Annotated in this window: 55 protein-coding genes and 2 pseudogenes (1 of these 57 running past the window's edge); 19 read left to right on the top strand and 38 right to left on the bottom strand. The window is 68.0% G+C overall.

What is annotated here, in order from left to right:
* On the bottom strand, window positions 1-399 hold the 5' portion of the coding sequence (locus AC1DYK_RS25855) for a hypothetical protein (RefSeq protein WP_478168886.1). The gene continues 57 nt to the left of window position 1, outside the view; the window shows 399 of its 456 coding nt (coding positions 1-399); it begins with the start codon at window positions 397-399; its stop codon lies off the left edge, out of view.
* Window positions 400-820: 421 nt separating this feature from the next.
* Here AC1DYK_RS25855 and AC1DYK_RS25850 point away from each other — a divergent pair, with 421 nt between their 5' ends.
* Complete coding sequence (locus AC1DYK_RS25850) at window positions 821-2,026, top strand: choloylglycine hydrolase family protein (protein ID WP_478168885.1); 1,206 nt, start codon at window positions 821-823, stop codon at window positions 2,024-2,026.
* 31 nt (window positions 2,027-2,057) lie between these two features.
* Complete coding sequence (locus tag AC1DYK_RS25845; RefSeq protein WP_478168884.1) at window positions 2,058-2,258, top strand: hypothetical protein; 201 nt, start codon at window positions 2,058-2,060, stop codon at window positions 2,256-2,258.
* A gap of 11 nt (window positions 2,259-2,269) precedes the next feature.
* Here AC1DYK_RS25845 and AC1DYK_RS25840 read toward each other — a convergent pair.
* From AC1DYK_RS25840 to AC1DYK_RS25820, 5 genes and pseudogenes are all read right to left on the bottom strand, one after another.
* A pseudogene (locus AC1DYK_RS25840) lies at window positions 2,270-2,572 on the bottom strand (response regulator transcription factor); the annotation flags it as partial.
* On the bottom strand, window positions 2,569-4,524 hold the full coding sequence (locus tag AC1DYK_RS25835; RefSeq protein WP_478168883.1) for a sensor histidine kinase: 1,956 nt from the start codon (window positions 4,522-4,524) through the stop codon (window positions 2,569-2,571). The gene AC1DYK_RS25835 and the pseudogene AC1DYK_RS25840, both read right to left, overlap by 4 nt.
* 190 nt (window positions 4,525-4,714) lie before the next feature.
* On the bottom strand, window positions 4,715-6,055 hold the full coding sequence (locus tag AC1DYK_RS25830) for an MFS transporter (protein WP_478168882.1): 1,341 nt from the start codon (window positions 6,053-6,055) through the stop codon (window positions 4,715-4,717).
* A gap of 32 nt (window positions 6,056-6,087) precedes the next feature.
* On the bottom strand, window positions 6,088-7,197 hold the full coding sequence (locus AC1DYK_RS25825) for a M14 family metallopeptidase (protein WP_478168881.1): 1,110 nt from the start codon (window positions 7,195-7,197) through the stop codon (window positions 6,088-6,090).
* A 29-nt stretch (window positions 7,198-7,226) separates the two neighbouring features.
* Complete coding sequence (locus AC1DYK_RS25820) at window positions 7,227-8,027, bottom strand: gamma-glutamyl-gamma-aminobutyrate hydrolase family protein (protein WP_478168880.1); 801 nt, start codon at window positions 8,025-8,027, stop codon at window positions 7,227-7,229.
* A gap of 100 nt (window positions 8,028-8,127) precedes the next feature.
* Between AC1DYK_RS25820 and AC1DYK_RS25815 the strand changes: the two genes are divergently transcribed.
* Window positions 8,128-9,099, top strand: coding sequence for a LysR family transcriptional regulator (locus AC1DYK_RS25815; protein WP_478168879.1), 972 nt, complete (start codon window positions 8,128-8,130; stop codon window positions 9,097-9,099).
* Between the two features lie 21 nt (window positions 9,100-9,120).
* Window positions 9,121-9,777, top strand: coding sequence for a DUF2238 domain-containing protein (locus AC1DYK_RS25810; RefSeq protein WP_478168878.1), 657 nt, complete (start codon window positions 9,121-9,123; stop codon window positions 9,775-9,777).
* On the opposite strand, the gene AC1DYK_RS25805 is transcribed toward AC1DYK_RS25810, so the two are convergent.
* The 25 genes from AC1DYK_RS25805 to fliE all read right to left on the bottom strand — a co-directional run bounded on the left by AC1DYK_RS25805 (window position 9,747) and on the right by fliE (window position 35,566).
* Window positions 9,747-10,859 (bottom strand): porin, encoded by a 1,113-nt coding sequence (locus AC1DYK_RS25805; RefSeq protein ID WP_478168877.1) that lies wholly within the window; start codon window positions 10,857-10,859, stop codon window positions 9,747-9,749. The genes AC1DYK_RS25810 and AC1DYK_RS25805 overlap by 31 nt on opposite strands.
* A 79-nt stretch (window positions 10,860-10,938) precedes the next feature.
* Entirely contained in the window at window positions 10,939-11,673 is a 735-nt protein-coding gene (locus tag AC1DYK_RS25800; protein WP_478168876.1) for an RNA polymerase sigma factor FliA, read from the bottom strand.
* 42 nt (window positions 11,674-11,715) lie between these two features.
* Window positions 11,716-12,588, bottom strand: a complete 873-nt coding sequence (locus AC1DYK_RS25795; RefSeq protein WP_478168875.1) for a MinD/ParA family ATP-binding protein — start codon at window positions 12,586-12,588, stop codon at window positions 11,716-11,718.
* A gap of 10 nt (window positions 12,589-12,598) precedes the next feature.
* Entirely contained in the window at window positions 12,599-15,061 is a 2,463-nt protein-coding gene (gene flhF, locus AC1DYK_RS25790) for a flagellar biosynthesis protein FlhF (protein WP_478168874.1), read from the bottom strand.
* Window positions 15,058-17,151: a flagellar biosynthesis protein FlhA gene (gene flhA / locus AC1DYK_RS25785; protein ID WP_478168873.1), complete on the bottom strand. Its 2,094-nt coding sequence runs from the start codon at window positions 17,149-17,151 to the stop codon at window positions 15,058-15,060. The genes flhF and flhA overlap by 4 nt, the downstream gene beginning before the upstream one ends.
* Window positions 17,148-18,287 (bottom strand): flagellar biosynthesis protein FlhB, encoded by a 1,140-nt coding sequence (flhB, locus tag AC1DYK_RS25780; RefSeq protein WP_478168872.1) that lies wholly within the window; start codon window positions 18,285-18,287, stop codon window positions 17,148-17,150. The genes flhA and flhB overlap by 4 nt, the downstream gene beginning before the upstream one ends.
* A gap of 119 nt (window positions 18,288-18,406) precedes the next feature.
* The gene (cheZ, locus tag AC1DYK_RS25775; protein ID WP_478168871.1) at window positions 18,407-19,048 is read right to left on the bottom strand and encodes a protein phosphatase CheZ; all 642 of its coding nucleotides are present in this window, start codon (window positions 19,046-19,048) and stop codon (window positions 18,407-18,409) included.
* Between the two features lie 5 nt (window positions 19,049-19,053).
* On the bottom strand, window positions 19,054-19,443 hold the full coding sequence (gene cheY / locus AC1DYK_RS25770; RefSeq protein ID WP_478094447.1) for a chemotaxis response regulator CheY: 390 nt from the start codon (window positions 19,441-19,443) through the stop codon (window positions 19,054-19,056).
* A gap of 30 nt (window positions 19,444-19,473) precedes the next feature.
* Window positions 19,474-20,499: a protein-glutamate methylesterase/protein-glutamine glutaminase gene (locus AC1DYK_RS25765; RefSeq protein WP_478168952.1), complete on the bottom strand. Its 1,026-nt coding sequence runs from the start codon at window positions 20,497-20,499 to the stop codon at window positions 19,474-19,476.
* Window positions 20,500-20,555: 56 nt separating this feature from the next.
* Entirely contained in the window at window positions 20,556-21,218 is a 663-nt protein-coding gene (gene cheD, locus AC1DYK_RS25760) for a chemoreceptor glutamine deamidase CheD (protein ID WP_478168870.1), read from the bottom strand.
* Window positions 21,215-22,084 carry a CheR family methyltransferase gene (locus AC1DYK_RS25755; protein WP_478168869.1) on the bottom strand — a complete coding sequence of 290 codons (870 nt, stop codon included), beginning with the start codon at window positions 22,082-22,084 and terminating at the stop codon, window positions 21,215-21,217. Before AC1DYK_RS25755 ends, cheD begins: the two co-directional genes overlap by 4 nt.
* Window positions 22,085-22,147: 63 nt before the next feature.
* Complete coding sequence (locus tag AC1DYK_RS25750) at window positions 22,148-23,503, bottom strand: EAL and HDOD domain-containing protein (RefSeq protein ID WP_478168868.1); 1,356 nt, start codon at window positions 23,501-23,503, stop codon at window positions 22,148-22,150.
* A 97-nt stretch (window positions 23,504-23,600) separates the two neighbouring features.
* Window positions 23,601-25,616: a chemotaxis protein CheA gene (gene cheA, locus AC1DYK_RS25745; RefSeq protein ID WP_478168867.1), complete on the bottom strand. Its 2,016-nt coding sequence runs from the start codon at window positions 25,614-25,616 to the stop codon at window positions 23,601-23,603.
* A 53-nt stretch (window positions 25,617-25,669) separates the two neighbouring features.
* A complete protein-coding gene (gene motB / locus AC1DYK_RS25740) occupies window positions 25,670-26,596 on the bottom strand; it encodes a flagellar motor protein MotB (protein WP_478168866.1) in 927 nt (308 codons plus the stop codon).
* An 18-nt stretch (window positions 26,597-26,614) separates the two neighbouring features.
* The gene (motA, locus tag AC1DYK_RS25735) at window positions 26,615-27,475 is read right to left on the bottom strand and encodes a flagellar motor stator protein MotA (protein WP_478094603.1); all 861 of its coding nucleotides are present in this window, start codon (window positions 27,473-27,475) and stop codon (window positions 26,615-26,617) included.
* 67 nt (window positions 27,476-27,542) lie between these two features.
* The gene (flhC, locus tag AC1DYK_RS25730; protein ID WP_478168865.1) at window positions 27,543-28,151 is read right to left on the bottom strand and encodes a flagellar transcriptional regulator FlhC; all 609 of its coding nucleotides are present in this window, start codon (window positions 28,149-28,151) and stop codon (window positions 27,543-27,545) included.
* Window positions 28,152-28,212: 61 nt separating this feature from the next.
* On the bottom strand, window positions 28,213-28,560 hold the full coding sequence (flhD, locus tag AC1DYK_RS25725; RefSeq protein WP_478168951.1) for a flagellar transcriptional regulator FlhD: 348 nt from the start codon (window positions 28,558-28,560) through the stop codon (window positions 28,213-28,215).
* A 333-nt stretch (window positions 28,561-28,893) separates the two neighbouring features.
* On the bottom strand, window positions 28,894-29,184 hold the full coding sequence (locus AC1DYK_RS25720; RefSeq protein WP_478168864.1) for an EscU/YscU/HrcU family type III secretion system export apparatus switch protein: 291 nt from the start codon (window positions 29,182-29,184) through the stop codon (window positions 28,894-28,896).
* Complete coding sequence (gene fliK, locus AC1DYK_RS25715; RefSeq protein WP_478168863.1) at window positions 29,181-30,482, bottom strand: flagellar hook-length control protein FliK; 1,302 nt, start codon at window positions 30,480-30,482, stop codon at window positions 29,181-29,183. Before fliK ends, AC1DYK_RS25720 begins: the two co-directional genes overlap by 4 nt.
* 17 nt (window positions 30,483-30,499) lie before the next feature.
* Window positions 30,500-30,832, bottom strand: a complete 333-nt coding sequence (locus AC1DYK_RS25710; RefSeq protein ID WP_478168862.1) for a flagellar protein FliT — start codon at window positions 30,830-30,832, stop codon at window positions 30,500-30,502.
* Window positions 30,833-30,861: 29 nt separating this feature from the next.
* On the bottom strand, window positions 30,862-31,284 hold the full coding sequence (fliS, locus tag AC1DYK_RS25705; protein WP_478168861.1) for a flagellar export chaperone FliS: 423 nt from the start codon (window positions 31,282-31,284) through the stop codon (window positions 30,862-30,864).
* A gap of 22 nt (window positions 31,285-31,306) precedes the next feature.
* Complete coding sequence (gene fliD / locus AC1DYK_RS25700; RefSeq protein WP_478168860.1) at window positions 31,307-32,758, bottom strand: flagellar filament capping protein FliD; 1,452 nt, start codon at window positions 32,756-32,758, stop codon at window positions 31,307-31,309.
* 43 nt (window positions 32,759-32,801) lie between these two features.
* Window positions 32,802-33,149: a flagellar protein FlaG gene (locus AC1DYK_RS25695; RefSeq protein ID WP_478168859.1), complete on the bottom strand. Its 348-nt coding sequence runs from the start codon at window positions 33,147-33,149 to the stop codon at window positions 32,802-32,804.
* Window positions 33,150-33,299: 150 nt separating this feature from the next.
* Window positions 33,300-34,949 carry a FliC/FljB family flagellin gene (locus AC1DYK_RS25690; RefSeq protein WP_478168858.1) on the bottom strand — a complete coding sequence of 550 codons (1,650 nt, stop codon included), beginning with the start codon at window positions 34,947-34,949 and terminating at the stop codon, window positions 33,300-33,302.
* A gap of 299 nt (window positions 34,950-35,248) precedes the next feature.
* The gene (gene fliE, locus AC1DYK_RS25685; RefSeq protein WP_478168857.1) at window positions 35,249-35,566 is read right to left on the bottom strand and encodes a flagellar hook-basal body complex protein FliE; all 318 of its coding nucleotides are present in this window, start codon (window positions 35,564-35,566) and stop codon (window positions 35,249-35,251) included.
* 91 nt (window positions 35,567-35,657) lie between these two features.
* Between fliE and AC1DYK_RS25680 the strand changes: the two genes are divergently transcribed.
* The 15 genes from AC1DYK_RS25680 to AC1DYK_RS25610 all read left to right on the top strand — a co-directional run bounded on the left by AC1DYK_RS25680 (window position 35,658) and on the right by AC1DYK_RS25610 (window position 48,083).
* A complete protein-coding gene (locus AC1DYK_RS25680) occupies window positions 35,658-35,858 on the top strand; it encodes a hypothetical protein (protein WP_478168856.1) in 201 nt (66 codons plus the stop codon).
* Window positions 35,855-37,612 carry a flagellar basal-body MS-ring/collar protein FliF gene (gene fliF, locus AC1DYK_RS25675; protein WP_478168855.1) on the top strand — a complete coding sequence of 586 codons (1,758 nt, stop codon included), beginning with the start codon at window positions 35,855-35,857 and terminating at the stop codon, window positions 37,610-37,612. The genes AC1DYK_RS25680 and fliF overlap by 4 nt, the downstream gene beginning before the upstream one ends.
* A complete protein-coding gene (fliG, locus tag AC1DYK_RS25670; protein WP_478091246.1) occupies window positions 37,602-38,600 on the top strand; it encodes a flagellar motor switch protein FliG in 999 nt (332 codons plus the stop codon). The genes fliF and fliG overlap by 11 nt, the downstream gene beginning before the upstream one ends.
* Window positions 38,587-39,384 (top strand): flagellar assembly protein FliH, encoded by a 798-nt coding sequence (gene fliH / locus AC1DYK_RS25665; protein WP_478168854.1) that lies wholly within the window; start codon window positions 38,587-38,589, stop codon window positions 39,382-39,384. Before fliG ends, fliH begins: the two co-directional genes overlap by 14 nt.
* A 4-nt stretch (window positions 39,385-39,388) precedes the next feature.
* The gene (fliI, locus tag AC1DYK_RS25660) at window positions 39,389-40,819 is read left to right on the top strand and encodes a flagellar protein export ATPase FliI (RefSeq protein ID WP_478168853.1); all 1,431 of its coding nucleotides are present in this window, start codon (window positions 39,389-39,391) and stop codon (window positions 40,817-40,819) included.
* A 17-nt stretch (window positions 40,820-40,836) separates the two neighbouring features.
* Window positions 40,837-41,292, top strand: a complete 456-nt coding sequence (gene fliJ / locus AC1DYK_RS25655) for a flagellar export protein FliJ (protein ID WP_478168852.1) — start codon at window positions 40,837-40,839, stop codon at window positions 41,290-41,292.
* Between the two features lie 20 nt (window positions 41,293-41,312).
* Window positions 41,313-42,662 (top strand): flagellar hook-length control protein FliK, encoded by a 1,350-nt coding sequence (locus AC1DYK_RS25650; protein WP_478168851.1) that lies wholly within the window; start codon window positions 41,313-41,315, stop codon window positions 42,660-42,662.
* Window positions 42,663-42,765: 103 nt separating this feature from the next.
* A complete protein-coding gene (locus tag AC1DYK_RS25645; protein WP_478168850.1) occupies window positions 42,766-43,245 on the top strand; it encodes a flagellar basal body-associated FliL family protein in 480 nt (159 codons plus the stop codon).
* Between the two features lie 21 nt (window positions 43,246-43,266).
* The gene (fliM, locus tag AC1DYK_RS25640) at window positions 43,267-44,268 is read left to right on the top strand and encodes a flagellar motor switch protein FliM (protein WP_478089506.1); all 1,002 of its coding nucleotides are present in this window, start codon (window positions 43,267-43,269) and stop codon (window positions 44,266-44,268) included.
* The gene (gene fliN, locus AC1DYK_RS25635) at window positions 44,261-44,695 is read left to right on the top strand and encodes a flagellar motor switch protein FliN (RefSeq protein WP_478168849.1); all 435 of its coding nucleotides are present in this window, start codon (window positions 44,261-44,263) and stop codon (window positions 44,693-44,695) included. The genes fliM and fliN overlap by 8 nt, the downstream gene beginning before the upstream one ends.
* Window positions 44,696-44,810: 115 nt before the next feature.
* Window positions 44,811-45,218: a flagellar biosynthetic protein FliO gene (gene fliO, locus AC1DYK_RS25630; protein ID WP_478168848.1), complete on the top strand. Its 408-nt coding sequence runs from the start codon at window positions 44,811-44,813 to the stop codon at window positions 45,216-45,218.
* Window positions 45,219-45,277: 59 nt separating this feature from the next.
* Window positions 45,278-45,970, top strand: a complete 693-nt coding sequence (gene fliP, locus AC1DYK_RS25625; RefSeq protein WP_478168950.1) for a flagellar type III secretion system pore protein FliP — start codon at window positions 45,278-45,280, stop codon at window positions 45,968-45,970.
* Between the two features lie 145 nt (window positions 45,971-46,115).
* Complete coding sequence (gene fliQ / locus AC1DYK_RS25620) at window positions 46,116-46,385, top strand: flagellar biosynthesis protein FliQ (protein WP_478168847.1); 270 nt, start codon at window positions 46,116-46,118, stop codon at window positions 46,383-46,385.
* A gap of 88 nt (window positions 46,386-46,473) precedes the next feature.
* Complete coding sequence (fliR, locus tag AC1DYK_RS25615) at window positions 46,474-47,271, top strand: flagellar biosynthetic protein FliR (protein ID WP_478168846.1); 798 nt, start codon at window positions 46,474-46,476, stop codon at window positions 47,269-47,271.
* A gap of 83 nt (window positions 47,272-47,354) precedes the next feature.
* A complete protein-coding gene (locus AC1DYK_RS25610; RefSeq protein WP_478168845.1) occupies window positions 47,355-48,083 on the top strand; it encodes an MgtC/SapB family protein in 729 nt (242 codons plus the stop codon).
* A 45-nt stretch (window positions 48,084-48,128) separates the two neighbouring features.
* On the opposite strand, the gene AC1DYK_RS25605 is transcribed toward AC1DYK_RS25610, so the two are convergent.
* The 7 genes and pseudogenes from AC1DYK_RS25605 to AC1DYK_RS25575 form a co-directional block, all read right to left on the bottom strand.
* Complete coding sequence (locus AC1DYK_RS25605) at window positions 48,129-49,076, bottom strand: DUF5996 family protein (protein ID WP_478168844.1); 948 nt, start codon at window positions 49,074-49,076, stop codon at window positions 48,129-48,131.
* Window positions 49,077-49,298: 222 nt separating this feature from the next.
* On the bottom strand, window positions 49,299-49,559 hold the full coding sequence (locus AC1DYK_RS25600) for a hypothetical protein (RefSeq protein ID WP_478168843.1): 261 nt from the start codon (window positions 49,557-49,559) through the stop codon (window positions 49,299-49,301).
* Between the two features lie 87 nt (window positions 49,560-49,646).
* Complete coding sequence (locus AC1DYK_RS25595) at window positions 49,647-50,315, bottom strand: hypothetical protein (RefSeq protein ID WP_478168842.1); 669 nt, start codon at window positions 50,313-50,315, stop codon at window positions 49,647-49,649.
* A 112-nt stretch (window positions 50,316-50,427) separates the two neighbouring features.
* Window positions 50,428-51,639 (bottom strand): flagellar hook-associated protein FlgL, encoded by a 1,212-nt coding sequence (flgL, locus tag AC1DYK_RS25590; RefSeq protein ID WP_478168841.1) that lies wholly within the window; start codon window positions 51,637-51,639, stop codon window positions 50,428-50,430.
* 34 nt (window positions 51,640-51,673) lie between these two features.
* Window positions 51,674-53,638: a flagellar hook-associated protein FlgK gene (gene flgK / locus AC1DYK_RS25585; protein WP_478168840.1), complete on the bottom strand. Its 1,965-nt coding sequence runs from the start codon at window positions 53,636-53,638 to the stop codon at window positions 51,674-51,676.
* An 82-nt stretch (window positions 53,639-53,720) separates the two neighbouring features.
* On the bottom strand, window positions 53,721-55,328 hold the full coding sequence (locus tag AC1DYK_RS25580; RefSeq protein ID WP_478168839.1) for a methyl-accepting chemotaxis protein: 1,608 nt from the start codon (window positions 55,326-55,328) through the stop codon (window positions 53,721-53,723).
* A 39-nt stretch (window positions 55,329-55,367) separates the two neighbouring features.
* Window positions 55,368-55,760 (bottom strand): annotated as a pseudogene (locus AC1DYK_RS25575) (methyl-accepting chemotaxis protein); the annotation flags it as partial.

The following is a 55,760-nucleotide window of genomic DNA, read 5'->3' as shown; positions in this document are numbered from 1 at the left end:
GCTCGTCCTGGCATGCCTTCCCTTCGGGTTGCCGCGCGCAGGCGCCTTGCATCCAGCCCCTTCGCACGGCAACGTGATCCCCGGAAATAGGGTGAACAGGCCCTGGTGCATCCGGTGCGGCTCAGTCCGCCTGTCAGGGCAGTGTGAATTTGTTGGTGAAGCCACCGGCACCACATAATCGTAGGCACCGCTGATGCCGTCCACGAAGCGGTCGGCCACCACGATGGTGGCGCCATTGCCCAGGATCTGCAGCGCGCGCACTTCGGCCTCCTCCGGCGACACGCCGGTGCTCACCACCCCCTTCAACGTGGCGGTGGACGAGGTCGGAAGAACCAGGGCCGTACTGGCCGAGTTCAGCGAGGTGACCGTATCGGCGACCACCGGCACATTGACCACCACCCCGGTGGCCCCGGCCCGGTGCCGCGACGACGAGGGTGTAGAAACCGGCCGGCACTGGCTGCAGCAGGAAGCGCCCGCCGCTGTCCGGAACGCTCGCCTTGATCACCACCCCGCTCTGCTGCAACGACACGAAGGTTGCGGGGCCTGTCAGGCCGGGACGGCCCGGTCGCGCGCGCCCTGCGGGATGTGAACGGCGTCGCCCGGCGCACGTCCAAGCCGATTCGATGCGGATCGACGGCGCGTCTGGCATCGCAAGCGCGGAGCAACTTCCTTCCGACTTCGCTCGAAGAAGCGGCCGAGCGACCCATCGAACAGTCCCACCTGAATCGCGAGGCGAAGGCGATCGGGGCCCGCGCCAACGGGCCGAGTGAAAGAAACTGACACTTTCTGAAGGGAACCGAGGTTGACGCGATCTGCCTGTTTGCTGAAAGTCGCTGCGCGATATTTTTTGCAGACTGGTCAAAGGAAAGGTCGATTTATGTTTTTTGAGTTTTCAGGTTCAAACGCCTCCTGGCGCAAGGCGACCCAAGGCATGACGGCGATGGCCGTCGCTGCCGCATGGGTCGTTCCCGACATTGCATCGGCCTGCACGAGCTTTCTCATCCGGACCACCGATGGCGGTGCCGTCTATGGCCGCACCATGGAGTTCGCGTTCCCGCTCCAGTCGAGCGCCATCGTGGTCCCTCGCCAATATGCGATGACTGCCGCGGGCCCCGAGGGCAAGGCGGGCATGGCCTGGAAAGCCAGATATGCGGCCGTGGGCGTCAATGCGCTCGGGATCACGACGATCATCGACGGCATGAACGAGAAGGGGCTCGCCGGCGGCGCCCTCTACTTTCCGGGTTTCGCCGGCTATGCCGATCCGGCCAAGGCCAATCCTGCGAAATCGCTTGCGCCCTGGGATTTCATCAGCTGGGCACTGACCAGCTTCGCGACCGTCGCCGAGGTCAAGGCGGCTCTTTCCGGCATCTCGATCATCGATGTCAAGCAGGCGAACCTCGGCATCACACCGCCGCTTCACTACACGCTGCATGACGCTTCCGGGGCGTCGATCGTGGTGGAACCGGTGGACGGCGTGCTGAAGGTCTACGACAACCGCCTTGGCGTCATGACCAACTCGCCGCCCTTCGATTGGCACATGACCAATCTCAGGAACTATGTGAAGCTGTCGGCCGCCAGCGCGCCCGACCTCAAGGTGGAGGGACAGACGATCACTCCCCTGGGCCAGGGATCGGGCATGCTCGGCATTCCGGGCGATCCGACCCCACCGTCGCGATTCGTGCGCGCGCTTGGCTATGCGCTTTCTGCCCAGCGCCAGCCCAGCGGCATCGAGAGCGTTCGGCTCACCGAACATATCCTGAACAACTTCGATATTCCGATCGGATGGATCAAGGAAGGAGCCGGACAAGACACGTCCAAGGCGCCGCTCGAGTACACGCAGTGGTCGACTGTCGCAGATCTCTCCCACAGGAAGTTCTACGTGAAGACCTATGAGGATCAGACGCTGCGCAGCATCGACCTGATGAGTTTCGACCTGAATGCCAAGACGCTGGCGACGGCTGCGTTCACATCGGCGACCGAACCCCTGGCGTTGAAATTCCAGAAGCCGGCAACGCCAGGGCACTGATCGCGAACTGGAAGCCGACGCCGCGCACCACGTGCAGGGGGAGCTGCATGCCCGCCTCGCCGGCCTTGCGGCGCAGCCGGCTGGCGATGACGTCAAGCCGCTTGAGATCGAAGTCCTGCCGATTTSCRCTGCCGCGGGCGTGTCCGGCGGCAGCGCCACGGCGCGCACGCGGCTGCCGAGCATCCGGATCGTCGCCACCAGCTCCTCGATGTGGATCGGCTTGACCATGTAGACGTCGGCGCCCTGATGCAGCGCGTCGACGCGGTCCCGCACCGCGCCGCGGGCGCTGGCCATGACGATGCCGAAGGGCCCCGAGGCGCGCAGTTGCGCGGCGATCGACAGGCCATCCTCGCCTTCGAGTCCGATATCGAGCACGGCGATGTCGCAGCGGGCCAGCGCGTGCGCCTTGTAGAAGGCCGGCGCGTCGGCCAGGCCCTGGACCTCGAAACCGGCGCGGGCCAGATGCAGCACCAATTCCTCGCGCAGGTCTTCATCGTCCTCCACCAGGTAGACGCGCAGCGGGAGAGTCGATTCGATGGTTTTCATGGCTGGGTTTGCAAAGGAATCCGGAAGCGGAACACCGAGCCCCGGGCATCGGAGCGCAGCAGCTCGACGGCGCCGCCGTGCCTGCGTGCGATCTCGTCGCACAGGAACAGTCCGAGCCCGGTGCCGCTCGCCTTGGCCGAGGTCGTCCCGCGGAAGAAGCGTTCGAAGATGCGCGGCTGGTCCTGGGCCCGGATGCCGCCGCCCTGGTCCTCGACGTCGATGCAGGCCTCGCCGCCGCGCAGGTGCAGCGCGATGCGAACCTCGCGCTCGGGCGGCGAGTATTTGATCGCGTTCTGAACCAGGTTGTGCAACGCGATGTCGAGCAGGGCCGGGTCGCCGCGCACCGGTGCCGCGCCGGCCTGCAGGTCCAGCCGCAGGCGCGCGCGCTCGGCCGGACCCAGCGGCTGGAGCAGGTCTTCGACCTGTGTGCGCAGGTCGAGCGGCTCGATGCGCAGCTTGAGCCGGTCGGCATGCAGGCGCTCCTCGGCCAGGCAGTTGTCGACCAGCATCGCCAGCCGGTGCACGGCGCGGCGGATCTTGGCGGCACGCGGCGACGCCTCGACGCCGGGCAGTCCGATCGACTGCGCGGCGGCATCGATCACCGCCAGCGGGGTGCGGAATTCATGCGACACCAGCGCGACGAACTGCCGCTGCTGGCCCAGCGCCCTTCTTTCGGATTCCAGCGCCACTTGCAGGCCGGCCTCCGCCTCGCGCCGGCGCACGACCTCCGCGGCCAGCTGCGCATTGCTCGTGCCCAGTTCGCGGGTGCGCTGCGCGATCCTGGCTTCCAGCTCGCGCTCGACCCGCAGCGCATCGTCGAGGGCACGGCGGCGCGCGTGGCGCAGTTCGAGTTCCGCGCGGCGCGTGCGGTCGGCCACGATGATCGCGAGCAGCAGCATGTAGAACAGGCGCGCGGCGGCCCAGGACACACCCAGCGTGACGTCGGCCCCCAGCGGCATCCACCCGAGCCACTGCAGCCGGCCGAGCATGCTCGAGAAGGTCAACGCCATCATCAGCGTCGCCGGCCAGGCGTATTGGCGTTGCCGCTTGACGAACAGCAGCCAGCCCGCGAGCCCGATGGCGGTGGCAAGCGACAGCAGTTCCAGCATCGCGGACCAGGGCTCGATCGCCGCCTGGTGGCCGGCCAGCGCGACCGCACCGGCCAGCAGGTTGAAGGCCGCATAGGCCTTCGCCGTGCGGGCCGCCCAGGGCGCATGCACCCGGTAGTCGAACAGGCGTGCGACGAACAGCGCGGTCGCCGCCTGCAGCAGGCACTGCAGGGCGCCGCGCAGGTTCAGGTCGCCCATCTGCTCGTCGATCGCCAGTGCGGGCACCGTCTGCCAGGCATGCAACAGCACCGCAGCGAACATCACGAAGGCGAAATGCAGGAACAGCGAGTCGCGCAGCCAGCGCCAGAACACGAGGTTGACCATCATGAGCGCGAAAGCCACGCCCATGCTGGCGTTCAGGTAGGTCGCCAACTGGCGCTGCTGGCGCTCGAAGCCGAGCGGCTGCCAGAGCGAGAAGCCGTCCGCGTGCGGCGTGTCGGCCAGGCGCAGGTAGTGGTAGTGCGCTTCGGAATCGGGCAGGTCCACGTTGAAGAACAGGTCCGTGCTGACGAAGCGCCAGTTGAGCGGGAATTGGCGCCCCTCCCGGGCCACGGGTTCGCCGCCTGGAACCCGGGGCGCGTAGAGCGCCACCTCGCCGGGCCGAAGCGCCCGCAGGCGCAGCCACCAGCGCGCCGGCGCGTCCGGCGTCCGCGACAACGAGAAACGCACCCAGCACGCGGTGCCGTCCGCGCATCGCAACGGCCCGGCGCCGGCCGGGGCGAAGGCCGCGTCATGCCGGCCCGCGAGCACGTCCTCGGCGTGCAATGTCGAACCCGCGTCGCGCAGGACTTCGATGCGCTCGTCGAGGCGCACCGCCTCGGCCAGGCCGTCGCTCGCCGTCACGGCCCAGGCCGGCACCGCCGCCGTGAGCCAGGTGAGGAGGGCCAGGATGAGGGGACCGAATCGCTGCAGGAAGCACGAGGAATCGAGATGGCGCGCGGGGATGGGAAGTTCTCCGACAGTCAGGAAGATCCACGATTCTCACATCTCGCTCACGCCCCGCCGTTGCGTCGTTCTCGGCAAGCCAGGCAGTTCAGCGGCTCACGTCGACGTGACGCGACTCCGGCAGCATCCATAGCGCGATCATGCTCACGGCGCTCATCGCAACGACGTACCAAGCCGGCGCCATCGGGTTCTGCGTGACGGCCAGCAGCCAGGTGACGACGAACTGCGTCGTGCCGCCGAACAACGAAGTGCCGATGGCATAGACGAGCGACAGGCCCGTGCTGCGCACCGCGATGGGAAGCAGTTCGGGGACCTGCACCAGCCCTGCCGTGCCGAACACGGCAGTGAGCGCCGCCAGAAGTGCGGACACGGTAAGCAGGGTCGCCGCGCCCGGGGCCCCCGTGAGCCACATGAACAACGGAACGATCGACAACATCAGCACCAGCCGCGGCAGCATGTTGACGATCCGGCGGCCGTAACGATCGCACATCAAGCCGCCAAGGAGCGCAAAGGCGAAGGTCGTCGCGCCGCCCACCAGCACGCTGCCTTGCGCCAGCGCTGCCGGCAGCTTGAGTACCTGCACGGCGTAGCTCACCATGTAGTTGCCGACTTGCGAGGCCACCGCTGTAGAGGCCGTTGCAAACACGCCCAGCCACAGAATGCGGCCGTGCTGGCGAAACACGGCGCCGACGATCGAGGCGCCACTGCGCTCGTCGGTGCCCTCGTGCGTTTCCGGCAGGCTGCGCCGGATGTAGATCGCAATGGGCACCAGCGCCAGGCTGAAAAGGAACGGAACGCGCCAACCCCAGCTGGCCAGCTGCTCCGGCGAAAGCAGCAGCGACAACGCGACGCCGAAGATGCCGCCCACCGTGACCGCCAGGCCCTGGCTGGCGATCTGCCAGCTCGAGTAGAAGGCCCGCTTGCCGGGTGGCGCCGCTTCGATCAGCAGCGAGGTGGCCGGACCCACCTCGCCGCCGAGCGCAAGCCCTTGCAGCAGGCGACAGAAGACGACGATGACGGGTGCGGCGATTCCGATGCTGGCGTAACTGGGCGTCGCCGCCAGGCCCAGGGTGCCCACTGTGATGAGGGTCACGGTCAGGATCATCGCGGGCTTGCGGCCCGCCTTGTCGGCGAAGGCGCCGATCAGCACGCCGCCGAGCGGCCGGGTAAAGAAGCCCACCCCGAAGATCGCCACCGCTGCCAGGAGGCTGCCGAATTCGCCACTGACCGGAAAGAAAGTCTTGCCGATGTAGACGGCGAAGTAGGCGTAGATGACGAAGTCGTAGAACTCCAGCGCGTTGCCGGCCACGGCCGCGGCGATCGCCTTGCGGCTGATGACCGGCCGGGCCGACGGCGCACTGTCGGCGGCTTGGATGGCGGTGGGAAATTCGCGCATGTTGTCGTTGCGCGCAAGTGTGGTCGCACTCATGAATGTCTCCGTGTATTGGATCTTGTGCAGGTTCAGGCGGCGAGCGCCGCCTGGGGTGTGTCTTCCTGCAGGCCGTGCACGGCCTGAAGGCAGGCTTGCGAGCCTTGCTGCCATACCGCGTGCATCCAATCGGGCGCGTCGGGGTAGAAGGCGTCCTTCATTTCCTGCTTGATGGCGGCGGCCAGTGCCGTGTCGCCGCTGCCGTGGCGATGCAGCCAGTGCTCCGCGCGCATGGCGGCGATGACGCGCTCCATCGGCTGGGTGCCGTATTCCAGGCAGATCCCGACGTGCTGGGCCTGCGGACATTCGTCCGTGAGAGCGCACTGGATCGGGCCGGTCAGCGGGATGCTGGTGGAGGTGCCGGTGGTGACCGAGGTCAGCTCGCCCCACCAGCGTTTGCCGCGCGCCAATACCGCCGGGTCGTCGTCCATGCTGGCGAATATGCGCTCGCCCACGCCATAGGGGCCGAGGCCGGTGTGGATGTCGACGGAGGCCAGCTCGCGCACTTGCGAGGCATAGCGACGCAGGATGCCGCGAAAGGTGTTGTTGCTCCACGCTGGCGCCAGGCCGCCATAGTGCAGCCCGTCGGCGTGGCTGTACTGGCCGAGCGACATCGCGCGCTGCAGGCCGCGAGCGCCGTGGCGTTCGCGGTAGTCGGCGATGCGGGCCTCGTTGTCAGGCAGCGGCGGCCATTGCGCGGGCAGCAGCAGGTCGTGGATCTCGCCATAGCCGGCATTGATCGGCAGCGGCCTGGAGAAGTCGACGAAGTTGCGGTTGAGGTCGATGTTCTCCTGCGTGGCGCGGCGCAGGTGCGAAAAGCCGTAGGGATTGACCGCGTGCACGTAGAGCAGCGACGTGTCGGACGGGAGCGCCGCACCTCCCAAGCGCAGCATGCCGGTCTGGATGGCCGAGCCGCAGAAGCCCTCCACCCCGTGGACGCCACTGATGACGATCAGCATCTTGGATGCGTCGGCCGGGCCGTCCAGAACGACGTCGGTGGCGAGGGTCTCACCTTGCGCGCCGGCCAGGGGCAGCACGTGGCTGTCCACGGCCAGGCCGCGCGCCTGCGTGGCCTGCAGGAACTTTTGGCGGGCCTGGACGTAGTGGGGGCTGAACAAGTCGATGACCTGGGCGTCGTTCATATCTCGATGTCTCCGGAGCAGGTGTGGGGTCAGGCGGTGGCCATGGCGCAGCGCCGCTGCTGCTGGCGCGCCCGGCAGGCTGCGCCGAAGGCGGCGAAGATGGCATGCGCCAGCGGGCTGTCGTCGATGCGCATCTCGGGGTGCCATTGCACCGCCAGGGTGAACTGGGTGGCGGACTCGATGGAGAAGGCCTCGACCAGGCCATCGGGCGCCCTGGCCTCGATGCGCAGACCCTGGCCCAGTCGCTCGACGCCCTGGTGGTGCAGCGAGTTGACGACGGCATGCGTTCCGCCCGCGAGCGCCGCCAGCCGGCCGCCCTCGACGATGTGCAACGCGTGGCTGTCGTCGTACCAGCGATCGACGGGCCGCTCGTGATCGCCTTCGCGGTGATCGAGCCGGCCGGGCAACTCGTGGACGGCCGGATGCAAGGTGCCGCCATAGATGACGTTGAGTTCCTGGAAGCCGCGACAAATCCCCAGCACCGGCACGCCGGCCTCGATGAGGCGCGGCAGCAGCGGCAGGATGGCGGCGTCGCGCTCGCGGTCCAGCAGCATGGGCGCATGCGGCTCTGGCACGCCGTAGCGCGCCGGGTCCACGTTCGAGGGGCTGCCGGTGAGGACGATGCCGTCGATCGAAGCGATGAGCGTGTCGGCATCCAGCGCTTCGCCGAGCGCCGGCAGCACCAGGGGCAGGGCCTGCGCCGCCTCGGCCACGGCCCGCACGTAGCCGTGGGTGGCGGCGTGCGAGGGATGGCCATGGCGCACGATGCGGTCGGAAGCGATGGCGACCACGGGTCGCAGGACTGGGGAATTGAGTGTGGGGGACTTCATCAGGGCGCGTTCTCCGGCTTTCGGATCGCAGTCTAGGAAGCCATTCGTTTTGCGTAAATCGCAATATAGTTTGATACTACTTGCAGAACTTGCAACTGAAATGAATACCCGGCAACTGCGGCATTTCCTGGCCGTCATGGACCTCGGCTCGCTGAGCGCGGCCGCCCAGAACGTGCATCTGAGCGTCCCGGCGCTGTCGCGCAGCCTGCAGGCGCTGGAGGACGAACTGCGCGTACCGCTGTTCGACCGGCAGGACCGCCGTCTGCGCCCGACCCCTTATGCGCAGGCCTATGTCGAGCGGGCGAGGCGTATCGTCTTCGACGAAAAGGAAGGCGCCCGCTCGCTGGCGCTCATGCGCGCGGGTGAGCTCGGGCCACTCTCGTTCGGCATGGGTTCTTCCATCGCGCTCGAACTGCTCGGACCCATGGTGTTGCGGCTGCTGGCCGATGCGCCCGGGCTGCACGTCAAGACGCTGGTGCAGAGCACCGACGTCCTCGCCGCGGCGCTGCGCCGGGAGGATCTGGATTTCTTCATCGGCGACGTGCGTGTGGCCGCACACGACCGCGACCTCATCGCCGAGCCTTTGTACTCCTGCACCTTCGGCTGGTTCGCCCGCAAGGAGCATCCCCTGGCCGGGCGCCGGCGCGTGACCATCGATCAGCTCGCCGAGTACCCGCTGATCCTGGCGGGTTACGCCGACGAAGCCGTGGTGCGCCGCATGGCGGATCTCTACGGCTTCACGACGCCGCTGCAGGCGCACTTCGCGGCCAGCACCAATGACGTCGCAACCGTCCACACGCTCATCACCGCCAGCGACGCCATTGCGCCATCGACCGACATCGCGGTGCTCTCGGCCGTGCGAGCCGGCACCGTGGGCCGGCTCGATGTGACGCCAGCCCCGGACCCCGAACTCACGCTGGGAATCGTCGAGCGGGCCGGCCGCACGCGCGTGCCGGCGGCCGAGCGCGCGTTCGCCCTGGTGCGGTCCTACTTTGCCTCGGTGGCGCAAGAAGTCGCGCTGCACCTGCCGTCAAGGAAGACCGCGCGACGTGCGAGGCGCGATCAGCCCTGAACCATGACTGAGACCCCACCCATGCCCACCCACCGCACCCCCGCCCTGCTCCTGGCCTCGGCCGCGCTCATCGCCCTGCTCGTCCTCTCGGGCCTGCATCCGCACGACCGCGCGACCTGGTGGATGGAAGTGGCGCCGGTGCTGGTCGCGCTGCCGCTCTTGTGGGCCACCTACGGCCGCTTCCCGCTCACCACCCTGCTCTACGCGCTGATCTTCGTGCACTGCTGCGTGCTGATGCTCGGCGGCGCCTACAGCTATGCGCGGGTGCCGCTCGGCTTCTGGCTGCAGGACCTGATGCATCTGGGCCGCAATCCCTACGACAAGATCGGCCATTTCATGCAGGGCTTCGTGCCGGCGCTGATCGCGCGCGAGATCCTGATTCGAGGCCAGCATGTGCGGGGCCGCAGGATGCTGGCCTTCGTGGTGGTCTGCATCGTGTTGGCCATCAGCGCGAGCTACGAGCTGATCGAATGGGCCGCCGCGCTCGCGATGGGCCAGGGTGCCGACGAATTCCTCGGCACTCAGGGCGATCCGTGGGACACGCAGTCGGACATGTTCATGGCGCTGGTCGGCGCCGTGGCGGCCCTGCTTGTGCTGTCGCGCCTGCACGACCGGCAGATCGCCGCACTGATGCGGGCCCCCGCCGATCAGAAACTGTGGCGCAGCCCCAAGTCGTAGCCGTTCGCGCTGCGGTTGGGTTCGGTGACGGCGCCGTTCAGTCCCACCGCCGAGCCGCCGCTGTTGTTGACGTGCGAGTAGGTGGCGTAGGCCACCGTGCGCTTCGAGAAGCTGTACACGTAGCCCAGCGACAGCTTCATCGCCGCCGGGTCGCCCTCGGCGTCGGTGCCGTAGCGCGACCACGCAAACTTGATCTGGTTGCCGCCGACCGGCACGATCATGCCGAGGACATAGCCCGTGGCCGTGACCGGCACGAAGCTGTCGACCTTGTCGCGGTAGTAGCCGGCCGAGACCTCGACGAGCTTGAAATCGTAGGTCGCGCCGACATTGGCCACGGTGATGTTGCCATTGGTCGGCGTGCGCAGGTAGTCGGTGCGGCCCTTCGCGACGGCGATCGAGAACGGACCCGCCCCCCAGCCGATGCGGCCGCTGTAGCCGGTGCCATCGTCCGAGGTCGGCAAGTGCGAGTCGTTGTCGCCCATGAAGTACTGCACCTCGCCGAAGAAGCCGCCCAGGCCCGGAGGCAGGTAGTAGCCGACCATGTTCGAGACCCGCGTGGAGGTCGGGCCGGCGATCGATCCGACCTGCGGCTGGATGGTGCCGACGCCGTTGTTGTCGAACGGGTCGACGTCGGTGCGGTTGCGGTAGTGCGCCGCGAAGTCGCGGCCCAACCGCAGCTCGCCCCAGAGGTCGATCAGGCTGACCGTGGCGCGGCGGTTGAAAAGCAAGGCGTCGGCCGATGTGGCGCCGCTCGGCTGGTTGTTGGTGTTGCCGGCGACCCCGGTGCCGGTATCGATGGCGACGCCGGATTCGAGCCAGAAGCCCGCCCCCAGGCCGCCACCCAGGTCCTCGATGCCGCGGACACCGATCCGCGAGGCCGAATTGCCGCTGCTGTACAGAGAGCTGCGGTGCGAGATGCTGCCGCTGCCGTAGCCGAGCACCGCATCGGCGACGCCGAACAGCGTGACGCTGCTGCCGGTGACCGGGCCCTGCCCGGTGCTCGACTGCGCGCTGGCGAGGCCCGCGACGCAGAACGCGCCCAGCGCGAGGGTCGCCGACCTGGCCAACGTGACTCTTCTCATCTCGTGCTCTCCTGTGCGTGTTGCGCCGCCGCTCCGCGCGAGATGATAGACGAGGCCGAAGCGAGGGCCGCGCCCGGCCCTACAGCAGGTCCTTCAGGCGCGCCCGCAGCCGGCTGATCGCCTGGCTGTGCAGCTGGCAGACCCGGCTCTGGCTCACTTCGAGAATGGCGCCGATCTCGCGCAGGTTCAGCTCTTCCTCGTAGTAGAGGTTCAGCAGCAGCTGGTCGCGCTCCGGCAACGCCGTGATCGCGTCGATCAGCTGATGGCGCAGGCCGCTCTCGAGCAGCTGCGCCAGCGGGTCGTCGTTTGCGCCCTGCCCCTTGCGCGCCTCCTGCGCATGCAGGTCGAGAAAGGGGTTCTCCGATTCGCCCTTCGCGAAATCCTCGACGTAGACCAGTTGGCAGCCCTGGATCTCCTGCAGCAGCGACTGGTAGGCCTCCAGGTCGATCTTGAGCTCCTTCGCGATCTCGCCCTCGGTGGGGGAGCGGCCGAGCCGGTGCTCGAGCGCGTGGATCGCCTTCTCGACCCCACGCGCCGACTGGCGCAGGCCGCGCGAGCCCCAGTCGCTGGCGCGCAGCTCGTCGAGCATCGCGCCGCGGATGCGCTGGCTGACGAAGGTCTCGAACTGCGCGCCCTTGTTGTCCTGGTAGCGGCTCGATGCGTCCAGCAGGCCCAGCATGCCGGCCTGGATCAGGTCGTCGAGCTCGACGCTCGCGGGCAGCTTGGCGATCATCTGCAGCGCGATGCGGCGCACCAGCGGCTGATGCTGCTCCAGCAGGTGGGACTTCTCAATGGTGCCCTGTGCGGTGTACACGTCCGGTCCTTTGTTGCATGTGCGTTGTTCGGTTCATCGTGCTCAGGCCACGGCCGCGCTCTGCGCCGGCGTCGCCCTCACCCATGGCGGGTCGACGCGCGGGCCCTGCGGCGGGACCGCGACCGCCCGCCCGCCGGGCGCAGCGGGCCGCCAGGGCCAGCCGCCCATGTCGACCGCGATGCGGCGGAAGTCCACCGCCGCCGGGCTGGCCGGAAAGGCCTCCACCACGGTCTGCCGCAGCCGCCGCGCGTCCGCCAGGTGCGGATCGGCCCGCACCCAGCCGGCCGCCTCCAGCGATACCGCGAGGTAGCGGCTGCCGGTGTTGGCCAGATTGGTGGTGATCCGCTGCGCCTCTTCGGCGCCGGCGACGCCATCGACGAGGAAGCGCAGCTGCTTTAACCCATGCGCGTAGTGCAGGCGCTTGATGCCCGCGTAGGCCGAGGTGATGGATGCGGCGCTCGGCTGCAGCACCAGCAGCAGTTCGTCGGCCAGCCGGGCCAATGCCGACAGCCGGCCCTCGGCGTCGATCTGCGCTGCGACCAGCACCACGCCGCCGCGGCACAACAGGCGCGGGTCGATCTCCGCGTGCCGATCGCCGAGCGGCGCCGGCAGCACGCCGACGCCGCAGTCGGCACGCGCGACTGCGCCCTCGCAGGCCAGCCGGCGGTCGGCCACGTCGGCCAGGTCGCCGAGCGGATCGATGGCCCAGGCGGCGCAGATCGCCGCCGCCGTGCCGCCGTACTCGTCGAGCACCAGCACGTCCTTGCCCTGGTGGACCAGGGCCGCGCCGAGGTTCATGGTGGCCGCGGCGGCGCACTCGCCGGGCCCCATGCCCGCGACGGCGATGACGCGCGTGGGCGTGTGCGCCAGCAGGCGCCGCAACCCGTCTGCCTGATCTGCAACCAGCTTGGTCATGTCTTGCTCCTCAACCGTGCTGCGCGAGCGCCCTGGGCTGCTGCGTCGGCGCGGTGGACTCGGTGCCGAGCGCCTCGAGCAGCATGAAGAGCTTGCCGACGCCGACATACAGCGCATTGCCCGACAGCGGCCGGCTCGATCGCGCCGGCCGCCCGGTGAGCTGGTTCAGCAGCATGCGGGTGCGGTCGGCCCATTCGCCCTTTGCATGCAGAAGGCGCCAGACCGTGGTCGTCACCTGGCCGGCGATCAGCAGGCGCTTCATCATGTCCGGGTCGCCCAGCTCGCCCATGCCGCCCACCAGCTGCACGCCCTGCCGGATGAGGCGGAAACAGGGGTCGGCGTCGGCCGCCCAGGCCTGCCATTGGGCCAGCTGGCGCGCCGGCACCTCGCCGCCGATGTTCGATAGCAAGTAGCCCTGGGCCAGGATCTTCTGGCCGCGTTCGTCCAGCACGCGCGTGACCACGCAGCGCAGCACCGGCAGCGCATCCTTGTCGACGGCCGCCGTCGGGCCCAGGCGAAGCAGCACCTCGGCATGGGCCTCGCACTGCAGCGCGGGCTTGCCGCGGAACACGACCGCCCGCGCTTCGCCAAATTCGACACGCAGCCGCGCCAGCGTGCTCGACGCCTCGGAGACGGGGTCGATCACTGCGGTCGAGCCCGGCGCGCGCGCCAGCCATCGCTGTGCCTGGCCTTGCCATTCGGCCATCGATTCGACGCCCGGCAACCGGGGCAGCACGTGCACCAGCGTGCGGCCGAGGGACTGCTGGCGCAGCCACTGGACCTGCCGCAGCCCCGGCTTGCGCCTGGCGTCGGGGCCGCCGCGCACCGCCGCGGTCGACAGCCACTGGTTGGGTGCCGCGAGCGGCAGGCCGCTGCGATCGGACAGCAGCAGGCTGCTCTGGCATTCGTAGGCGTCGCCACCTTCGTTCGAGCGCAGACCGACTTGGCCCGACAGGGCCAGCACATGGGTGTCGCAGCCGGCCACGACCTCGCTGCGCGCCTGCACCAGCAGGTCGTCCAGCACCGACTTGTGGCCGATCGCCTCGTCGCCCGCGTTGCGCCACAGGCGGCGCGCGCTCTCGAAGCCGATCTGCGCCCCGGCCAGCGCGCCGGCGGCGGTCGCGAGCTCCTGGGCGTCGTGCGCCATGGCTCGGATCAGGTTCTGGTACTGCAGCCGCAGCCGGTCGGCCTCGGCCTGCGCCTGCACGACCAGGGCCTGTGGCGCCGCGCCCGCGGGCTCATCCTGCATGTCGGCCTCGGCCGGCACGAACAGCGGGTTGTGGCGGCGCGGCTGGAACACGCTGTCGACCAGTTGCGAGCGGTCGGCGAGCATCAGGTTCTCCGGCACCTTCTGGCCGCTCGAGATGTAGTGCACCGGCAGCCGGTGGCGGATCACGGTGTCGATCAGCGCGCCCGGATGCGTGGCCTCGTCGACCTTGGTGAAGATGCAGCCCGCCAGGTCGTTGCCGCCGCCGCCGTTGCGATAGGCGTGCACGACTTCGTTGAGCGTGTCGCCGTGGCTGGTCGCGTTGAGCAGCAGCAGCCGCTTGACCGGACGGTGGCTGTTGCACAGCATCGCGATCTGGTCCGACACCGAGCGGTCGCGCTGGCTCATGCCGACCGTGTCGATCAGCACCATGTGCTTGTCGCGCAGGTCCTGCAGCACCAGGTGCAGGTCGGCCGCATCCTTGACCGCGAACACCGGCACGTCGAGGATCTGGCCGTAGATGCGCAACTGCTCGTAGGCGCCGATCCGGTAGCTGTCGGTGGTCACCAGCGCCAGCTTGTCGGCGCCGAAGCGCATCACGCAGCGCGCCGCCAGCTTGGCGGTGGTGGTGGTCTTGCCGACGCCGGTCGGGCCCATCAGCGCGTAGACGCCGCCTTGCGCGAGCAGCGCGTCCTCGTCCTCGTACACCGGCACCGCGCGGATCAGCTCGGCCCGCGCGAAGGCCATGCCCTGCGCATAGGTCTGGCCGATCGGCAGTTTCTCCAGCATGGCCTTCGACAGGCGGGCGCTGAAGCCGGCGCCGAGCAGGGTGCGCAGCAGGCGGCCGCGCACCGGGTCCTGGCGCTGGCGGTCGTTCCACACCACGCTGGCGAGCTGCTCCTCGAGCATGCCGCGCATCGAGTGGAGTTCGTTCAGGACGACGTCGGTCGGGGCCGCGGGTGCCGCGACCGCCGGCATCGGGGCCGGGGCCGGCATTGCGACAGGCGTCGGCATCGCCGGCACGGCCGGGGCCAGTGCAGCAACCGGCGCCGGCGCCTTGGCGGCCACCAGCGGCGCGGCGCTCGCCACCGCCTGCGTCACGTCGCCCTCGGCCATGGCGACGATCTCGACGCCCTCGGGAATCACGCGATGGTTCAGCACGATGGCTTCGGCGCCGAGCGCCTCGCGCACGAGCCGCAGGGCCTCGCGGCTGGTGGCGGCGACGAATTTGCGGGCCGTGGCCCGCACGTCTGTAGAAATGCTCAAACTCTTCCTCCGATGGTGGCGGTGATCTTGATGTTGCGAGAGTCAGGGATCTCCGCGTGGGAGAGCACCTTCAACTGGGGCAGGCTGCGGCGCAGGAAGCGCGAGAGCAGCACGCGCAGCGCGTGCTGCACGACCAGCACCGGCGCCAGGCCCATCTGCTCCTGCCGCACGATGGCGGCCTGGGTCTGGCGAAGCAGGTTGTCGGCCAGGCCGGGCTCGATGCCGCTGCTGCTGGTCATGGCCTGCTGCAGCACGCTGTCGAGCGAGCCGTCCAGGCCGATCACCTGCAGTTCGGTATCGCCGGGGAAAAGCTGTTGCGTGATCGCGCGGCCGAGCGCCAGCCGGACCAGCGTCGTCAGCTCGGTCGCGTCCTTCACGGTCGGCGCATGCTCGGCCATGACGTCGAGGATGGTGCGCATGTCGCGGATCGGCACTTCTTCCTCGAGCAGGTTCTGCAGCACCTTGTGCAGCGTGCTCAGCGTGATGACCTTCGGCACCAGGTCCTCGGTCAGCTTCGGCGCGGTCTTGGCGATCTGGTCCAGCAGCTGCTGCACTTCCTGGCGGCCCAGCAGCTCGGCGGCATGGGTCTGGATCAGGTGATTCAGGTGGGTGGCCATCACGGTGCAGGCGTCGACCACGGTGTAGCCGTGGATCTGCGCCTGCTGGCGCAGGTTGCCGTCGATCCACACCGCCGGCAGGCCGAAGGCCGGGTCCTGCGTCAGCGTGCCGGGCAGGCTGCCCGTGACCTGGCCCGGGTTGATCGCCATCCACTGGTTCGGAAAGGCCTCGCCGCGTCCGATCTCGACGCCCTTCAGGCTGATCACGTAGGTGTTCGGCTTGATCTCGAGGTTGTCGCGGATGTGCACCACCGGGACCAGGAAGCCGATCTCCTGCGCGATCTTCTTGCGGATGCTCTTGATGCGGCCCAGCAGTTCGCCCTGCTGCGACTGGTCCACCAGCGGGATCAGCCGGTAGCCGACCTCCATGCCGAGCGGATCGACCAGCGAGATGTCGTCCCAGCTGGCCTCGGCGGTCTCGGCCGCCGGGGGCAGCGCGGCCTGCGCGGCGGCCGCTTGCGCCGCCTCCTGCTTCGGCTTGCGCTTGAGAAGCCCGTGACCCAGCCAGGCCAGGCCGCCCGCGATCAGCAGGAAGGCCAGGTTCGGCATGCCCGGGATCATGCCCATCAGGCCGATGATCGCGGCCGTCAGGAACAGAACCTGCGGGTTGGAGAACAGCTGGCCCGTGAGCTGGCTGCCGACGTCCTCGTCGGTGGTCACGCGCGAGACGATCACGCCGGCCGCGGTCGAGATCACGAGCGCCGGGATCTGTGCCACCAGGCCGTCGCCGATCGCCAGCAGCGTGTAGGTCTTGCCGGCGGTCGAAAAGTCCAGTCCGTGCTGCACCACCCCGACCACCAGGCCGCCGATGATGTTGATGACCATGATCAAGAGGCCCGCCACGGCGTCGCCGCGCACGAACTTGCTGGCACCGTCCATCGAGCCGTAGAAGTCGGCCTCCTGCGCGACTTCGGTGCGGCGCTTGCGGGCGACGTCCTCGCCGATCAGGCCGGCGTTGAGGTCGGCGTCGATCGCCATCTGCTTGCCGGGCATGGCGTCGAGCATGAAGCGCGCGCCGACCTCGGCGATGCGGCCCGCGCCCTTGGTGATCACCATGAAGTTGATCAGCACCAGGATGATGAACACCATCACGCCGACCGCGAAGTTGCCGCCGACCAGGAAGTGGCCGAAGGCCTCGATCACCTTGCCCGCCGCATCGGGCCCGGTGTGGCCGTGCAGCAGCACCACGCGGGTGGAGGCCACGTTGAGCGACAGCCGCAGCAGGGTGGAGAACAGCAGCACCGCGGGGAAGGCGGCGAAGTCCAGCGCCTTCATGGTGTACATGCTGACCAGCAGCACCATCACCGACAGCGCGATGTTGAAGGTGAACAGCAGGTCGAGCAGGAAGGGCGGCAGCGGCAGCACCATCATGCTCAGGATCATGATGATGAGGATCGGGCCGGCCAGTCCCTTGAACTGGCTGCCGGAGAAGAACTGCGTCGGCAGACGCATCAGGTTGGTCATGGCGTTCATGTCGGCACCGTGTATTGGAGTTCTTCGGGAACAGCGACGTCGGTCGGCGTGCGCGGCGCCTCGCCGCCTTCGGTCTTCCAGCGCTTGAGCTGGTAGACCCAGGCCAGCACCTCGGCCACCGCGGTGTAGAGGCCCGCGGGAATCTCGTCGCCGAGGCGCGTGTGCTTGTAGAGCGCCCGCGTGAGCGGCGGCGCCTCGAGGATCGCGACCTTGTTGGCGACCGCGATCTCGCGGATGCGCTGCGCGATCAGGTCGGTGCCCTTGGCCACCACGCGCGGCGCGCGCATGTCGCCGTCGACGTACTTGAGCGCGACCGCGAAGTGCGTCGGGTTGGTGACCACGATGTCGGCCTTGGGCACTTCGGACATCATCCGGCGCTTGGCGATGGCCTGTTGCTGGCGGCGGATCTGCGCCTTGATGTGCGGATCGCCTTCGCTTTCCTTGTGCTCCTGGCGCACGTCCTCGCGCGACATGCGCAGCTTCTTGTAGTAGGTCCAGAGCTGCCAGGGCACGTCGACCAGCGCCACCAGCAGCAGCGCGGAGGCGATCAGGGCGCAGCTGCGCGCCACCAGCATGATGGCGTGCGGGAAGGCGGTCGATTCGGGCTGGCCCAGCAGCGCCATGGCCGCCTCGAGCTCGTCCATGATCACCAGGTAGGCGACGCCGCCGATCAGGAGCGACTTGGCCAGCGCCTTGAAGAGTTCGGCCAGCGACTGGGACGAGAACATGCGCCCGATGCCGGCCAGCGGGTCGAGCTTGCCGAAATTGGGCGAGACCGCCTTGCCCGACAGCAGCCAGCCGCCGAGCATCATCGGCGCCACCACGGCGGCCACCACCATCATCGCGAACAGGGGTGCGAGCGCCATCAGGGTCTGCATGCCCATCCAGGCGGTGCGCGCCAGCATCTGCGTGGGTTCGTAGGCGATGCCGCGCTCGAACTGCAGGCCGCGGCGCATGGCGGCGCTCAGGGTGCCGCCGAGCGACTCGGCGGTGAACCAGAGGCCGCCGATGGCGGTCGCCAGCATCACCAGCGTGGTCAGCTCGCGGGAGCGGGCCACATTGCCTTCTTCGCGCGCCTTTTCGAGGCGCCGCTCGGAGGCCGGTTCCGTTTTTTCGAGATCGCTTTCCTCAGCCATTCATGCTCCTGGAGCAGCAGGCGAGGAACGCCTGCACATGACTGATTATTCGATTCGAAGGGCCGGAACAATCGCCCGATCAAGAGCGCTAACGCCCTCCTTCTCGCTGAATCAGAGACTCAGAAGCCGAGGCTTTCCAGCAAGTCGTCGACCTGCGACTGGTCGGCCACCGCATCGGGGTTGCCGGCCACGATCTGCGGGCCGTTCTGCAGGCTGTTGTGGACGATTTCCTGCCGCTTCTCGAGCGGTGTGTTGTCGATCAGCACCTGGAGCAGCTCGGTCTCCATGTCGTTGACCACTTCCATCATCTTCTTGATGACCTGGCCGGTCAGGTCCTGGAAGTCCTGCGCCATCAGGATCTCCATGAGCTGCGTGTTGATCGCGTTGGTCTTCTGCGGCACATCCGCCAGGTAGCCCCGCGTGTCCATCACGAGTTCGCGCGCATGGTCGAGCTCAATCGGATTGGCGAACCATTCGTCCCAGCGCTTGCTCAGGCCCTTGGCCTCGGTGGCCAGTCCTTCCTGCAGCGGCTGCGCGACGTCGATGGCGTTGAGCGCGCGGTGCGCCGCCCGTTCGGTGGTCGCGGCCACATAGGCCAGCCGGTCGCGCGCATCGGGGATCGCCTGGGCCGCCTTGGCCACCTCCTTGTCGAGCCCCAGTTCGCGCAGGCCTTCGCGCAACTGACGCGTCAACTGTCCGATGCGGCCCAGCAACTCTTCGGCGGTGTTCCCCTGTTCGGCGTCGATCGCGTTCGTGCTCATGGTGGTCAACCCTTGTTGAGTTTCTCGAAGATCTTGGTGATCTTCTCTTCGAGCGTGGCGGCCGTGAAAGGCTTGACCACATAGCCGTTCGCGCCGGCCTGGGCCGCTGCGACGATGTTCTCCTTCTTGGCTTCGGCCGTGACCATCAGCACCGGCAGCTTGCTGAGTTCGGGGTCGGCGCGGATGGTCTGGAGCATGGTCAGGCCGTCCATGTTGGGCATGTTCCAGTCCGAGACCACGAAGCCGAAATTGCCGCCGCGCAGCTTCTCGATGCCGGCAGCGCCGTCCTCGGCTTCGTCGACGTTGAGGAACTCGAGCTCCTTCAACAGGTTGCGCACGATGCGCCGCATGGTCGGGAAGTCGTCCACGACCAGGATCTTGATGCTCTTGTCAATCACTTTTCTCTCCACTCCAACAGTTCGTTTTCAAACCCGATTCGTGCGCGCGCCAAAGGTGCGCAGGTGCGCCAAAACGCGGCGCGCCATCTCTCCCAGCGGGGCCACCTCGTCGGCGGCGCCGAGCGCGATCGCTTCCTTGGGCATGCCGAAGACCACGCAGCTCGCCTCGTCCTGGGCGAAGGTGTGGGCGCCAGCGCGCTTCATGCGCAGCAGTCCCTCGGCGCCGTCCTTGCCCATGCCCGTGAGGATCATCCCGATCGCGTTCTTGCCGGCGTGCCTGGCCGCCGAATCGAACAGCACGTCGATCGAGGGGCGATGACGATTCACCGGCGGCTCCTGGTCCAGGTGCGCCACGTAGTTGGCGCCGCTGCGGCCGAGCGAGAGGTGAAACCCGCCCGGCGCGATGTAGGCATAGCCCGGCAGCACGCGCTCGCCGTGCTCCGCTTCCTTGACCGTGATCCGGCACAGGCCGTCGAGCCGCTGCGCGAACGAGCGCGTGAAGCCCGAAGGCATGTGCTGCGCGATGAGGATCGCCGGCGAGTCCGGCGGCAGCGGCTGCAGCACCTCGCGGATCGCCTCGGTGCCGCCCGTGGAGGCCCCGATGATGATCAGCTTCTCGGTGCTCAGCAGCGGACTGCGCAACAACGCCTCGGGCGCGCCGTCGGCCGCGGTGCGCGCCGAGGCGGCATGCCGCGAAGGCAGCAGCCGGGCGCTGGCGGCCGTGCGGATCTTGCCCGCGATCAGCTCGGTGTAGCTGAGCAGGCCGTCGCGCACGCCCAGACGCGGCTTGGTCACGAAGTCGATGGCGCCGAGCTCCAGCGCGCGCAAAGCGATTTCCGAGCCGCGCTCGGTCAGCGACGACACCATGACCACCGGCATCGGCCGCAGCCGCATCAGCTTCTCGAGGAACTCGAGGCCGTCCATGCGCGGCATCTCGACGTCGAGCGTGAGCACGTCCGGGTTGGTGACCTTGATGAGGTCCCGGCCCACCAGCGGATCGGCCGCGGTGCCGACGACCGTCATGTCAGGCTGGCTGTTGATGATTTCGGTCATCACGCTGCGTATCAACGCCGAATCGTCAATGCACAGCACCTTGATCTTGTTCGCGCTCACCAGAGTCCCTTGGTTCGTGCCCCCGGCGTCGCCTCGGCGCCGGCGCAGTTGAATTTGCGCAGCCCGATCGCCGGGCGCTGGACGGACAGCTTGCGCAGCAGTTCGCCCTCCTCGCGCTGGATCGCCTGCACGTCGTTCTGAGCCCGCAGCTTGCGCACCACCGCCTTCCCGCTCGCGGGCATGAAGCACACGCGTCGCGCGTGCTGGCCGCGCAGGTCCTGCGCGGCGATGCTGATGCGTTCGGCCTTCAGGTAGCGCAGGACGAAGTCGGCGTTGCGGTCGCCGATGTTGAGCGTGGTCATGTTCGCCAGCACCGCGGCGCCGCCGAACACCTTGGCCTGCAACCGATCGCGCCGCGCGCCGGAGCGGATCAGCTCGCGGATCAGCACGTCCATCGCGTAGGCGCCGTAGCGCATCGACTCGACGGCGTCGCGCGGGACCGCGTCGCCCTCCTCCGGCAACATGAAGTGGTTCATGCCCGCGACACCGTTGTCGATGTCGAGGATGCAGGCCGCGACGCAGGAGCCCAGCACCGTGGTCAGCACCGTGTCGGTGGTGGTCACGAAGTATTCCGACGGCAGCAGCTTGACCGCCATGCTGCCGACATCGCGGTCAAAGTAGTGGTGGTTCGCCAGCGAACCCGGCACTCCTGCGCTCATGCAACGCCCGCCTTGGCTTTCACCCGCGCCAGCTCGTACACCGTGTGGCCGAGCGACTTGAAGCTCTGGTTGACCAGCGAGGCGTTCTCCGAATGGCCGGCAAACAGGAGTCCGTTGGTCTTCAGCAGCGGCGCGAAGCGGTCGAGCACCTTCTTCTGCGTCGGCTTGTCGAAATAGATCATCACGTTGCGGCAGAAGATCGCGTCCACCGGCTCCTTCACCGACCACGAAGGGTCGAGCAGGTTCAGGCGCGAGAACTTCACCAGCTGCGCGACCTCGGGCCGGATGCGGACCTTGCCGGCATTGGTGCCGGTGCCCTTGCTGAAGAAGCGGCGCAGCCGCTCGGGCGACAATCGGCTCACCTGCTCGGCGGTGAAGACACCGGCCTGGGCCTTGGCCAGCACCGCGGTGTCGATGTCGGTCGAGATCACGCGTGCCGCGTTGGCCTTGTCGCCGAGCGCCTCGATCAGCGTGATCGCGATCGAATAGGGCTCCTCGCCGGTCGAGGCCGCCGAACACCAGATCGTCACCGGCTCCCTGGCCTTGCGCACGTGCTCGGCCAGCACCGGAAAATGATGGGCCTCGCGGAAGAAGGAGGTCAGGTTGGTGGTCAGCGAGTTGATGAACGACTGCCATTCGTCGCCGTCCTGGCGCGACTCCAGCAACTCGAGGTAGGAGGAGAACTCCGGCAGCCGCAGCTCGCGCAGCCGGCGCGACAGGCGGCTGTAGACCATCTGTCGCTTCTGCTCGCCCAGGGCGATGCCGGCCCGCCGATGGATCAGCGTCCGGACCTTGGAGAAGTCGCTGTCGGTAAATAGGAATTCGGTGTTCACGGCCGGCGTCGGTGCATGCGCTTCAATGTACATAGCGGGCCTCTTTTCCAATGGATCGATCAAGGGGACAAATACCTTGCAACTCGCGCGACAGGTTCATCCTGCCGCCTCGTGCGCGTTCACCTCTTGCGACCAGACCAGCGCCGCGAGGTGCGCCGCATTGACCTGACCGGAGCTCACGAAGAGCGCCTCGGAAAGGCGCGCCGCCTGGGCGCCGTCGCCCTCGCAGGCTTCGGCCAGCGCGAGGAAGGGTGCATAGACGCCCTTGCGCTCCAGGATCGCCTGCTGCACCGACTCCGCGAGCTGCACCTTCGCCAGCACCTGCTCCATGGAGATTCCGAGCAGCTGGTCGATCAGCGAGAACATGCCGACCACGAACAGGTTGTCGGCCTCGCCGGCCGGCAGCATCCGCTGGCCCATCAGCTCGACGAAGCGCCCGCGCGTGATCGCCTTCTTGGTCATGAAGGGCGAGCTCGACTTGTTGCTCGTCGCCAGCAGCAGCGACAGCCAGCGCAACAGCGGCGCGTAGCCGAGCATCGCCACCGCGTGGCGCAGCGAATGGATCTCGACGCCGGCGCCGATGGCCGGAGAGTTGATGTGACGCAGCAGCCTGTAAGTGAGCGCGGCGTCGCGCTTGAGGGCCGATTCGATGGCGCGCAGGTTCTCGTTGCGCTGGATCATGTGCATCAGGCGCACGATCAGCACCGACTCGGGCTGCAGGGCGTCGCCGCCCTCCTTCACCAGCGGATGCGCCAGCGAGCCGTCGACGAACACGTCCACGCGGCGCTCGGCGCAGGACTCGGCTTGTTGCCAGTCGTCGATCCGCGAGGCGATCAGTTGCAGCGGCGCGCGTCCCGGCTGCTCCGCGCTTCGGATGCGCGCCACGCGGTCGGGGTCCCCATTTCCGACGTCGACGTGGGTGATGATCTCGCGCAGCTCGGGGTCGCTCGGCAGCACTTGCGCGTCGCGCAGCATGAAGCCGAAGCCCTGTTCGCGCAGGAACAGCAGCATCGAACGCGTGTCGGCGTCCAGCAGGTCGTCGATCCCCATGCACAGGACCACGTTCTCGGGCGGCAGCGACTGGAGCTCGGTCAGGAACAGGGCGTCGACCGTGACATCGAGAAAGATCACCTGGCGGCCAAGCCGCCAGCCGCTGCGCGTCGGGTTGAGGTGCCTGCAGATGTTGTCGAGCAGCGCATGGAACTGGCTCGAGGCGTCCGGCGTCGCCCCTCCCCCGGGCGCCGGGAGCCAGGCCATGCGATAGCCCTTGACCCGCTGTTGCGCGTCCAGTTGCACGGCGTAGCGCACATAGCCGCTGGCCTCGCGCGGCTCCAGCGGGTCTTCGTCCTGTTCACCCGCATCGCGCGCAGCGGCGAGGCGGTCGGCGGCGCCCTCGCCGCCCGTGGCCGGGGCCGGGGCCGAGCCCGACAGTTTGAAAAAATCAAAGCGCATTGCAAGCGTCTCCGTCTGAAGCTTGGGTCAAGCATCCCTCTGGGGCCTGCTCACACAGGCCCTGGTCGGGACGTCCGGGGCATTGCATGAAAGAGCGTCAGGCCGCGATCGCCTGCGGCCTGGCGGCGCCGGCCAGCGCGGCGGCGCTCGCCGCCTGTGCACGCTGGATGCGCGGCATGGCGCCGACGTCGATGATGAAAGCCACGCTGCCGTCGCCCAGGATCGTCGCCGCCGAGATGCCGGGCACCTTGCGGTAGTTGGTCTCGAGGTTCTTCACCACCACCTGGTGCTGCCCCAGCAGTTCGTCGACCAGCAGCGCGAAGCGCGCGTCGTCGGCCTGCACGATCACCAGGATGCCCTGGGTCGGGTTCACCTGGGCCCCCGCGACGTCGAAGACGCGGTGCAGCTCGATCAGCGGCAGGTACTCGCCGCGCACCTTGATCACATGCCCGTCGCTGGTGATCGAATGCAGGTGGTCGGCGAGCGGCTGCAGCGACTCGATCACGTAGCTCAGCGGCAGGATGTAGGCCTCCGCCCCGACCTTGACCGACATCCCGTTCAGGATCGCCAGCGTCAGCGGCAGAACGATGCGGGTGGTGGTGCCGTGGCCGCCGCGCGACTGGATCTCGACATGGCCGCCCATCTCCTGGATGTTGCGCTTGACCACGTCCATGCCGACGCCGCGGCCGGAAATGTCGGTCACCTGCTCGGCGGTCGAGAACCCCGGCGCGAAGATCAGCTGCCAGACTTCCTCGTCGGGCATGGTCTCGCTCACCGGCAGGCCCTGTTGCATGGCCTTGGCCAGGATCTTCTCGCGGTTCAGGCCGGCGCCGTCGTCGCTGACCTCGATCACGATGTTGCCGCCGTGGTGCTGCGCCGACAGCAGCAGCTGGCCGGTGGCGTCCTTGCCCTTGGCCAGGCGGATGTCGGGCGTCTCGATGCCGTGGTCGAGACTGTTGCGCACCAGGTGCGTGAGCGGATCGACGATGCGCTCGATCAGGCCCTTGTCGAGCTCGGTCTCCTTGCCGTAGGTGTCGAGGCGGACCTGCTTGCCGAGCTTGGCGCTGACGTCGCGGATGACGCGCGGGAAGCGGCTGAAGACGTAGTCCATCGGCATCATGCGGATCGACATCACGGACTCCTGCATGTCGCGCGCATTGCGCTCCAGATGGCCGAGGCCGCTCAGGAAGCGCTCGTAGACGACCGGGTCGAGCATGGTGGCGGCCTGCGTGAGCATCGACTGCGTGATGACCAGTTCGCCCACCAGGTTGATGAGCTGGTCGACCTTCTCGACATCGACGCGGATCGAGCTCGACTCCTTGGCAGCGGCGGGCGAGGCGGCGGCCTGCGCCTTGGCGCCGGGCTCGGCGGCGGGCGGCGCGGGCGCGGCTGCCGGCGGCGCGGCCTGCACTTGCGCCTGCATCGCCGGCTCCTCGGCTGCATCGCGCGTGATGTCGATCTGCGATTCGTCGATCACGAAGCAGCAGACGGCGACGATGTCCTCCGGATTGCAGGTGGTCTCCAGCATCACGGTCAGTTGGTCGTTGCTGCGCGTGCGCGAGACCAGCCGGCCCAGGTTGGCCAGTTCGTCGGCCAGCAGATCGCATTCGGTGTCCGACAGGCGGGCGAAGCGGATGCGCAGCGCGCCGGACCCCGATGGCGCGGCTGCCGGTGCGGCCGCCGCCACGGGTGCCGCGGCGGGCGCGGGCGCAGGCGCGCCACCGGCGCTGTTCTCCATCGCCAGTTGCTGGAGCACGGCGCAGATGTGCGCGACGCGGGCGGCTTCAGGCTCTTTGTTCGCCTGGTAGGCAGTGACTTGTTCTTGCAAGGCGTCCTTCGTTTCCAAAAAGGCATCGATCATCGGCCCGCTCAGGCGCAGCTGGCCATGGCGTGCCCGGTCCAAAAGTGTCTCGAGCAGGTGCGTCGTCTCGGTCAGCGCGGTGAAGCCGAATGTGGCGGCGCCGCCCTTGATCGAGTGCGCGGCGCGGAAGATCGCGTTGAGCTGCTCGCTGTCCGGCGACTCCACGTCGAGTTCGAGCAGCAATTGCTCCATCTGTGCCAGAAGCTCGATCGCTTCGACAAAGAATGCTTGGGAAAACTGGCTGAGGTCCATCTGTTTGCTCCGATGCCGGCCCCGAGGGGCCGATGCTGGGTCTGTCGTCTCTGTTACTGCGTCGGGGCCTGGGGCTTGAAGGCGGCCGGCTTCAGGTCGCTGCTGCTGCCCGGCGCGGCGGCCCGCGCGGCGCTCACCCGCGCGGCCGCCCCGTCGCCGCTGTTCTCGCGCTCGATCCGCTCCTGCGTCTGGCGGTTGAGCAGAATGATGCTGATGCGCCGATTGATCGGATTGCGCGGATCGGCGTTGTCCAGGTGCATGCTGTCGGACAGGCCGACCACGCGCAGCACCTTGGTCTCGGTCATGCCGCCGATCACCAGCTCGCGCCGCGAGGCGTTGGCGCGGTCGGCCGACAGCTCCCAGTTGCCGTAGGCCTTGTCGCCGTTGGTGTAGACGAACGCATCGGTATGGCCCGACAGCGTGATCTTGTTGGGCAGCTCGTTGAGCTTGGGCCCGAGCTCGCGCAGGATGGCGCGCATGTGCGGCACCACCCGGGCGCTGGCGAGGTCGAACATCGGCCGGTTCTCGCTGTCGACGAGCTGCAGGCGCAGGCCCTCGGTCGTGATGTCGATCAGGATCTGCGAGCGGAACTGCTTGAAGACCGGGCTGTTCTCGATCAGTGCATCGAGCCGCTTCTTCATCTCGGCCAGGCGTTCCGCGTCGGCCTCCTCCTCGCTCTGGCTGACCTGCCGGACCTCGCCCTCGCTGTGGATCGGGTCGGCACCGCCGCCCGGGATCATGCTGGTGCTCAGGCTGCTCCTGTCGCCGCCGCTGAGCGCGGCCTTGAGCGGCATGCGGAAATGCTCGGCGATGCCTTCACGCTGCTTCGGCGTCGAGATCGCCAGCAGCCACATGACGAGGAAGAACGCCATCATGGCGGTCATGAAGTCGGCGTAGGCGATCTTCCAGCCGCCGCCATGATGTGCGCCACCGCCCGCGACCACCCGCTTGACGATGATGTGCTGCTTGTCTGCGCTCATGTCCGCGCCCCCTGCCGATCAGCGTGCCTTGACTTCCCGAACATGGTCATCCAGTTCGGTGAAGGAGGGGCGCTCGGTGGAGAACAGCACCTTGCGGCCGAACTCCACCGCGAGCTGCGGCGCATAGCCGTTGAGGCTGGCGAGCAGGGTGACCTTGGCACACTGGTAGACCTTCATGGCCTCTTCGACCTTCTGGCCGATCAGCGAGGCCAGCGGCGACACGAAGCCGTAGGCGAGCAGCACGCCGAGGAAGGTGCCGACCATCGCATGCGCAATCAGCGCGCCCATCTCCGAAGGCGGCAGGTCGGCGGAAGCCAGCGCGTGGACCACGCCCATCACCGCCGCCACGATGCCCAGCGCCGGCAAGGCATCGGCGACGCCGGCCAGGCTGTGCTGGGGGACCTCGGCCTCATGGCGGATGGTCTCGATCTCGTGGTCCATCAGGGCCTCGATCTCGAACGGGTCGGTGTTGCCGCTGATGACCAGGCGCAGGTAGTCGCAGAGGAACTCCATCAGTTCGCTGTCGGCCATGATGACCGGGTAGCGCCCGAAGATCTCGCTCTCGCCCGGGTTCTCGACGTCGGACTCCAGCTTCATCATGCCGTCCTTGCGCGCCTTGGCGAGCAACTCGTACAGCAGGGCGAGCAGGTCCATGTAGAGCTGCCGGTTGTGCTTGGACGAACGCAGCAGCAGCGGCAGCTCCTTCATCGTCGCCTTGATGGTCTTGCCGTTGTTGCCCGCGATGAAGGCGCCCAGCGCGGAGCCGCCGATCATCAGCAGTTCGACGGGCTGGAACAGGACGCCGAAATGCCCGCCCATCAGGGCGTAGCCGCCGAAAACGGCCCCTATCACTACCAGGTATCCAACCAGCACGAGCACGCGCGTCCCCTTTTGCCCGCAGGCGTCAAATCAATAAAAACTCTGAATCAATGAAAAATTACCGTTTTCAATGAACTCCGTTCGCGTTCAGTGCGGAATGCGCGGCGAGAATTGAAGGCTGCGCTGATGGCAGGCTCTCGGCAGGTTCCTCGACGCGCTTCGGACTGCGCGCCTTGCCGGCCCGCGAAGGGGGACGGCACAGCACGCACACATAGCCGTGCTTATGGTCGTGCGCATGGGCGACAAAATGGCCACCGCAGCGGCTGCAGGTGCTCAATTGCAGCATGTCGCTGTCGAAAAACCGGACCATCGTGTAGGCGCGCGTGAAATCCAGAACGATTTCCCCGCCGTGGGCCTCGATCTGCTCCGAATAAAGGCGGTAGCTCTTGATCAATGCCTGCAGTTCGCCCTCCCGGGCCTCATGCAGCATGAAGCGGTACATGTTGTAGAACATCGACGAATGGATATTGGCCAGCCAGGTCATGTACCAGTCGGTCGAAAAAGGCAACAGGCCCTTGGGCGGCGAAACGCCCTTCAGTTCCTTGTAAAGGCGGATCAGCCGTTCGCGGCTCAATCCGACTTCTGCTTCGAGGAATTGGAGACGGGCGCCGAGCTCGATCAATTCAACCGCCAATTGAACCTGCCGGACCTCGCCGAGAACGCTTTTCGCGGCCATCAGGAAGCCTCCGTGCTGCGCACTGCGGCGCGAGCTTGCTTGGGGCGGCCCGGCGCGGCGCTCATGCCAGCGCATCCGCTTCGCGCGCCTGGAGCTGGCGCGCCGCCATCAGGATCGACATGTGAGCCTGCTGCAGCGAGGTGTCCTTGCCTTCGCCGAACACCGCGAACATCGGGTGATCGTCAAGGCGAAAGCTGCAGAGCAGAAAATTGGATGTCGCCAATTTGACAATCTGCGTCAAGGACATGTTGGCCAGCAAATCCGCCAATTCACGTCCGACGCCGAGGCGGTACATGGCCGCAGCCCGATCCTGTTTGGCAAGCTTTTGAGCGAGCAGCATATAGGCCAGGTTAATGTCGCCGATCTCTTTCGAGATGTCGCCACTATTGCCGCCGCCATCGATATCCATTTCCACTCTGAACTCCATTCGAAATCTAGTTTGCAGTCTATACACAATTGTTAACAACTTCGTTACCGTTCGCCTCGCCGTTGCGGAAAGTGAGACTTATCTGACACGTCGTTGAGGTCGACTCATAATTCGAACTGGCTCTCCAATGAAAAGTAGTCCAAATCGGTTACGTCAGAAATAGGCGACTCCGTTCAATTTTTTTGACTAATTAGTATTAAAAATCAGACTGCATCAAAAAGTATTAATGTGTATGGAACCGCTTAACTCAATGAATAATCATTGACAGTGAAACAAAAAGTATCATTTCATTTTCCGACCATGATTCGGGGTCTTTCAGGATGAGCCTGCCTGCGCTTCGGCGCGGCTTTCGAGCCCGTGGATCCAGGCCATGACTTCGGCCACCGCGACATAAAGCTGCGGCGGGATCTGCTGGTCGAGGTCGACCTGCATCAGCAGCTTGACCAGGCCGGACGAGGCGTGGACGTAGAGCCCGTTCTGCCTCGCCTCGCGCATGATCGACTCGGCCACCACGCCATAGCCCTTGGCCACCACCACCGGGGCCCGGGTCTTGTCGGCATAGGACAGCGCCACCGCGACGGGCCGGTCGTCCATCGGCGTGCTCACGATGCGTCCTCCGGCCGGTCGGCCGCTGGCGGCTCCATCGGCGCCACCTGCAGGTCCTGCACGCGCAGGCCGGCGGCTTCCAGCCGCTGCACCAGCGCACGGCCGTCGGCGCGCAATCTCGTCACCGTGCCCGGCTCGCTGGCCGCCAGCCGCGCCTGCAGGCCAGGGCCCGCGAGGCTCAGGCGGAGGGCGACCTCGCCAAGCCGCGGCAGGTTCAGCGAGACCGTGGTTGACCAGCGCTGCGCGCCATCCTCGACCGCCGCTTCGCCCGAGGGCTCGGCGGCTTCCTTCTCGACCGACCAGTTCATCGCCACGCCCGGCCAGGCCTCGCCGTTCCAGCGGAAGACCGCCGTCGCCAGCAGGTCCAGCTGCTGATGCACCAGGCTCACGGCCTGCGGATGAATCACTTCGGCAGCCGGCACGGCGACCCTGGCCACGGACGCGGCGGCGTGATGCGCCGGGGCGGCCTCTTCCAGGCGCGCGGACACGGCCGCTTCCGGTGCCGGTGCCGGGCGCGCGGCGTCGCTGCGCCCGTAAGCGGCCTGCAGACGTGCGGCATCCGCGGATGCACCGGCGTCGGCATCCTGCGGGGCGGCGCCGTCCGCCGGCGCGCCGGCCTGGGCGGCCGGCGATGCGGCGCGCGGCGAAGACGCGGGCGCGCCCTGCGCCGGATCGGCGGCGGCCGGCGCTGCGGTCTCCGGCACGGGGGGCGCCATGGCGACCGCAGGGGCCACCGGCAAGGTCGAGACGGCCGCCGGGTTCACCGGAAGCGCCGCGGCGGCCGCCGGCTCGGCCGCTCTCTGGGCGGCCAGCGGTGTCGCCCAGCGCGCCTGGGGCTCCTCCAGCATCTGCGCCAGCGTGCGGCTGCCGGATGCGAAATCGACCAGATGCGATTCGTAGAACAGGCCGCTGTGGGCCACGGTCTGCGACAGCGTGGTGGCCAGCGCGGGGGCCGAAGGCGCCTGCTGCGAAGGCCAGGCGGGCGCGGTGCCGCGCACCGGGCCGGCATCCGTTTCGAGGTCGGCGAGCACCGCGCTGATGACGCGCGCCGCCACCGACAGTTCGGCCTCGGGCGCCTGCTGCGCCGCATGGGCAGGCGGCAGGCTCGGCGAACCACCGGGAAGCAGGCGATCGAGCGCGGCCTTCGAGGGCAGGCGCACATCGTTGTCGACCTTCAGCACCTGCACCACCGCGCCGGGCGCGCCGATCTGGGCTTCGCCTTTGATCGCGAGCACGTCCAGCCGCGGCGAAGCCTTGACGGCCAGCAGCGCATCGATCAGTCCGGTGAGTCCACTCATGGCCAGCTCGCGTCCGCTCAGTGCGGCGGCCCGTAGGCCTTGCCCAGGCTGCGCTGCTGCTGCAGGAAGCTCATGCGGGCGATCAACTGTTCGATCTGCGGCTTGACCAGCCCGCAGACCTCGTCCTGGTCGGCACGGATCTGGTCGATCAGGCGACAGGTCTGCTCGAACTGGCTGGGGTCGAGCGCCTCCAGTGGAGCGAGCACCTTCAGCCGATCGACGATCGCCGCGCACTGCTCTTCCAGCGCGGGAAGCCGGCCCCATTCCCTGGCCCGGGCCAGCTCCGCCATGCGTGCAACGCCCGAGGCGAGTTGCCCGTAGCAATGCACGACTTCACTCCTGGCTGCCATTTTGTCCCCTGTGGTTCTCATCGGGCGCGTCAGCTGCGCGCGGGGCCGGCGTCGATCTCGCGCCAGGCCGATGCAATGTTTTCGAGAAGGCCATCGGCTTCGTCGAGCGCCTGCACGTCGTTGCGCAGGTTGGCGTAGAGAAGCCTCTGGATGATGTAGCCGTAGAGCGCCGACAGGTTGGCCACCAGGGCCTCGCCTTCCGGGCCCGCGGTCTTGGCGTCGAGCACGGCCTTGAGGCCGTTGTCGACGATGTCGATCGCCTTCGAGATCGCCTGGCCCCTGGCCCCGATATCGCCGATCGACAGGTGGTGCCGGGCCATGCCGATGGACGACTTGGCGCCGTCGAACAGCATGCAGATCAGCTGGTGCGGCGAAGCGCTCATCGCGCCGGTGTCGACGCCGATGCGCGCGTAGGCGCCGGCGCCGGTCCTGAAACTGTGGGGTGTGTACATCGGCGGCTTTCGGGTGGCTGGATCAATTGCCGTTGCTGGCGTTCATCGCATCGAACTGCTTCGTGAGGTAGCTCATGGTGCTGTTCATGCTGTTGATCAGGACGTCGAGCTGGCTGAACTGCTTGCGGTAGCGATCCACCGTGGCATCCACCCGTACCTGCATCGCGTCGTACTGCTCGTCGAGTTGCTTGATCGTCGAGGTCACGCCGTCGGTGGCGACTTTCAGGGAGCCGCCGGTGCGATTGAGGTCCTCCACCAGCGCGTCGAGCTGCTTGCCGTAGCCCGCCGTGCTGCCGGTGGCGCTGGCGAAGAGCTTCGAAACGCCTTCCAGGTTGGCGTCGAGCGCCTTGTCGAGCTTGGTCGAGTCCACCGCCAGCGTGCCGTCCTTCTGGAAGCCGACGCCGATCTCGGTCAGCACCTTCATCTCGTTCGGGCCGCCGATCTGCGGCGTCGTGAGCGCCTGCCGGATGCGGCTCTGGAGCATGCGCAAGGTCGAGTCGCCGACCAGCGGCGCACCGGTCTTGGTGTCGGCGTCATAGGCGGTCAGGGTGGTCGCCGTGCTCTGCAGGCTGTTGTAGGCCTTGACGAAGTCGTTGATCGCGGTCTTCACCGAGGTCGTGTTGGGCTTCATGGAGAGACTGGTCGTGCCGGCCGACACCAGCGTGAGCGTGGTGCCCTGGATCGCTTCCTTGACCGTGTTGCTGGCGCTCGTGATGGCGATGCCGTTGACGGTGAGTTCGGCGTTCTGCGCCGCCACCGACTGCTGCAGGTTCTGCGTGCCGGACGGGTCGTTGTTCAGCAGGTTCTGCAGCGCCGCGTCGCCATCGACCGAGATCCGCATGCTCGAGGCCGCGCCGGTCTGCGTGGAGACCAGCACCAGGCGATTGGGCGTGCCGCTGCCGTCGTTGACGATGCTGGCCGTGACGCCGGCATCGGCCGCGTTGATCGCATCGCGGATGCCGCCCAGCGTGTTGTTGGTGGCATCGATGGTGATCGGTTTCGCGATGCGCGAGGCGTCCGGAGTGAAACCGGCGCCGCTGTACTTGCCGGTCGCGGCGTCCAGCGTGCCGCCGGTGATGGTGCCGAAGTCGATCGTGATCTTGCCGTTGCCGATCGCGGTGGTGGTGCTGGCCTGGCCCGCCGTGATGGCCGACTGCGCCTGCGCCAGCTTCGAGACGGTGATGCTGTAGCTGCCCGCCGAACTGGCGTCGGTGGACGAGGCGGAGAGGATGCCGCTCACGGTGGGCGTGCCCGTGACGGCCTGGAACAGCGCCGGATCGGACAGCTTCTTGGCGGCGCCCTGCAGCACGCCGAGGGCGCTTTGCAGCGAGCCATAGGCCGACAGCTTGCTGGTGTAGCTCTTGGCCTTGGCCTCCAGCGCCACCAGCGGCTGGCTCTCCGCCGTCTGGAGCTGCTTGAGCAGGGTGCTCAGGTCGAGGTTGGAGCCGACGCCCAGGCTGCTGATCGTTGCCATCTTGTTGTTTCCTTGATTGCGTTTGAAGAGTGGGCCGGGTGCTTCAGGCCTGCTGGCTCACCAGGATCCCGGGCGCCTTGCCCATGACCTTCGCGATGCGAATCACTTCCTCGCTCGGAATCTGGCGGATCACCTCGCCGTTGCTCAGGTCGACCACCTTGACGATGAGCTTGTCGGTGTCCTTGTCGACTTCGAACTGCAGGCTGATCGAGCGGCTGGCGAGCGAGGCGTTGACTTCCCGCACCGCGCTCTCGATCTGCGTCGGGGTCGCTTCCTCGACCGGCTCCGACGCCGCATCCAGGGCCGCCGCCAACGTGCCCGCGGCGCGGCCGACGAGCAACTGCGTCCATGGGCTTTCCTTCGCGGGAATGACTGGCACCGGGTTCGACATGATTTCCACCTTGGTTGCGGGATTCGCTGTGCTGTGAGGCCTCGCCCGAAGGCATGGCCGCACAGCACAGCGCAGGCCCTCGGGCCTGACGCCGCCAGGGCCTTCCCTTGCGGGAGGGACCTGGCATTCCTTTCGTTATCTACGGGTTGATCAACGCAGGAGGGACAGCACGCCTTGCGTGGTCTGGTTGGCCTGCGACAGCACCGAGGTACCGGCTTGCTGCAGGATCTGGGCGCGCGTCATGTTCGACACTTCCACCGCGTAGTCCGCGTCTTCGATGCGCGAGCGCGACGACGACAGGTTGGTGATGGTGGTGCCGAGGTTGGCGATCGTCGAGTCGAAACGGTTCTGCACCGCACCCAGCGAGGAGCGCAGCTTGTCGACCTGCGACAGGGCGGAGTCCAGGGCCTTGAGCGGGTCGACGGTTGCCGTGGCGTTGCTGACAGCGTTGGTCGTCAGGCTGCCGGCCTTGGCCGAATCGGCGTAGACCGTGTTCGCGTTGGCATCGGTCACGATGCCATTGCTGTGCATCGTGATGGTCTGCACAGCGTTGGTGACGAGCGCGTTGCTGATGTCGACGAATTGCGCTGCAGCCGCCTGGGTGACAGCACCGCCGGCAGCGACGTCGTAGACGACGGTCGCAGCGCCACCATCGATGTCGATCGCGGACACAACACCCGAGTTGACCTTCGCCGCGACAGCGGCGGCAGAGATCGGCTCGCCAGCGACGCTGACCGTGTTGGCGGCGGCGGTTGCGGTGTAGACGGCGCCCGTTGCGCCGATCTTGATCGTGTCGCCGGCGGACATGCCGGTGGCCGTCGTGGTCAGCGAGGAGACGGTCGCAGCGGCGACAGCGCCGGCGCCGGTCTTCGTCAGATTCTTGCTGGCGTCCAGGTACAGCGCGGAGCCGTCGGCGGCGTCGGTCAGTGCACCGTTGCTGTCGATCTTGACGTCCATCGACTTGTTGTTCAGCGTCACCGTCGCGGTGATGGACTGGCCGGCGGGCGGCGTCAGAGAGCTGGTCAGCGCGGCGCCGGTGCGAGCGGTGTCGACGGTGGAGTAGCTCTTGGTCGCGGCGCTGTAGGTGTAGGTCGCGGTGCCGATGGCGACCGTGCCCTTGTCCTGCATCTTGCCGAGAACGTCGTTGGCCGTGGCAGCCTGGTTGGGCGCCTTCGTGTAGACCGTGTTTCCGTTCGTGGTTGCGCCCTGGGCCCAGCCCGCGACCAGCAGGTCGGTGGCGCTGGCGGTGGCGTTGGCGGCACCCTTGCCGTTCACGTTGAAGCCGTCGAGGCCGAGCGTCTTGGCGCTGATTTCCTTCAGGTCGATGTCGATCGTTTCGCCGTCGTTGGCACCGACTTGCACGGTCAGCTTGCCGGCATCGGCCGACAGGACCTTCACGCCGTTGAACTGGGTCTGTTCCGAGACGCGGTTGATTTCGTCCAGACGCAGCTTGATTTCACCCTGGATCGAATCCAGGTCGCTCTGCGAGTTCGTACCGGTGGCGGCTTGCACCGACAGTTCGCGAACGCGCTGCAGGTTGTTGTTGACTTCGGTCAGCGCGCCTTCGGTCGTCTGAGCGATCGAGATGCCGTCGTTGGCGTTGCGCGAAGCTTGCGTCAGGCCCTTGATGTTGGCGGTGAAGCGGTTGGCGATGGCCTGGCCGGCGGCGTCGTCCTTGGCGCTGTTGATGCGCATACCGGAAGACAGGCGCTCGATCGCGGTGTTCAGCGACGATTGCGACTTGTTGAGGTTGTTCTGCGTGAGCAGCGAGAGACTGTTGGTGTTGATGACTTGCGCCATGCTCGACTCCTGGTTGACAAAGGTTGTGGACTTCCGGCCTCTGGCCGTAACGCTGAACCTGCTCTCGCCGTGAGACTCAGGCCACCGTTGGATCAGTTATCGGCACACCCCTTCAAACCTTTAGGGCAACCGCGAAAAAACCCCCGCCGCTTCCTTCTTGGATTTCCACACGACCGGCCGGCGCAGCCAGGCCCCTTCGTGGAACACCGCGGAACCGGCTTTGCCGGGCCGCCGGTGTTGCCCCCGGTAGGGGGTGGGCGGGCTACACGAAGTGAGCCCAACCTGGGGGCGAGCCACACTCAAGCCGGCAGGTTCATCACCTCTTGATATGCAGTCACCAGCCGGTTGCGCACCTGCAGCCCGGTCTGGAACGCCACGTTGGCCTTCTGCAGGTCGACCATGACGTCGTTCAGCGCGATGCCGGGCTTGCCGAGTTCGAAGGCCTCGGCCTGGCCGTAAGCCCGGGTCTGGGCGCCGTTGATGTTGTCCAGCGAGCGCTTGAGTTCGGCCGCGAAACCGCCGGTCTCGGCGGGCGCGGCGGCGGCGGGCGTGAAGCCCGCCTGCAGCGAGGTGACCCGCATCTGCTGCAGGACGGATTCGATGGCGGCGATCGACATGAGGAACTCTTTCGTTTGTTGGAACTTTGGTGTTGCTAAAGAAGCGCCCAGGCGCTCCGTCGTCCTTTCAGCGTAGCAAGGGAAGACCCCGATGGAAGCCGCCAACAGACGGCAAAAGCCCCCGCTGTTCGGACCATCGAAATTGTTACGACTGCTCACAATCAATCGCGAAACGACAAGCCCGCTGACGACTTCTACGGCCTCCGGCATGACCTCTGAACAACAAACTTCCTACCTCCGCATGACGACGCACCTTCCCGGCGCACCGGCCATGGCGAGGATCCGCGCATGAGTTCGACGGCAACCGCAGGCGCGGCGCCCGCAGCGTCCTCGCTCCCCCCGATGCTCGAACGCCTGCGCGCCCAGCCGAAGCTGCCGATGATCGTCGGCGCTGCCGCGCTGGTGACCGCCGTGGCGGCGTTCACTCTCTGGAACCGCGGCCCCGACTACAAGGTGCTCTACACCAACGTGTCGGACCGCGACGGCGGCGCGATCATCGCGTCGCTGCAGCAGATGAACGTGCCCTACAAGTTCGCCGAGGGCGGTGGCGCGATCCTGATCGCCGGCGACAAGGTGCCCGAGGTGCGGCTCAAGCTCGCGGCCCAGGGCCTGCCCAAGGCCGGCGGCGTCGGCTTCGAACTGATGGACAACCAGAAGTTCGGCACCAGCCAGTTCGCCGAGCAGGTCAACTACCAGCGCGCGCTCGAAGGCGAGCTGGCGCGCTCGATCGAATCGGTCGGCACGGTGGAGTCGGCACGGGTCCACCTGGCGCTGCCGAAGCCTTCGCTCTTCGTGCGCGAGCAGAAGAAGCCCTCGGCCTCGGTGGTGCTGACGCTGCAGCGCGGCCGCAGCATCGACGAGGGCCAGGTCAGCGCCATCGTCCACATGATCTCCAGCAGCGTGCCGGAGCTCGACCCCAAGAGCGTCACGGTGGTCGACCAGCGCGGCAACCTGCTGTCGGCGGCCAACAGCGGCGCTCGCGGGCTGGACGTGAGCCAGCTCAAGTACGTGCAGGAGATCGAGCAGGGCTACATCCGCCGCATCGAAGCCATCCTGCAACCCATCGTCGGCGCCAGCAACGTGCGCGCGCAGGTGGCGGCCGACGTCGACTTCTCGGTCATGGAGCACACCGACGAGACGTACCGCCCCAACCAGGAGCCCGGCAAGGCCGCGATGCGCAGCCAGCAGTCGAGCGAATCGCTGCAGCAGGGCGGCCTTCCGCCCGGCGGTGTTCCCGGCGCCCTGTCGAACCAGCCGCCGGGCACCCCGAGCGCGCCGATCGCGACCGCGCCCAGGCCCGGGACCCCCGGTGCCCCCGGAACCCCTGGTGCTCCGACTGCGCCTGGCGCGGCGAACGGTGCCGCCGCGCCGGTTGCGACCGCGGCGGTGGCCACCGGCTCCGGCAGCTCGCGCAAGGACGTCACGACCAACTACGAGCTCGACCGCTCGATCCGCCACGTGCAGCAAAGTGCCGGCGGCATCAAGCGGCTGTCGGTGGCGGTGGTCGTCAACTACAAGGATGCGCCCGACGGCGCCGGCAAGACCAGCCCGCGCGCGCTCACCCCGGTCGAGATCGAGCAGATCCGGAACCTGACCCGCGAAGCCATGGGCTTCAGCCAGGACCGCGGGGACTCGCTCAACGTGGTCAACAGCGCCTTCGCGGACGACCACCGCGAGCCGGCCATGGCGGACGTCCCGTTCTGGCGCGACCGCGAGAACCTCGATCTCGGCAAGTCCGTCGGGCAGTACCTGCTGCTGGCCCTGCTCGCCCTGTTCACCTGGTTCGCGGTGCTGCGGCCCCTGCTGCGCAAGCACCTGGCGCCGCCGCCCGCGCCGGCCCCGACCGTGGCGAGCGTCCCGGACGACGCCGTCGCCGAGGAGCCGGAGTTGTCGCAGGAGCCGATGGTCTCCGCCGAAGAAAGCCTGCGCCAGCGCGAGGCCGCCCGCCAGAAGGCAGATATGGAATACGCCCATCAACTCGCCGACCAGGATCCCAAGCTGGTCGCCACGCTGATCCAGCACTGGATGAACGCCCATGATCAGTGAAACCGGAACCCGCAAGAGCGCCATCCTGCTGATGGCCCTCGGTGAAGACCGCGCCGCCGCGGCGCTGGCCCACCTCGCCACCTCCGAGGTGCAGACCCTCGGCCTCGCGATGGCGAAGCTCGCCGCAGTCTCCAAGGACGAGCTGAACTCGGTGCTGTCCGAGTTCCGCCAGGAGACCGAGCAGCTCTCGGCGCTGCACCTGGGCTCGAGCAGCTACATCCGCGCGGTGCTCAAGAAGGCGCTGGGCGACGACCGCGCCAGCAACCTGCTGGAGGACATCCTTCAGGCCGACGAGCCGCACAGCGGCATCGAGCGCCTGAACCAGCTCGAGGCCAGCGAGGTGGCCGAGCTGATCCGCGACGAGCATCCGCAGATCCTGGCGACCGTGCTGATCCACCTGGACCGCATGAAGGCCTCGGAGGTGCTCGAGAAGCTGCCGGCCCGCCTGCGCCACGACGTCATCATGCGCGTGGCCACCTTCGGCGGCGTGCAACCCTCGGCCCTCATGGAGCTGACCGACGTGCTGACCGAGATGCTGTCGGGCCAGGGCCTGAAGCGCAGCCGCCTGGGCGGCGTGCGCACCGCGGCCGAGATCGTCAACCTGATGGCGAGCGCGCAGGAAGAGGAAGCCATTGCCCATGTGCGCGAGCACGACGAGGCGCTGGCGCAGCGGATCATCGACGAGATGTTCGTGTTCGAGAACCTGCTGAGCCTGGAAGACCGCAGCATCCAGCGCCTGCTCAAGGACATCGAGTCCGACTCGCTGATCATCGCGCTCAAGGGCGCGCCGCAGGAGCTGCGCGACAAGTTCCTGAGCAACATGTCGACGCGTGCCGCCGAGACGCTGCGCGAGGACATGGAGCTGCGCGGACCGGTGCGCGTGTCGCAGGTCGAGGCCGAGCAGAAGTCCATCCTGCAGGTCGCCCGCCGCCTGGCCGAAGCCGGCGAGATCGTGATTGCCGCGCCGGGTACCGATGACTACGTCTGACCGCCCCTCCCCCTTCGGCTCGCGGGCCCGGCTGGCCGCGGCCTACCCGCTCGGCGCCGGCGGCGCCGCGTCGACCCGACCGGCCCGGCCGCTGCTGTCGGCCTGGCAGCGCTGGGAGATGGACACGCTCGTCGAGCCCGCGGCGCCGGCTGCAGTGCCAGGTGCGCGCAAGGGCATCCCCGCCCCGGAGGCGCCGCCCTCGATGGCGCTGCTGCATGCCGCCGAGCTGGCGGCACTGCGCCGCGAAGCGCGCAGCGCCGGCGAGGCCGAGGGCCGCCGCGAAGGCCGCGCCCTGGGGCGGTCCGAAGGCCATGCCGAGGGCCGCACCGAAGGGCTGGCCGCCGGCCTGGCCGCCGCCAGCGCGCATGCCGAACAGCTGCGCGCCCTCGCCGCCAGCCTGCCGGCGGCGCTGCGCCGCGCCGAAACCGAGCTGGCCGACGCGGTGCTGACGCTGGCGCTCGACGTCGCGCGCCAGGTGGTGCATCGCACGCTGCGCGCCGAGCCCGAGTGGGTGCTGCCGCTGGTGCAGGACCTGCTGCACACCGACCCCGCGCTGCAGGGCGAGCCGCGCCTGCTGCTGCATCCGGAGGACGTGGCGCTGGTGAAGAACAGCCTGGGCAACGAGCTGCAGGCCGCGGGCTGGCAAGTGCGCGCCGACGAGACCCTGAGCCGCGGCAGCTGCCGCGTGCAGTCGGCCAGCGGCGAACTGGATGCGAGCCTCGAAACGCGCTGGAAGAGCGTCACCGCCGTGCTCCAGCGCGACATCGACGCGCAAGAGACCTGAACCGATGCCCGCCCTCCTGCAAGGCGACGCGCCCGCGCCCGCCAACCCCCACCTGCAGTCCTGGCTGGCCACGCTGGCCCAGGCCCGCAGCGACGTCAGCCGCTGCGCGATGACCACCCAGTCGGGCCGCCTGACGCGCGCGGTCGGCCTGGTGCTGGAGGCGGTCGGCCTGCAGCTGCCGGTCGGCAGCGACTGCCTGATCGAACTGCCCGCCGGCCATCCGCAGCGCCATGCCGAGGCCGAAGTGGTCGGCTTCGCGGGCGACCGGCTGTTCCTGATGCCGCAAAGCGAAGTGGCCGGCCTGGTGCCCGGCGCGCGCGTCTTCCCGCGCCCCGGCACCACCGGCTCCGCGCTCACGGGCGACGCCCACACCAAGCGGCTGCCGGTCGGCATCGGCATGCTCGGCCGCGTGGTCGACGCCGCCGGCCGCCCGCTCGACGGCCTCGGCCCGCTCGACATCAGCCGCAAGGTGCCGCTGTCCTCGCCGCCGGTGAACCCGCTGTCGCGGGCGCCGATCGACTCGGTGCTCGACGTCGGCGTGCGCGCCATCAACGCCATGCTCACGGTCGGCCGCGGCCAGCGCATGGGCCTGTTCGCAGGCTCCGGCGTCGGCAAGAGCGTGCTGCTCGGCATGATGGCGCGCTACACCAGCGCCGAGGTGATCGTGGTCGGCCTGATCGGCGAGCGCGGCCGCGAAGTCAAGGATTTCATCGAGAACACGCTCGGCGAGGAAGGCCTGGCGCGCGCCGTGGTGGTCGCCGCGCCGGCCGACAACTCGCCGCTGCTGCGGCTGCAGGGCGCGGCCTATGCCACCTGCCTGGCGGAGCATTTCCGCGACCTCGGCAAGGACGTGCTCCTGATCATGGACTCGCTGACCCGCTACGCGATGGCCCAGCGCGAGATCGCGCTGGCCGTGGGCGAGCCGCCGGCCACCAAGGGCTACCCGCCCTCGGTGTTCGCCAAGCTGCCGGCCCTGGTGGAGCGGGCCGGCAACGGCGCCCGCGATGCCCAGGGGCGCGGCGGCTCGATCACCGCTTTCTATACGGTGCTGTCCGAGGGCGACGACCAGCAGGACCCGATCGCCGACTCGGCCCGCGCCATCCTCGACGGCCACGTGGTGCTGTCGCGCACGCTGGCCGAGGCCGGCCACTACCCGGCGATCGACATCGAGGCCTCCATCAGCCGTGCGATGACCGCGCTGATCCCGGCCTCGCAGTTCGACACCGTGCGCCGCTTCAAGCAGATGCTGTCGCGCTACCAGCGCAACCGCGACCTGATCAGCGTCGGCGCCTATGCGCCCGGCCACGACCTGCAGCTGGACCAGGCGATCGCGATGTACCCGCGCATCGAGGCCTTCCTGCAGCAGTCGATGGAGGAGCCCACCGACTACGCGGCGTCGATCGCGCGCATGGGCCAGCTGTTCGAACCCGCCTGAGCAAGCAAGGAACCCCCATGACCCAGAGACTTCCGCTCGACACCTTGATCGACCTGGCGCGCACGCAGACCGACGATGCCGCGCGCCGCCTCGGCGCGCTGCAGACCGCGCAGCTCAGTGCCAACCAGAAGCTCGACCTGCTGCTGCAGTACCGCCAGGACTACTACGACCAGTTGCACGCGCTGATGAACAAGGGCCTGCCGACCGCGCAGTGGCGCAACTACCAGGCCTTCCTGGGCACGCTCGACGGCGCCATCGAACAGCAGCGCGCGATCGTCGCCCAGGCGGCCAGCCGGCTCGACCACGGCCGCGTCGACTGGCAGCACCACAAGCGCCGCCTCAACTCCTTCGACACCCTGGCCGAGCGCGTGCGCCGCCAGGAGATGCTGGCGGAGGCCAAGCGCGAGCAGCGCGACAGCGACGAACGCTCGGCCCGCAAGTTCTTCGACCGCGCCGCCCATCCGACTCTTTGAAGTCCTTCCTGGATCCGCCCATGCCCACACTCATTCCTTCCGTCCATCCTTCCGGCCAGCCCGTCTCGCAGGCCGGCACGCGCGGCCGCGGCGCCGATCAGCCCGAGGGCCGCAGCTTCGGCGCGCAGCTGGACCGCTCGCGCGCCGCCAGCGCAGCGAAGACCTCCGCGTCCTCCGAGGCCGCGCCGGACACCGTGGCCGCGCGGCGGCCGCTGCGCGACGGCGAACGCAAGAGCGAACTCAGCGCCGCCGACGTGCTGGCCCTGCTGGCACCGCTCGCGGCCCCGATCGCGGCGCCGGTCGTCGCCACCGCGGCCGATGCCCGCCGGGGCGCGGRCGCCGCGGCGTCCACCGCGAAGGGCGCGGCCGTGCTGCCGGACGTGGTCGCAGCGGACGCTTCCGCATCCGCGATCGCGCTGCCGGCGGCCGACGCAGCGGCCTCGCAGGCCGCCGGCGCCGAGGAGACCACCCAGGCCGTGGCACAGGATGCACCGGCAGCGGACGATGCCCCGGACACGCCGCACGCGGCCAAGCCGGCCAGCGCGATCGATCCAGGCAGGACCGCACTCGCGCGGCCGACCGCCGAGACGGCGGCAGCCGCCGAGCCGCAGGCCGCCACAGCACCAGCGTCCCCGTCGGGCATGCCGCCGATGGCGGGCGCAACGGCCGCAGCACCGTCCGCGGGCGAAGCCGGGGCGGCCTCCGCGGCTGCCCTCACCGACACACCCAGGACCGCCGCAATCCAGGCCGCCGCCGGTGCCGCGAGCTCGATCGCCGCCGGCAGCGCGCCCAAGAGCGCCGAGCCGCTCGACACCGACACCGCATCGACTCCGCAAGCGCCGCAGGTCCTCGCCTCGGCGATGCCGGCGGCGGCCGACCGTGCCGCCGCGACCCGCAACACCACGCCGGTGCTATCGGTCGCGCCGCCCGTGGGCAGCGACGAATGGGGCCCGGCGATCGGCCAGCAGATGATCCGCATGAGCGCCAGCGGCCACCAGACGGCCGAGCTGAACCTCAACCCGGCCGGACTCGGCCCGCTCAAGGTGACGCTGTCGATGGGCGACAACCAGGCGCAGGCGATGTTCGTCTCGGCCCACGAAGGCGTGCGCCGCGCGGTCGAGGCGGCCCTGCCGCAGCTGCGCACCACGCTCGCCGAGCAGGGCATCAGCCTGGGCCACACCTCGGTCGGCGCGGAGACCCGCCAGCCCTCGCAGCAGGGCTTCGCCGAGCAGAACCCCGGACGCTCCTCCGGCCAGTCCGACCATCCGGGCGCCGGCCGCGGCTCCGACAGCGCCGCGGCGCCGCAACGCGCCGCCGCTCGCCCCGATGCCGTGCGCGCAGCGAGCGCCGGCCTGGACACCTTCGCCTGAAGCGCGTCAATGAACGGATCTGAGGCGCTTTTCCACGCCTGATCGACCGTTCGCCAAGCCTTCAGTTCGCAAAGAATAGACCGAACAAGACATCGAGCTTCACATGGCCACCAACACTCCCGTCACCGCCGCCCCTGCCGCGCCCCGCTCCTCGAAGCTGCTGATCGGCCTCCTGGTCGGGGTCGGCCTGCTGGCCGCCGGCGCGGCCGCCTATATCTTCGTCGGCCCCAGGTTCACGCAGGCCGAAGCCGCCAAGCCGGTGCCCGAGAAGCCGATCTTCGTCACGCTGGAGCCCCTGACGGTCAACCTCCAGGGCGAAGGCCGCGGCAAGTTCCTGCACGTCGGCATGGCGCTGAGGGTGCGCAGCGAGCCGTCGAAGGCGCAGATCGTCGAATTCATGCCCGAGCTGCGCAGCCGGGCCCTCATGCTGCTGTCGAACCGGAGCGCCGACTCCCTCGTTTCGCCCGAGGACAAAGCCAAGCTGGCCGAGGAAATCCGCGTCGAGCTCAACCGCCCGCTCAACAGCCAGTTGCCCGAGCAGGGCATCACCAGCGTCGCCTTCAACACCTTCGTGGTGCAGTGACCCCCACCAGGCAAGCCACCCATGGCCTATGAACAGGTCCTCTCGCAGGACGAGGTCGATGCACTGCTGCAAGGCGTCACCGGCGGCAGCGTCGACCAGACCAAATCTCCGCCTCCGCCGCCCGACGGCCTGCCGGCCTACGACCTCGGCGCGCCCGACCGCGTGGTCCGCAGCCGCATGCACACGCTGGAGGTCATCAACGACCGCTTCGCGCGCGGCCTGCGCAGCGCGCTGCTGAACTTCATGCGCCGCAGCCCCGACATCTCGGTCGGGCCGGTGCAGATCCAGCAGTACGCCGAGTTCGTGCGGCACCTGCCGGTGCCCGCGAACATCAACATGATGCACATGAAGCCGCTGCGGGGAACCGCGCTCTTCGTGTTCGATCCGAAGCTGGTCTTCCTGGTGGTCGACAACCTGTTCGGCAGCGACGGCCGCTACCACGTGCGGGTCGAGGGCCGCGACTTCACGCGCACCGAGCAGCGCATCATCAAGCGCCTGCTCGACCTGTCGCTGCAATGCTACGGCGAGGCCTGGCAGCCGGTGTTTCCGCTGGCCTTCGACTATGTGCGCGCCGAGATGCACGGCAAGCTGGCCAACATCGTGGCGCCCAACGAGGTGGTGATCAACACCACGCTGCAGATCGAGTTCGGCCCCATCGGCGGCTTCCTGCACGTGTGCATCCCCTACTCGATGATCGAGCCGATCCGCGACCTGCTGTCCAACCCGATCCAGGACGAGGTCGAGGTCGACAAGCGCTGGATCAAGCAGATGTCCAGGCAGATGCAGGCGGCCGACGTCGAGCTCACCGCGGACTTCGTGAAGATGTCCTCGACCATTGGCGAGATCCTCAAGCTCCAGGTCGGCGACGTGCTGCCGATCGAACTGCCGACCACGGTCGTCGCCAAGGTCGATGGCGTGCCGGTGATGGAGTGCGGCTTCGGCACCTCGAACGAGCGCTACGCCCTGCGCGTGCAAAACATGATCACCCACCAAGACAGCGATGTGAAGAACGACCATGACTGACAACACCTCCTTCGCCAGCGACACGGACGACTGGGCCAGCGCGCTGGCCGAGCAGACCGCCGCCACCCCTGCAGCGCCTGCCGCCCAGTCGGTGCCGGCCCCTGCCGCCGCCCAGGTCTTCCCGCAGATCCAGGAGCCGACCTCGGCCGCCGGCGTCTCGGCCGTGGACATCGCGCGCGTGATGGACGTGCCGGTGCAGCTCACCGCCGAGATCGGCCGCACCCGCATCACGATCAAGAGCCTGCTGCAACTCTCGCAAGGCTCGGTGGTCGAACTCGACGGCCTGGCCGGCGAGCCGCTCGACGTGCTGATCAACGGATACCTGATCGCCCAGGGCGAAGTGGTGGTGGTCAACGACAAGTACGGCATCCGCCTGACCGACATCATCACGCCGTCGGAGCGGATGCAGAAGCTGGCCCGTTCATGAGCCGCACGGCCGTTCCGAAGGCGAGTACCGCAGCGCTGCTGCGCGGAGGTTTTCCAATTTTCCGCACGGCCGCTCCGAAGGCGAATACCGCAGCGCGAAGCGCGGAGGCCTTCCAATGACGCTGCCCACGGTGCCCTCCCATGCGGTCGAGATGGCGCCGGCGGTCGGCGCCTCGGGCCTGCTGCAGGCCGGCCTCGGCATGCTGATGGTGCTGGGCCTGATCTTCGCGTGCGCCTGGCTGGCGCGCCGCTTCGGCCTGCAGCGCTTCGGCGGCGGCGGCCAGGTGGTGAAGGTGGTCTCCAGCGCCAGCGTCGGCCAGCGCGAGCGCGTGGTGGTGGTCGAGGTCTCGGGCACCTGGCTGGTGCTGGGCGTGACCTCCAGCCAGATCAACACGCTGCACAGCCTGCCGGCGCAGTCGCTGCCGCAAGCCAGCGCCGCCGAGCCGGCGACCTTCAAGCCGATCGACCTGTTCGCGCAGAAGCTGCGCGAATCGCTCACCGGCAAGGCGCGGGCGGCCTCGTGAGCCACGCTCTTCGCCGCGGCCTTCGGGCCGGCCTCGTGCTGCTCGCGGCCACGCTGCCGATGGCGGCCTGGACCCAGGGCCTGCCCGGCCTGGTCAGCACGCCCGGCCCCGGCGGCAGCCAGACCTGGTCGCTCAGCGTGCAGACGCTGGTGCTGCTGACCTCGCTGTCCTTCCTGCCGGCGTTGCTGCTGTGCATGACCAGCTTCACCCGCATCCTGATCGTGCTGGGCCTGCTGCGCACTGCCATCGGCACGCAGTCGTCGCCGCCGAACCAGATCCTGGTCGGCCTGTCGCTGTTCCTGACCTTCTTCGTCATGTCGCCGGTCTTCGACAAGGTCTACACCGAGGCCTACAAGCCCTTCTCGGAAAACAAGATCAGTACCGAGAAGGCGCTCGAGCGCGGCATCGAGCCCTTCAAGACCTTCATGCTGCGCCAGACCCGCGAGAACGACCTGGCCCTGTTCGCCAAGCTCGCCAAGGTGCCCGAGATGCAGGGGCCCGAGGACGTGCCGCTGCGCATCCTGCTGCCCTCCTTCGTGATCAGCGAGCTGAAGACCGCCTTCCAGATCGGCTTCACCATCTTCATTCCCTTCCTGATCATCGACCTGGTGGTCGCGAGCGTGCTGATGTCGATGGGCATGATGATGGTGCCGCCCGCCGGCATCGCCCTGCCCTTCAAGCTGATGCTGTTCGTGCTGGCCGATGGCTGGCAGCTGCTCATCGGAGCGCTCGCGCAGAGTTTCTACACATGAGCTCGCCCCCAGGTTGGGCTCACTTCGTGTAGCCCGCCCACCCCCTACCGGGGGCAACACCAGCGGCCCGGCAAAGCCGGTTCCGCGGTGTTTCACGAACACCCCGGAAGCGGGAACGACCATGGATCGGAAGGAAGGAAACAGGATGACTCCAGAAACCATCATGTCGATGGGCAACCAGGCGATCCAGGTGTCGCTGGTGCTCGCCGCGCCGCTGCTGCTGGTGGCGCTGATCGTCGGCCTGATCATCAGCATCTTCCAGGCCGCGACCCAGATCAACGAGCAGACGCTGTCGTTCATCCCGAAGCTGCTGGCGGTGTTCGCGACGGTGGTGATCGCCGGCCCCTGGATGCTCAACCAGATGCTGGACTACATCCGCACGCTGTTCATGAGCATTCCGCAGCTCGTGGGGTGAATGTGGCCCCCACGCTCCCCCACTTCGTGTGGGTCGCTGCCCCCCGAGGGGGCCGCAGGCCGCCTTGGGGCGGCCCGGCGCCGGCCTGATGCCGCCGGTCTTCGAGGTCACGTCGGCGCAGCTGACCGCATGGATGACGGCCTTCCTGTGGCCTTTCGTCCGGATGCTGGCGCTGGTCGGGACCGCCCCCATCTTCAGTGAATCGTGGGTGCCGCGCCCGGTCAAGGTCGCGATCGCGGCACTGCTCGCGCTGGTCATCGCACCGACGCTGGGGGCGGCCATGCCCTCGGTGCCGGTGGTCTCGGCCGGCGGGGTCTGGATCATCATCCAGCAGGTGCTGGTCGGCGCGGCCATGGGCTTCACGATGCGCATGGTGTTCATCGCGGTGCTGGCCGCGGGCGAGTACATCGGTCTGCAGATGGGCCTGTCGTTCGCGTCCTTCTTCGACCCGATGAACGGCGGCGCCACGATGGTGGTGGCGCGCTTTCTCAACATGCTGGCGATGCTGATCTTCGTCGCGGTCGACGGCCACCTGCTGATGATCGCCGCGCTGGCCCAGAGCTTCGAGGCCCTGCCGATCGCCGACGCGCCGCTGGCCGCGCAGGGCTGGATGTTCCTCGTCTCGGGCGCCAGCCAGATCTTCGCCAGCGGCATGATGCTCTCGCTGCCGCTGGTGGCCGCGCTCCTGATCCTCAACCTCGCGATGGGCATCCTGAACCGCGCCTCGCCGCAGTTCAGCATCTTCGCGGTGGGCTTCCCGCTGACGCTGCTCGCGGGGATCGGGATGCTGCAGCTGCTCATGCCGCACCTGGGCGCGTTCCTGGAACCGCGCTTTGCGGCCGGGCTCGATGCCATGGTGCGCTTCGCGGCGGCATTGCGGCGCTGAACCGATCGACCGCCTCGAACAGGTACAGTCCCAGGCCTTCCGTCCCTTTGCCGCTTCGGCTCGCCCCGACGGCCCGATGCTCCATGCAAGCCATCCAGTACTTCAACCCGACGGCCCTGATCGACTCCGTGGTCAGTCTGGTCTTCGCCTTCGTGCTGGGCGCGATGATCGGCTTCGAACGGCAGGTGCGCCAGCGCACTGCGGGCTTGCGCACCAACACCCTGGTGGCGGTCGGTGCCGCCATCTTCGTGCTGCTGGGCGATCGCCTGTTCCAGATTCATGGCGGCAACCAGGGCCCGATCCACGTGGTCGCCTACGTGGTGTCCGGCATCGGCTTCCTCGGTGCGGGCGCGATCATGAAGGAGGGCGCGAACGTCACGGGTCTCAACACCGCCGCCACGCTCTGGGGATCGGGTGCGGTGGGCGCCTGTGCCGGCGCCGGCCTGATCGGCGAGGCCATCATTGCGGCGATGTTCGTGCTGGCCAGCAACACGCTGCTGCGCCCGGTGGTCAACCGGATCAATCGCCAGCCCGTCAACGAAGCAGCCAGCGAGGCGATGTACACCGTCTACGTGATCTGCAGCAGCCAGAGCCAGGCCGACGTGCGCGAGAAGGCGATCGAGCTGCTGGAAGCCGCCGACTACCCGGTGCGCGAGGTCGACCAGCATCCCTTCGGCCAGACGGAGATCGAGATCGATGCCCGGCTCTATGCCACTGCCGTGGAGGCGGAGGCGCTGGACAAGGTCACGGCGGCCCTCGAGGCCCATCCGGGCGTCTCCCAGGCCTTCTGGAATTCGAGCGGCGAGGAATAGCGCCGGCGGCGCGAGCGACGGCGCAACCGGGCAATTCCCGCACCTTCACCCGTCGTCCCGTCGCTCCAGCACCGCGCGATCCCATTCGGCGAGTCCTGCCGCGGCACCATAGGTGCTCTGCAGGAACGCCAGGAGGTCGAGATCCGGCGTCGCCGCCGTACGCACCGCGTCGTACGGCAGGATGAACTCGCGTGCCGGTGGGTGGTAGAAGGCAGCGGACGGCCGCACCCGTTGCTCTCCGTATCCCGGCGGCTCCGGGTAGGCGTAGGCGTAGAACGCAGGCTCCTCGAAGGCGCCGCCGCCTGGCCAGAAGCCGGCGCTGCTGCATTCGTGCGAGTAGGCCTCGACCATCACGCGTTGGGGGCAGTTCGGAGCGCCCCCGGGGTGGCGCGGTGCCGCCCGACCCGAAAAGCGCGTGCAAGCAAGGTCGAAGCTTCCCCAGAAGAAGTGCACCGGACTCTGCTTGCCTGCAAAGCCGCTGCGAAAGATCTTGAACACGCGGTCGACCTGCAGCAAGGCACGCCACCAGCGGTGGACGGCCGCCGCGTCGTACGAGGCGTGCGTCACGTCCTGTGCGAAGGGAACGGCGGTTTCCACTTCCACAGGCTTCGGCATGAGCGTCGGCGTCACGCCCAGCGACTTCAACGCGTCGGTGTACTTCGCGTAGAAGCTTGCCACCGACATCGGCGCAAGTGCCAGTCGGCACGCTTCGCCCTCACTGGTGCGCAGCACAAGAACATGGTCGATGAAGTCGAACTCCACCACCACGAGCTTCGAAAGCCAAGGCATCGGCGACGTGGTGAGTCCTCGTTCACTGATGTACAGCGTCACCTGCCACCAGTGGTTCTCCATGGGCGCGAGCGCGAGCCGCGTCTTGCCCACGATCTGCGTCCACATGTGAAGCGTGGCATACGTCTCGCGCCACTGTGCCAGCGACAGTTCAGGCCATTCCATGCCGGGCCGCGCGACTCGCATGGGAGTTGAATCTGACATGGCTGGCTCCTGATTCGTCCCGGCCTCGACGACACATCGGTCACACGGCTCGGCCAGATCGAATGCCCAGCGTACGGCTGAGCACACCGATGGTCAAGCGACCGGTATCGGCTGGACCGCACGGTACCCGTCCTTTGCAGTCGCAATGACGACCAGCGCCCGTTGCATCGAAGCCGTGCGGCCGCTGCGCGTGCGGCGCGCCTGACAGCGCCAGGCCGTCGCTCAGGAGTCCAGCGGCGGCCTTCTTGGCTGCATTCTCGGGACTTCTTTTTCCGCAGCGTGGCCGGCTGCCGACCCCTTCCGCCCGGCGTCATTCCGGCCCGATGTGTTCGATGAGGAAATCGAGAACGAGACGGCGGACAACCCGATCACGAACAGCGTCATCATGAGGTTTCGCTCGACGGCACGCTTTCCTTCGTTGAAAAGCCAACGCAGGCCTGCCACCAGTTTGTATCCCTCAAACAATCGCATCTCGGTATTCATGGATTTCGTTGAATTTCTTGCTTTCTCCATGACAAATCATATTTCCATTTCCTTCTCGCTCGCAAGCGTTCTGCCCTTGACTCTGCGTCAATGTTCACCTTTGGCGAGCGCTTCGCGCGGCAGCCTCGCCAACCACCCCGCCAGCGCGCAAACCCACACAAGAACTGCCCACGAACCGGTCGCCATGGCCTGCGGCGAAGGTGGAGGCGGCGCCATCGTCATGCCGACCACCGTGAAGACAAGAACGAGCAGCGACAGCATGGTGAGTGCGATCAACCTGCCGCGGGGCAGCCGGCATCCAGGGATGAACAGGCAGAGGCCGACCACCACGATGGCGGCCTCGACGGCCAAGGCTGCAGGCATGTGCTGCCAGAGGCCGACGCCCACCTTCGCCGACCCGGCGCCGGCCAGAGGCATTTCAGGCCTGTGAACCAGGGCGTCGAGGAGCCAATGCGAGAAGACCGCCGCGGCGACCAGTGCCCCGACGCGCACCTTCGAAGGTCCGAGGCGCCCGTACGAGACGAACGCCGCCGCTCCCGCCAAGGCGGACCAGCCCGCGGCGGCGAGCAATCCATGCGAGCAGGGAAACACGAATTCCGCCTGGTGCGTGCTGGCGAAGTCCGCGGGCAGCGTGACGGACTCCCAGCCAAGCAGAACGAAGAGCCACAAGACCAGGTCGAGAAGCAGCCCGGCGGCGATGAACACGCCCACGTTCACCCGTCGCTCGGCGCGCCCCAAGGCCAGGCCGACGCCCATGTGACCAGCGAACATCGGGGGCTCCTTTCCGAGAACGATCAGACCCGCATTGTTGGCCGATCCCGCGCCTGCCTGGCTTTTCAATCGAAGAGAAGGCCGCGCGGCAACGCTCTCACAGGTAGTTGAAGAGCGAGATCGAAGCCAGCTTCGCGAAGGTCATCTGGGTCGCCTGCAGCGAGGTCTGGCGCTGGTAGAACTCCGAGATCGCGCTGGCCGGATCGAGGTCCTGGACCGCCGAGAGGTAGCTCTTGTCCATCAGGTCGCGCGCCGCGCCGCCGACGTCGAGGGCGTCGATCTCGTTCATGCGCGAACCCACCGACGACAGGACGGTCAGCACGTTGTCGTGCGCGTTCGTGACCTTGACGTTGGCGGTGCTCAGCGCGTTCTGCAGCTTGGCCTGCGCCGCAGCGCCGCCGCCGGTGAGCGGGGTGCGCAGTGCCGTCACCAGCGCGCCGATGGTCGCGAAGATGTCGGTGCCCGCATTCTTGGCGGTGCTGACGCTGAAGCTGTCGCCGTCGGCCGGCGTGCCGCTGAGGCTGATCTGCAGGCCGCCGAAAGCGATCGGCGAACCCGCCGTGAAGGACCCGGTGGCGGCGACCACGGCGGGCACGTCATTGGTCAGCACGGTGTAGTTGCCGCCCATGAAGCTGATCTGGAAATCCTTGCCGTAGTCCGGCGCGCTCGCATCGACCACGCCGACCGGACTGAAGACCCCGGTGCCGCTGTTTCCCGCCGCGCCCGAGGTGACATAGCCCGCGCCGCCCTGCACCGACTGGAACACGCTGCGGCCGTCGTCGGAGGTCGACAGCTGGCGCGCCACGTCGATCTGCATCAGGCGCTGGCCCTGGTCGCCGACATACTGCACGACACCGCCGGCCTGCGCGACGAAGGGCGGGTTGGCGCTCTTGTAGCCGGCGAACAGGAACTGGCCGTTGCCGTCGTCGGTGTTCGCGAGGCCCACCAGCTGGTCGAGGCTGCTCTGGATCGCGGTGGCCAGCGAGGCCCGGTCGTCGTCCGAGATCGTGCCGTTGCCGGCCTGCACCGTCAGGGTCTTGATGTTCTGCAGCAGCACCGTGGTGCTGTCGAGCGCGGTCTCCTCGCGCTTGAGCTGCAGCATCGCGCGCTCGCGGCTGGTGGCGTACTGCGAGGACTCGGCCAGCGTCTGGCCGATGCCGAGCGCCCGCGCGGCGCCGACCGGGTTGTCGCCGGCCGTCAGGAACTTGGTCCCGGCGGACAGCCGCTGCTGCACGTTGAAAAGGTTCTGCTGCTGCAGGCCCATCGCGAAGGTGTTCCGCTCGAAGAACGAACTGGTGCTGATGCGCATCACGGCTCCTGGAATTGGGTGGGGTTCGGTGGGATCAGCTGCGGATGCCGAGGATCGCGTCGAAGATGGTCGAGGCGGTCTGGATCACCTTGGCATTGGCCTGGTACATCTGCTGGTACATCAGCAGGTTGGCGGTTTCCTCGTCCTGGTTGACGCCCGAGATCGACTGCTGGCTGGCCTTGATCTGGGTGGTCACGCTCTCCTGCGTCTTGGCGGCGACCTTGATTTCCATCGTCTTGTTGCCGACCTCGCTGACCAGCTGCGAGTAGGCGCCGTTGAAGGTGGTGGTGCCGTTGCCCATCGTGGTCTGGCGCTGCAGCGCGCCGAGCAGCAGCGCATTGCTGCCGTCGGAGACGCCGGCGCTGTTCTTGCCGACGGTGAAGGTGTCGCCGTTGGCCGGCGCGCCGGTCATCGTCATGCTGATGCCGTCGAAGCTGATCTTGGCACCGGCCGTGTAGGGCACCGGGGTGTTGGCCGGATAGCTCGTCGACGTTCCGTTGGCCAGCGTCACGGTCACGGCGGAGGCCGCGGGGAAGCCCGACAGCATGCCGGTCGCCGCGTCGTAGCTCAGCGTCACGTTGGCCGCCAGCGGCGTGCCGGGGTAGCTGGCGTCGACGCTCGCGGCGCCGAGCTTCCCGCTGCCCTGGTTGCCGGCGCTGTTGCCGGTGATCACGGGCGAGGCCGCAGCCACCTTGGCCGGGTCCAGCACCAGCACGTCCAGGTCGCGCGCGCCGTTGCGGGTGGGCTGCACCAGGAAGGTGTCGCCGTCCTGCGCCGTGCCGCTCGCCTGCGACAGGCTCACGCCGTCGAAGGTGATCGGAAAGGTGGTGAAGGTGCCCATGGCCTGCTTGTCCGACAGCCGGGTCACCGAGTAGTTCAGCGTGCCGGCCACATCCTTGACTTGAATCGAGTAGTCGCTGGTGCTGAGCTGGTTGGTGTTCGTCACGCTGCCGGCGAGCACCAGGTTGCCGGTGTTCTTCGCGTTCGAGAAGATGCCGGGCGCGGCGGTCGTGAAGAAGTCCGTCCCGAGCGCGCCGTTGAGATCCACGCCCAGCTTGTGCTGGTCGTTGAAGGCGCCCGACACCGCCATCGCGAGCCGGCCGATCGCATTCTGCGCGGGGATGAGCGTCTGGGCCCGGAACGACATCAGGCCGCCCAGCGAACCGCCCGTGATGACGTTGTCGCCGAGTTCGGACACCGTGCCCGACAAGCCCACCAGGGCCACCGTGGTGCGGGTCGGATCGGCGGCCGACGGCACCGCCTTCACGGTCGCGGCCTGGTCCCCCGTCACCAGCGACTGGCCGTTGCCCATGAAGACGTTGTACTTGCCGTTGTCCTGCTCCAGCACCTTGACGTCGACGATCTGGCTCAACTCGCTCACCAGCTGGTCGCGCTGATCCAGCAGGTCGTTCGGGGGCTGGCCGCCGGCGACCGCGCTCATCATGCTGATCTGCTTGTTGAGACTCGCGATCTTGCCGGAATAGGTGTTGATCTGGGCCACGCTGCCCGTGACCTGTTCGTTCACCGACGCATTGAGGTCGCTCAGGTAGCGATCGGTGGCGCGGAACTTGTTGGACAGCGACTGCGCCGAGCTGATCAGCTGCTGGCGCGCCGCCGGGTCGGCCGGCGTGTTGGCGACCCCTTGCACCGCCGTGAAGAAGCTCTGCATCAACGGGCTCAGGCCCGCGGTCTTGTCGGCCAGCAGGGAGTCGATGCGGCTGATTTCGGTGCCGTAGGCGTTCAGCGCCGCCGAGGAGGACTGGGCCGATGCGAGTTGCGCGGTGAGATAGCGGTCGTAGCTGCGGTTGATCGTGGTGACGCCGGCCCCGGTGCCGATGTATCCCGAGCCGGTGCCGATCGCGGCGTTGGTGGCGACCTGGGCGACCTGCCGGCTGTAGCCCGCGGTGTACACGTTGGCGGTGTTGTGGGCCGTGGTCATCAGCGCGGTCCGGGCGACGCTGAGGCCGCTCAGACCCGTAAAGAACAAGCTTCCTGACATGGAGAGTTACCTGGTTGTCTATGGAGTGGGTGTGACTCGCGGCATCGTCGCTGCGATGCCTTCGAGGTCTATATCGGCAGCGTCAGGCCAAAGTTGAAGGCCGCGCGTCGTCCTGGCCACGGAGCCTGAAGATGCCGACAGCGTCCGAGAGGCCCCCCGCCTGCTCCTGCAAGGATTGCGCCGCCGCCGAGGCTTGCTCGACCAGCGCCGCGTTCTGCTGCGTCACCTGGTCCATCTGCGTGACCGCCTGGTTGATCTGCTCGATCCCCGAGGTCTGCTCCTGGCTCGCCGCCGTGATCTCGCCCATGATGTCGGTCACGCGCTTCACGCTGCCGACGATCTCTTCCATGGTCTTGCCCGCCTCGGCCACCAGCGCGCTGCCCGCGCCGACCTTGCCCACCGAGTCGTCGATCAGGCCCTTGATCTCCTTGGCCGCGCCGGCGGAGCGCTGCGCGAGGCTGCGCACCTCGGCCGCCACCACCGCGAAGCCCCGACCCTGCTCGCCGGCGCGCGCGGCTTCCACCGCCGCGTTCAGCGCCAGGATGTTGGTCTGGAAGGCGATGCCGTCGATGACCCCGATGATGTCGACGATCTTCCTGGAAGAGGCATTGATGGACGCCATGGTGTCCACCACCTGGCTCACCACTTCGCCGCCCTTGACCGCCACTTCGGAGGCCGAGGCCGCCAGCTGGTTGGCCTGGCGCGCGTTGTCGGCGTTCTGCTTCACCGTGCTGGTGAGCTCTTCCATCGAGGCCGCGGTCTGTTCCAGCGAACTGGCCTGCTCCTCGGTGCGCGACGACAGGTCCTGGTTGCCCGCCGCGATCTCGCCTGAAGCGGTGGCGATCGTGTCGCTCGAGGCCTTGATCTTTCCGACCACTCCGGTCAGTTCGATCTGCATCTGCCGGATCGAATGCAGCAAGCTGCCGGCGCGCGCGGAGCCGGTGTCGACCTCCACCGCCAGGTCGCCACTGGCGAAGCGGCCGACGACCTCCGCCGCATAGGCGGGCTCGCCGCCGAGTTGGCGCCCCAGCGAACGCGCGACCATCAGCCCCATGCCCACGCTGGCCAGGAGCCCGACCGCGGCGATCACCAGCATCATCCAGCGCGAACTGCGATAGGTGTCGGCGGCTTGCTCCGCGCTGGCCTTGGCGAGCGCGTTGCTGTGCGCCACCATGGCCTCGAGCACTTCCTCGAGCGCGCGGGAGTCCTTCAGCAGCTGCGTGCTGTCGTCGCCCACCCGGCCGTCGAACTGCGAGCTGTCGAGCGATTGCTTGCCCACCAGCGCGACGAAATCCGCCATGCGCTGCTTCAGCGGCGCGATCTGGGTTTCGTACTGCCGATAGAGCTTCGCGCCGGCCTCGCTCTCGGCGAACAACGGCTTGGCCACCGCGGCCCGCGCCTCGAGGTCTTCGATCGATTTGCGGATCGCGACGGCCCCCGTATTGCGCTCGCCGCGCGTGGACGCCGACAGCAGCGTCATCTGGGACCGGCTGGCGTAGAGCAGCGCAATGTTGGCATCCTGCAAGGCCTGCAGGGTGTTCAGCTCATGGTGGTAGAGCCTGTCGGTCGACGCGCTGATGCGCGCCATGTGAATGATGCCAAGCGCACTGACCACGGTGCCGAGGACCGCGACCACAAGAAAACTCAAGACCAGCTTGACAGTCACACGTAGCTGTTGAAACCACTGCATTCCTTCTCCTTCGATGGCGGCCCTTGGCGGGCCTGGCTTTTAGAACTCGGTCCAGTCTCCCGACGCTGCGAGCTTCGGCTCGGATCGGACCGACTCCGCTGTGCGCTTCGGCGCCGATGACGGGGCGGCCGCACCGGCCGGCTTGCGGGGCTGCACCTTGGCCTTCGATTTCGCCTGCGCGATCACGCGCGCGGCCTCGCCGTCGCTGGGCATCTTGAACACGCTCACCGCCTGCACCAGGCTCGAGGCCTGCTCCTGCAGCGAGCCGGCCGCCGCTGCGGCTTCCTCCACCAGCGCCGCGTTCTGCTGCGTCACCTGGTCCATCTGCGTGATCGCCTGGTTGATCTGCTCGATCCCCGAGGTCTGCTCCTGGCTCGCCGCCGTGATCTCGCCCATGATGTCCGTCACGCGCTTGACGCTGTCCACGATCTC

Source organism: Variovorax sp. P2_H12 (genome assembly GCF_056403395.1).
This window is presented reverse-complemented; position numbering and strand designations above follow the sequence as displayed.

Coding starts and splice junctions, on each gene's coding strand:
- fliH (WP_478168854.1), top strand. CDS start 38,587: ATGACTACGTCTGACCGCCCCTCCCCCTTCGGCTCGCGGGCCCGGCTG.
- fliO (WP_478168848.1), top strand. CDS start 44,811: ATGACGCTGCCCACGGTGCCCTCCCATGCGGTCGAGATGGCGCCGGCG.
- fliR (WP_478168846.1), top strand. CDS start 46,474: ATGCCGCCGGTCTTCGAGGTCACGTCGGCGCAGCTGACCGCATGGATG.
- fliK (WP_478168863.1), bottom strand. CDS start 30,482: ATGAGTGGACTCACCGGACTGATCGATGCGCTGCTGGCCGTCAAGGCT.
- fliJ (WP_478168852.1), top strand. CDS start 40,837: ATGACCCAGAGACTTCCGCTCGACACCTTGATCGACCTGGCGCGCACG.
- AC1DYK_RS25750 (WP_478168868.1), bottom strand. CDS start 23,503: ATGCGCTTTGATTTTTTCAAACTGTCGGGCTCGGCCCCGGCCCCGGCC.
- fliI (WP_478168853.1), top strand. CDS start 39,389: ATGCCCGCCCTCCTGCAAGGCGACGCGCCCGCGCCCGCCAACCCCCAC.
- AC1DYK_RS25610 (WP_478168845.1), top strand. CDS start 47,355: ATGCAAGCCATCCAGTACTTCAACCCGACGGCCCTGATCGACTCCGTG.
- fliP (WP_478168950.1), top strand. CDS start 45,278: ATGGCGGCCTGGACCCAGGGCCTGCCCGGCCTGGTCAGCACGCCCGGC.
- fliS (WP_478168861.1), bottom strand. CDS start 31,284: ATGTACACACCCCACAGTTTCAGGACCGGCGCCGGCGCCTACGCGCGC.
- AC1DYK_RS25580 (WP_478168839.1), bottom strand. CDS start 55,328: ATGCAGTGGTTTCAACAGCTACGTGTGACTGTCAAGCTGGTCTTGAGT.
- fliQ (WP_478168847.1), top strand. CDS start 46,116: ATGACTCCAGAAACCATCATGTCGATGGGCAACCAGGCGATCCAGGTG.
- AC1DYK_RS25595 (WP_478168842.1), bottom strand. CDS start 50,315: ATGGGCGTCGGCCTGGCCTTGGGGCGCGCCGAGCGACGGGTGAACGTG.
- AC1DYK_RS25795 (WP_478168875.1), bottom strand. CDS start 12,588: ATGACCAAGCTGGTTGCAGATCAGGCAGACGGGTTGCGGCGCCTGCTG.
- cheD (WP_478168870.1), bottom strand. CDS start 21,218: ATGAGCGCAGGAGTGCCGGGTTCGCTGGCGAACCACCACTACTTTGAC.
- flhB (WP_478168872.1), bottom strand. CDS start 18,287: ATGGCTGAGGAAAGCGATCTCGAAAAAACGGAACCGGCCTCCGAGCGG.
- fliN (WP_478168849.1), top strand. CDS start 44,261: ATGACTGACAACACCTCCTTCGCCAGCGACACGGACGACTGGGCCAGC.
- flhA (WP_478168873.1), bottom strand. CDS start 17,151: ATGAACGCCATGACCAACCTGATGCGTCTGCCGACGCAGTTCTTCTCC.
- AC1DYK_RS25645 (WP_478168850.1), top strand. CDS start 42,766: ATGGCCACCAACACTCCCGTCACCGCCGCCCCTGCCGCGCCCCGCTCC.
- AC1DYK_RS25765 (WP_478168952.1), bottom strand. CDS start 20,499: ATGACCGAAATCATCAACAGCCAGCCTGACATGACGGTCGTCGGCACC.
- flgL (WP_478168841.1), bottom strand. CDS start 51,639: ATGCGCATCAGCACCAGTTCGTTCTTCGAGCGGAACACCTTCGCGATG.
- fliD (WP_478168860.1), bottom strand. CDS start 32,758: ATGGCAACGATCAGCAGCCTGGGCGTCGGCTCCAACCTCGACCTGAGC.
- AC1DYK_RS25710 (WP_478168862.1), bottom strand. CDS start 30,832: ATGGCAGCCAGGAGTGAAGTCGTGCATTGCTACGGGCAACTCGCCTCG.
- motB (WP_478168866.1), bottom strand. CDS start 26,596: ATGAGCGCAGACAAGCAGCACATCATCGTCAAGCGGGTGGTCGCGGGC.
- AC1DYK_RS25815 (WP_478168879.1), top strand. CDS start 8,128: ATGAATACCCGGCAACTGCGGCATTTCCTGGCCGTCATGGACCTCGGC.
- fliF (WP_478168855.1), top strand. CDS start 35,855: ATGAGTTCGACGGCAACCGCAGGCGCGGCGCCCGCAGCGTCCTCGCTC.
- AC1DYK_RS25755 (WP_478168869.1), bottom strand. CDS start 22,084: ATGTACATTGAAGCGCATGCACCGACGCCGGCCGTGAACACCGAATTC.
- AC1DYK_RS25825 (WP_478168881.1), bottom strand. CDS start 7,197: ATGAACGACGCCCAGGTCATCGACTTGTTCAGCCCCCACTACGTCCAG.
- flhC (WP_478168865.1), bottom strand. CDS start 28,151: ATGGCCGCGAAAAGCGTTCTCGGCGAGGTCCGGCAGGTTCAATTGGCG.
- flgK (WP_478168840.1), bottom strand. CDS start 53,638: ATGTCAGGAAGCTTGTTCTTTACGGGTCTGAGCGGCCTCAGCGTCGCC.
- cheA (WP_478168867.1), bottom strand. CDS start 25,616: ATGGACCTCAGCCAGTTTTCCCAAGCATTCTTTGTCGAAGCGATCGAG.
- cheZ (WP_478168871.1), bottom strand. CDS start 19,048: ATGAGCACGAACGCGATCGACGCCGAACAGGGGAACACCGCCGAAGAG.
- AC1DYK_RS25830 (WP_478168882.1), bottom strand. CDS start 6,055: ATGAGTGCGACCACACTTGCGCGCAACGACAACATGCGCGAATTTCCC.
- fliG (WP_478091246.1), top strand. CDS start 37,602: ATGATCAGTGAAACCGGAACCCGCAAGAGCGCCATCCTGCTGATGGCC.
- AC1DYK_RS25820 (WP_478168880.1), bottom strand. CDS start 8,027: ATGAAGTCCCCCACACTCAATTCCCCAGTCCTGCGACCCGTGGTCGCC.
- AC1DYK_RS25805 (WP_478168877.1), bottom strand. CDS start 10,859: ATGAGAAGAGTCACGTTGGCCAGGTCGGCGACCCTCGCGCTGGGCGCG.
- fliE (WP_478168857.1), bottom strand. CDS start 35,566: ATGTCGATCGCCGCCATCGAATCCGTCCTGCAGCAGATGCGGGTCACC.
- AC1DYK_RS25680 (WP_478168856.1), top strand. CDS start 35,658: ATGGAAGCCGCCAACAGACGGCAAAAGCCCCCGCTGTTCGGACCATCG.
- AC1DYK_RS25690 (WP_478168858.1), bottom strand. CDS start 34,949: ATGGCGCAAGTCATCAACACCAACAGTCTCTCGCTGCTCACGCAGAAC.
- fliM (WP_478089506.1), top strand. CDS start 43,267: ATGGCCTATGAACAGGTCCTCTCGCAGGACGAGGTCGATGCACTGCTG.
- AC1DYK_RS25600 (WP_478168843.1), bottom strand. CDS start 49,559: ATGAATACCGAGATGCGATTGTTTGAGGGATACAAACTGGTGGCAGGC.
- AC1DYK_RS25695 (WP_478168859.1), bottom strand. CDS start 33,149: ATGTCGAACCCGGTGCCAGTCATTCCCGCGAAGGAAAGCCCATGGACG.
- flhD (WP_478168951.1), bottom strand. CDS start 28,560: ATGGATATCGATGGCGGCGGCAATAGTGGCGACATCTCGAAAGAGATC.
- AC1DYK_RS25810 (WP_478168878.1), top strand. CDS start 9,121: ATGCCCACCCACCGCACCCCCGCCCTGCTCCTGGCCTCGGCCGCGCTC.
- AC1DYK_RS25605 (WP_478168844.1), bottom strand. CDS start 49,076: ATGTCAGATTCAACTCCCATGCGAGTCGCGCGGCCCGGCATGGAATGG.